General features: G+C 63.2%; 50 protein-coding genes and 1 riboswitch (1 of these 51 running past the window's edge). Of the genes, 31 read left to right on the top strand and 19 right to left on the bottom strand.

Features of this window, described 5'->3' with window-relative positions:
- Together QRN42_RS09080 and QRN42_RS09075 are read left to right on the top strand one after the other, a co-directional pair.
- On the top strand, positions 1 to 606 hold the 3' portion of the coding sequence (locus QRN42_RS09080) for a putative hexosyltransferase (RefSeq protein WP_284978919.1). Its footprint begins 627 nt before the window's first position; the window shows 606 of its 1,233 coding nt (coding positions 628–1,233); its start codon lies off the left edge, out of view; the stop codon is at positions 604 to 606.
- 225 nt (positions 607 to 831) lie between these two features.
- On the top strand, positions 832 to 999 hold the full coding sequence (locus QRN42_RS09075) for a DUF3117 domain-containing protein (protein ID WP_284975967.1): 168 nt from the start codon (positions 832 to 834) through the stop codon (positions 997 to 999).
- A 95-nt stretch (positions 1,000 to 1,094) separates the two neighbouring features.
- Here QRN42_RS09075 and QRN42_RS09070 read toward each other — a convergent pair whose 3' ends face one another.
- Positions 1,095 to 1,727 carry an O-methyltransferase gene (locus tag QRN42_RS09070; protein ID WP_284975968.1) on the bottom strand — a complete coding sequence of 211 codons (633 nt, stop codon included), beginning with the start codon at positions 1,725 to 1,727 and terminating at the stop codon, positions 1,095 to 1,097.
- Between the two features lie 204 nt (positions 1,728 to 1,931).
- Between QRN42_RS09070 and sigE the strand changes: the two genes are divergently transcribed.
- From sigE to QRN42_RS09055, 3 genes are read left to right on the top strand one after another with little or no spacing between them, the layout of a single operon-like run.
- Positions 1,932 to 2,555, top strand: coding sequence for an RNA polymerase sigma factor SigE (gene sigE, locus QRN42_RS09065; protein ID WP_284975969.1), 624 nt, complete (start codon positions 1,932 to 1,934; stop codon positions 2,553 to 2,555).
- 7 nt (positions 2,556 to 2,562) lie between these two features.
- Positions 2,563 to 3,477, top strand: a complete 915-nt coding sequence (locus QRN42_RS09060; RefSeq protein WP_284978918.1) for a hypothetical protein — start codon at positions 2,563 to 2,565, stop codon at positions 3,475 to 3,477.
- Between the two features lie 31 nt (positions 3,478 to 3,508).
- Entirely contained in the window at positions 3,509 to 3,898 is a 390-nt protein-coding gene (locus QRN42_RS09055) for a twin-arginine translocase TatA/TatE family subunit (protein ID WP_284978917.1), read from the top strand.
- Positions 3,899 to 3,930: 32 nt separating this feature from the next.
- Here the strand turns inward: QRN42_RS09055 and QRN42_RS09050 are convergent, their stop codons facing one another.
- Genes QRN42_RS09050 through QRN42_RS09040 form a run of 3 tightly spaced genes read right to left on the bottom strand, consistent with a single transcriptional unit; the run spans position 3,931 to position 7,089 of the window.
- The gene (locus QRN42_RS09050) at positions 3,931 to 5,058 is read right to left on the bottom strand and encodes an Mrp/NBP35 family ATP-binding protein (RefSeq protein WP_284978916.1); all 1,128 of its coding nucleotides are present in this window, start codon (positions 5,056 to 5,058) and stop codon (positions 3,931 to 3,933) included.
- A 2-nt stretch (positions 5,059 to 5,060) separates the two neighbouring features.
- Entirely contained in the window at positions 5,061 to 5,813 is a 753-nt protein-coding gene (locus tag QRN42_RS09045) for a DUF1003 domain-containing protein (protein WP_410549254.1), read from the bottom strand.
- Positions 5,806 to 7,089, bottom strand: coding sequence for a magnesium transporter MgtE N-terminal domain-containing protein (locus QRN42_RS09040; protein WP_284978915.1), 1,284 nt, complete (start codon positions 7,087 to 7,089; stop codon positions 5,806 to 5,808). The genes QRN42_RS09045 and QRN42_RS09040 overlap by 8 nt, the downstream gene beginning before the upstream one ends.
- 76 nt (positions 7,090 to 7,165) lie before the next feature.
- Here QRN42_RS09040 and QRN42_RS09035 point away from each other — a divergent pair, with 76 nt between their 5' ends.
- Positions 7,166 to 7,993 carry a general stress protein gene (locus QRN42_RS09035; protein WP_284978914.1) on the top strand — a complete coding sequence of 276 codons (828 nt, stop codon included), beginning with the start codon at positions 7,166 to 7,168 and terminating at the stop codon, positions 7,991 to 7,993.
- Positions 7,994 to 7,996: 3 nt separating this feature from the next.
- Here QRN42_RS09035 and QRN42_RS09030 read toward each other — a convergent pair whose 3' ends face one another.
- Positions 7,997 to 9,580, bottom strand: a complete 1,584-nt coding sequence (locus QRN42_RS09030) for an aminopeptidase P family protein (protein ID WP_284978913.1) — start codon at positions 9,578 to 9,580, stop codon at positions 7,997 to 7,999.
- An 80-nt stretch (positions 9,581 to 9,660) separates the two neighbouring features.
- Here QRN42_RS09030 and QRN42_RS09025 point away from each other — a divergent pair, with 80 nt between their 5' ends.
- Entirely contained in the window at positions 9,661 to 10,506 is an 846-nt protein-coding gene (locus QRN42_RS09025) for a PHP domain-containing protein (protein ID WP_284978912.1), read from the top strand.
- A gap of 67 nt (positions 10,507 to 10,573) precedes the next feature.
- Positions 10,574 to 11,182, top strand: a complete 609-nt coding sequence (locus QRN42_RS09020) for a MarC family protein (RefSeq protein ID WP_284975977.1) — start codon at positions 10,574 to 10,576, stop codon at positions 11,180 to 11,182.
- Here the strand turns inward: QRN42_RS09020 and QRN42_RS09015 are convergent.
- The 4 genes from QRN42_RS09015 to thiE all read right to left on the bottom strand — a co-directional run bounded on the left by QRN42_RS09015 (position 11,120) and on the right by thiE (position 16,265).
- A complete protein-coding gene (locus tag QRN42_RS09015) occupies positions 11,120 to 12,046 on the bottom strand; it encodes a DNA-methyltransferase (protein ID WP_284978911.1) in 927 nt (308 codons plus the stop codon). The genes QRN42_RS09020 and QRN42_RS09015 overlap by 63 nt on opposite strands.
- Before the next feature lie 8 nt (positions 12,047 to 12,054).
- On the bottom strand, positions 12,055 to 13,770 hold the full coding sequence (locus QRN42_RS09010; protein ID WP_284978909.1) for a DEAD/DEAH box helicase: 1,716 nt from the start codon (positions 13,768 to 13,770) through the stop codon (positions 12,055 to 12,057).
- 232 nt (positions 13,771 to 14,002) lie between these two features.
- Complete coding sequence (locus QRN42_RS09005; protein ID WP_284978908.1) at positions 14,003 to 15,514, bottom strand: RNB domain-containing ribonuclease; 1,512 nt, start codon at positions 15,512 to 15,514, stop codon at positions 14,003 to 14,005.
- A gap of 67 nt (positions 15,515 to 15,581) precedes the next feature.
- A complete protein-coding gene (thiE, locus tag QRN42_RS09000; RefSeq protein WP_284978907.1) occupies positions 15,582 to 16,265 on the bottom strand; it encodes a thiamine phosphate synthase in 684 nt (227 codons plus the stop codon).
- Positions 16,266 to 16,291: 26 nt separating this feature from the next.
- Positions 16,292 to 16,408, top strand: a riboswitch (TPP riboswitch).
- Here thiE and thiO point away from each other — a divergent pair.
- The 3 genes from thiO (at position 16,401) to QRN42_RS08985 (ending at position 18,745) form a co-directional block, all read left to right on the top strand.
- Complete coding sequence (gene thiO / locus QRN42_RS08995; RefSeq protein ID WP_284978906.1) at positions 16,401 to 17,681, top strand: glycine oxidase ThiO; 1,281 nt, start codon at positions 16,401 to 16,403, stop codon at positions 17,679 to 17,681. (Overlaps the previous riboswitch by 8 nt.)
- Positions 17,678 to 17,914, top strand: a complete 237-nt coding sequence (gene thiS, locus QRN42_RS08990) for a sulfur carrier protein ThiS (protein WP_284975983.1) — start codon at positions 17,678 to 17,680, stop codon at positions 17,912 to 17,914. Before thiO ends, thiS begins: the two co-directional genes overlap by 4 nt.
- Before the next feature lie 3 nt (positions 17,915 to 17,917).
- Complete coding sequence (locus QRN42_RS08985) at positions 17,918 to 18,745, top strand: thiazole synthase (RefSeq protein ID WP_284978905.1); 828 nt, start codon at positions 17,918 to 17,920, stop codon at positions 18,743 to 18,745.
- A 112-nt stretch (positions 18,746 to 18,857) separates the two neighbouring features.
- Here the strand turns inward: QRN42_RS08985 and QRN42_RS08980 are convergent, their stop codons facing one another.
- From QRN42_RS08980 to QRN42_RS08970, 3 genes are read right to left on the bottom strand one after another with little or no spacing between them, the layout of a single operon-like run.
- A complete protein-coding gene (locus QRN42_RS08980; RefSeq protein ID WP_284978904.1) occupies positions 18,858 to 19,160 on the bottom strand; it encodes a cytochrome c-type biogenesis protein in 303 nt (100 codons plus the stop codon).
- A 44-nt stretch (positions 19,161 to 19,204) separates the two neighbouring features.
- Complete coding sequence (locus QRN42_RS08975; RefSeq protein ID WP_144659727.1) at positions 19,205 to 19,429, bottom strand: DUF3107 domain-containing protein; 225 nt, start codon at positions 19,427 to 19,429, stop codon at positions 19,205 to 19,207.
- Positions 19,430 to 19,479: 50 nt separating this feature from the next.
- Positions 19,480 to 20,214, bottom strand: a complete 735-nt coding sequence (locus QRN42_RS08970) for a TetR/AcrR family transcriptional regulator (protein ID WP_284978903.1) — start codon at positions 20,212 to 20,214, stop codon at positions 19,480 to 19,482.
- Positions 20,215 to 20,220: 6 nt separating this feature from the next.
- Between QRN42_RS08970 and moeB the strand changes: the two genes are divergently transcribed.
- Both moeB and QRN42_RS08960 read left to right on the top strand, forming a co-directional pair.
- Positions 20,221 to 21,423 carry a molybdopterin-synthase adenylyltransferase MoeB gene (gene moeB / locus QRN42_RS08965; RefSeq protein ID WP_284978902.1) on the top strand — a complete coding sequence of 401 codons (1,203 nt, stop codon included), beginning with the start codon at positions 20,221 to 20,223 and terminating at the stop codon, positions 21,421 to 21,423.
- 47 nt (positions 21,424 to 21,470) lie between these two features.
- Entirely contained in the window at positions 21,471 to 22,460 is a 990-nt protein-coding gene (locus QRN42_RS08960; RefSeq protein ID WP_284978901.1) for an SDR family NAD(P)-dependent oxidoreductase, read from the top strand.
- A 16-nt stretch (positions 22,461 to 22,476) separates the two neighbouring features.
- Here QRN42_RS08960 and QRN42_RS08955 read toward each other — a convergent pair whose 3' ends face one another.
- Positions 22,477 to 23,799, bottom strand: a complete 1,323-nt coding sequence (locus QRN42_RS08955) for a glutamyl-tRNA reductase (protein WP_284978900.1) — start codon at positions 23,797 to 23,799, stop codon at positions 22,477 to 22,479.
- Positions 23,800 to 23,979: 180 nt separating this feature from the next.
- Here QRN42_RS08955 and hemE point away from each other — a divergent pair, with 180 nt between their 5' ends.
- The 10 genes from hemE to QRN42_RS08905 all read left to right on the top strand — a co-directional run bounded on the left by hemE (position 23,980) and on the right by QRN42_RS08905 (position 35,290).
- Complete coding sequence (gene hemE, locus QRN42_RS08950) at positions 23,980 to 25,095, top strand: uroporphyrinogen decarboxylase (protein WP_284978899.1); 1,116 nt, start codon at positions 23,980 to 23,982, stop codon at positions 25,093 to 25,095.
- Between the two features lie 5 nt (positions 25,096 to 25,100).
- The gene (gene hemG / locus QRN42_RS08945; protein WP_284979040.1) at positions 25,101 to 26,591 is read left to right on the top strand and encodes a protoporphyrinogen oxidase; all 1,491 of its coding nucleotides are present in this window, start codon (positions 25,101 to 25,103) and stop codon (positions 26,589 to 26,591) included.
- Between the two features lie 78 nt (positions 26,592 to 26,669).
- Positions 26,670 to 27,371, top strand: coding sequence for a hydrogen peroxide-dependent heme synthase (hemQ, locus tag QRN42_RS08940; protein ID WP_284978898.1), 702 nt, complete (start codon positions 26,670 to 26,672; stop codon positions 27,369 to 27,371).
- Positions 27,368 to 28,591: a ferrochelatase gene (locus QRN42_RS08935; protein ID WP_284978897.1), complete on the top strand. Its 1,224-nt coding sequence runs from the start codon at positions 27,368 to 27,370 to the stop codon at positions 28,589 to 28,591. The genes hemQ and QRN42_RS08935 overlap by 4 nt, the downstream gene beginning before the upstream one ends.
- Positions 28,588 to 29,586 (top strand): hydroxymethylbilane synthase, encoded by a 999-nt coding sequence (hemC, locus tag QRN42_RS08930; protein WP_284978896.1) that lies wholly within the window; start codon positions 28,588 to 28,590, stop codon positions 29,584 to 29,586. Before QRN42_RS08935 ends, hemC begins: the two co-directional genes overlap by 4 nt.
- A 19-nt stretch (positions 29,587 to 29,605) precedes the next feature.
- Positions 29,606 to 30,448, top strand: coding sequence for a uroporphyrinogen-III synthase (locus tag QRN42_RS08925; RefSeq protein ID WP_284978895.1), 843 nt, complete (start codon positions 29,606 to 29,608; stop codon positions 30,446 to 30,448).
- Positions 30,445 to 31,425, top strand: a complete 981-nt coding sequence (gene hemB, locus QRN42_RS08920; protein ID WP_284978894.1) for a porphobilinogen synthase — start codon at positions 30,445 to 30,447, stop codon at positions 31,423 to 31,425. The genes QRN42_RS08925 and hemB overlap by 4 nt, the downstream gene beginning before the upstream one ends.
- Positions 31,425 to 32,501 (top strand): LLM class flavin-dependent oxidoreductase, encoded by a 1,077-nt coding sequence (locus QRN42_RS08915; RefSeq protein WP_284978893.1) that lies wholly within the window; start codon positions 31,425 to 31,427, stop codon positions 32,499 to 32,501. The genes hemB and QRN42_RS08915 overlap by 1 nt, the downstream gene beginning before the upstream one ends.
- A 67-nt stretch (positions 32,502 to 32,568) precedes the next feature.
- Positions 32,569 to 33,888, top strand: a complete 1,320-nt coding sequence (gene hemL, locus QRN42_RS08910; protein WP_284978892.1) for a glutamate-1-semialdehyde 2,1-aminomutase — start codon at positions 32,569 to 32,571, stop codon at positions 33,886 to 33,888.
- Positions 33,889 to 34,012: 124 nt separating this feature from the next.
- Positions 34,013 to 35,290 (top strand): glycoside hydrolase family 3 N-terminal domain-containing protein, encoded by a 1,278-nt coding sequence (locus tag QRN42_RS08905; RefSeq protein WP_284978891.1) that lies wholly within the window; start codon positions 34,013 to 34,015, stop codon positions 35,288 to 35,290.
- A gap of 91 nt (positions 35,291 to 35,381) precedes the next feature.
- On the opposite strand, the gene QRN42_RS08900 is transcribed toward QRN42_RS08905, so the two are convergent.
- From QRN42_RS08900 to QRN42_RS08885, 4 genes are all read right to left on the bottom strand, one after another.
- Positions 35,382 to 36,119 (bottom strand): amino acid ABC transporter ATP-binding protein, encoded by a 738-nt coding sequence (locus QRN42_RS08900; protein ID WP_284976000.1) that lies wholly within the window; start codon positions 36,117 to 36,119, stop codon positions 35,382 to 35,384.
- Complete coding sequence (locus QRN42_RS08895; protein ID WP_284976001.1) at positions 36,116 to 36,880, bottom strand: amino acid ABC transporter permease; 765 nt, start codon at positions 36,878 to 36,880, stop codon at positions 36,116 to 36,118. The genes QRN42_RS08900 and QRN42_RS08895 overlap by 4 nt, the downstream gene beginning before the upstream one ends.
- Before the next feature lie 12 nt (positions 36,881 to 36,892).
- Positions 36,893 to 37,843, bottom strand: a complete 951-nt coding sequence (locus QRN42_RS08890) for an ABC transporter substrate-binding protein (RefSeq protein WP_284978890.1) — start codon at positions 37,841 to 37,843, stop codon at positions 36,893 to 36,895.
- A gap of 343 nt (positions 37,844 to 38,186) precedes the next feature.
- Positions 38,187 to 38,897, bottom strand: a complete 711-nt coding sequence (locus QRN42_RS08885; RefSeq protein ID WP_284978889.1) for a 3'-5' exonuclease — start codon at positions 38,895 to 38,897, stop codon at positions 38,187 to 38,189.
- 89 nt (positions 38,898 to 38,986) lie between these two features.
- On the opposite strand from QRN42_RS08885, the gene QRN42_RS08880 reads away from it, so the two are divergent.
- The 3 genes from QRN42_RS08880 to QRN42_RS08870 are packed head-to-tail and all read left to right on the top strand — an operon-like array spanning position 38,987 to position 46,286.
- Positions 38,987 to 39,403, top strand: a complete 417-nt coding sequence (locus tag QRN42_RS08880) for an MGMT family protein (RefSeq protein WP_284978888.1) — start codon at positions 38,987 to 38,989, stop codon at positions 39,401 to 39,403.
- On the top strand, positions 39,400 to 42,777 hold the full coding sequence (locus tag QRN42_RS08875; RefSeq protein WP_284978887.1) for an ATP-dependent helicase: 3,378 nt from the start codon (positions 39,400 to 39,402) through the stop codon (positions 42,775 to 42,777). The genes QRN42_RS08880 and QRN42_RS08875 overlap by 4 nt, the downstream gene beginning before the upstream one ends.
- The gene (locus tag QRN42_RS08870) at positions 42,774 to 46,286 is read left to right on the top strand and encodes an ATP-dependent helicase (RefSeq protein ID WP_284978886.1); all 3,513 of its coding nucleotides are present in this window, start codon (positions 42,774 to 42,776) and stop codon (positions 46,284 to 46,286) included. Before QRN42_RS08875 ends, QRN42_RS08870 begins: the two co-directional genes overlap by 4 nt.
- 5 nt (positions 46,287 to 46,291) lie before the next feature.
- Here the strand turns inward: QRN42_RS08870 and QRN42_RS08865 are convergent, their stop codons facing one another.
- Positions 46,292 to 47,527, bottom strand: coding sequence for a macrolide 2'-phosphotransferase (locus tag QRN42_RS08865; protein ID WP_284978885.1), 1,236 nt, complete (start codon positions 47,525 to 47,527; stop codon positions 46,292 to 46,294).
- Positions 47,528 to 47,704: 177 nt separating this feature from the next.
- On the opposite strand from QRN42_RS08865, the gene nudC reads away from it, so the two are divergent.
- Genes nudC through QRN42_RS08850 form a run of 3 tightly spaced genes read left to right on the top strand, consistent with a single transcriptional unit; the run spans position 47,705 to position 51,437 of the window.
- On the top strand, positions 47,705 to 48,685 hold the full coding sequence (nudC, locus tag QRN42_RS08860; protein ID WP_284978884.1) for an NAD(+) diphosphatase: 981 nt from the start codon (positions 47,705 to 47,707) through the stop codon (positions 48,683 to 48,685).
- Positions 48,682 to 50,814 carry an ATP-dependent DNA helicase UvrD2 gene (locus QRN42_RS08855; RefSeq protein WP_284978882.1) on the top strand — a complete coding sequence of 711 codons (2,133 nt, stop codon included), beginning with the start codon at positions 48,682 to 48,684 and terminating at the stop codon, positions 50,812 to 50,814. The genes nudC and QRN42_RS08855 overlap by 4 nt, the downstream gene beginning before the upstream one ends.
- On the top strand, positions 50,814 to 51,437 hold the full coding sequence (locus QRN42_RS08850; RefSeq protein ID WP_284978881.1) for a M48 metallopeptidase family protein: 624 nt from the start codon (positions 50,814 to 50,816) through the stop codon (positions 51,435 to 51,437). Before QRN42_RS08855 ends, QRN42_RS08850 begins: the two co-directional genes overlap by 1 nt.
- A gap of 39 nt (positions 51,438 to 51,476) precedes the next feature.
- Here the strand turns inward: QRN42_RS08850 and QRN42_RS08845 are convergent, their stop codons facing one another.
- Positions 51,477 to 52,958: a zinc-dependent metalloprotease gene (locus QRN42_RS08845; RefSeq protein ID WP_284978879.1), complete on the bottom strand. Its 1,482-nt coding sequence runs from the start codon at positions 52,956 to 52,958 to the stop codon at positions 51,477 to 51,479.
- Between the two features lie 198 nt (positions 52,959 to 53,156).
- Here QRN42_RS08845 and QRN42_RS08840 point away from each other — a divergent pair, with 198 nt between their 5' ends.
- A complete protein-coding gene (locus QRN42_RS08840) occupies positions 53,157 to 54,293 on the top strand; it encodes a YlbL family protein (RefSeq protein ID WP_284978878.1) in 1,137 nt (378 codons plus the stop codon).
- Between the two features lie 130 nt (positions 54,294 to 54,423).
- Positions 54,424 to 57,417: a UPF0182 family membrane protein gene (locus QRN42_RS08835; protein ID WP_284978877.1), complete on the top strand. Its 2,994-nt coding sequence runs from the start codon at positions 54,424 to 54,426 to the stop codon at positions 57,415 to 57,417.
- Positions 57,418 to 57,671: the final 254 nt, after the last annotated feature.

The following is a 57,671-nucleotide window of genomic DNA, read 5'->3' as shown; positions in this document are numbered from 1 at the left end:
CGTTTCGGACCCAACCAGGCTGTACGTCCAAGAAAACAAGGCGAACAAGCCGAACAACCCGGTCAAGCCGAACAAGCCGACCAGCCGACGTCGTTGGTCCGCTTGGTGCCGTTAACAGTCTTGGTGGGGGTCGCCGCGTTGGGAGCTCTGGCCTGGCCGGCCATCGCATGGGCTGCCACGGGGGACCCGACGGCTTACACCCGCACTGAAACTGCTTGGCGTGGTACGGACTTGGTGCCGTTCAAGCCATGGTTCGACGCCGGTCAAATGCTGCTTGGACCCGTCGCCGGAGTATTTGCGCCCTTCGTGTTCGTTGGGCTTTTCGCGCTTGTCATGGTCTCCAAGCCGGTCAGGGCTTTGGGAACTGAACTGCGGCTCTGGTGCGCCTGCTACATGGGCTACCTTCTGGTCTTCCTGCAACCGCAGACCAGCACTTTCCGGATGCTCCTGCCCATGTTCCCGCTGGCACTTGGCGTCGCCTTCCTTTCGAAGTCCAAGGCCTACCGGGGCACCGTGGTGGTGATGTTCATCCTGCTCCAGATAGTGTGGATCGTCTGGCTCTGGGCTTGGGCCCAGTTGCCCGGCGGCGGTGATTACCCGCCCTGACGTGGCGTTATAGGGCCCGGACGCAGTAAGTACAGAGTCCGGACGAATATGCCGTTGATTCGCTACCGGGCGTTAAGTACGGGATAATGGGGTAATAGCAAGAAGAAGCACCCTAACAGGTGCCCGGCCAAGGCGGCCGCCCCGTGTGCCGCCGGCTGGCATTGCGATGCGCATCCAGCCCGGCCGGGTTGGCGTGACATAGGACAAATGGAGGGGATTTTCCTAATGGCGGCTATGAAACCACGAACTGGCGACGGCCCTATGGAAGTTACCAAAGAGGGACGCAGCCTGATCATGCGCGTGCCGCTCGAAGGTGGAGGCCGGCTTGTGGTCGAGCTCAACGCCGCCGAAGCGGAAAACCTCAGGGAATGCCTCGTAGGCGTTACTGGCTAGGACCTTTACCAGCCAGCTTCATAGGGCAGGGCCCGGCGTGAGCCGGCGCCCTGTTTTGCGTTGGGAAGCACTCGGTTTTGCGTGGGAAGCCCCCGCTACTTCTTGACTGCCACCAAGAGTCCGTCTCCTGTCGGAAGCATGGCTGAGGCGAGGCGGTCGTCGTCGCGAATCGATCTGCCGATCTGGCGGAGGACCACTGTGGTGGCGTCCCGCGCCGCCGGGTTGGAAACCCGGTCTTTGTCCAAAGCATCATTGATTACCAGCGTTCCGCCGGACTTGAGCAAACGGACGGCCTGCTCAACGTAGACGGGGAAGTTCGGCTTGTCTGCGTCGATGAAGACGAGATCGTACGCGGCATCGGTAAGCCTGGGGAGGACGTCCGCCGCGCGGCCGGAAATGGTGCGCGTCCTGTTTGCCGGACTGCCGGACTCGAGGAAGGCCTCCCGCGCGGCCTTGAGGTGTTCGACGTCGAGGTCGATGGTGGTCAGGACTGCTTGCGATCCGAGTCCACGCAAGAGGCACACACCGGAGACTCCGGCGCCGGAACCGACTTCAACCACGGTCTGCGCCTTGGAAGCGGCCGCCAGCACTGTGAGCACCGCACCTACACCCGGGCTCACCGGGGTGACACCGAGCTCGTAGGAACGTTCCCGGGCCCGCAACAACACGTCATCTTCGGCCGGCAGATCTTCTGCGTAGGACCAGCTGCTTGACTTGTCGGCACTCATGAAGGGATTCGCTCTCCGCGTGTAGGGGTGTTGTACCAGACTACTGTGTCCCGCGTGCCGGCCGGGTTCGCGCCGTTTCGCCGAGCGTGGAAAATGTTGGTTGATCAGGCAATTCCCAGACAAATCTGGGATGATACTTGTCCGGTCATCCATGAGGTGGACGGCACCGGGCTACGGTGTACCACAGTTTGAGGGGAGTGGACGATGCCGGCATCGCATGCTGAGCCAGTCCAAACATCGGAAAGCCTTGAGGCAGTTGCCGAGTGGGTGATGCCCAGCTGGGAGGACGTGGTGGCCAACCACTCCGCCAAGGTCTATCGCCTTGCCTACCGCCTGACGGGCAACAAGTTCGACGCCGAGGACCTCACCCAAGAGGTGTTCGTCCGGGTGTTCCGGTCACTTGAGAATTTTAAGCCTGGCACGTTGGATGGCTGGTTGCACCGCATCACCACCAACTTGTTCCTCGATCAAGCCCGGCGCAAAAGCCGGATCCGTTTCGACGCCCTCGGAGAAGATGCCGAGTCCCGCCTTCCCGGCCGAGAGCCTGGCCCGGAGCAAAGCTACGAACACAACAATCTTGATCTTGACGTCCAGCGGGCTTTGGAAGAATTGCCGCCGGATTTCCGCGCAGCTGTGGTGCTGTGTGATTTGGAAGGCCTCTCTTACGACGAGGTTGCTGAGGCCTTGGGCGTGAAGCTGGGCACCGTCAGGTCCCGAATCCACCGCGGCCGGACGATGCTGCGCGAGAAGCTGGCCCATCGTGATCCGCGCCCCGTCACCACGCGCAAGCCGCGCCTGAAGATGCCGCGCATCGCTGGGCTTCACTAGGACTCCAATGCCTCGTCGCCATCTCCGGCTTGGCGCGCTCCGCCGGTCGTCGTGGCGCGCCCTACGCCACAACCGCAATCCCACGCACGTCGCTGCGTGTGCCCGGTGCCAGGCCGCCCACCTCCGCGAACAGCAATACTTGGAACGGCTGAGGGGTTCCACTGTGCCCGAAGCCAGCCAAGACCTCGCCGCACGCTTGATCCAACAGACAGAATCGCTGGCCAACCAGAGGGATACTCCCTGCAGCGCGCGATCGAGGCAGCCACACGTCCGCCGGTCCCTGCGGATCACGGTGGTCGCTGCTGGAACGCTGGCGCTCAGCGCAGGAGCGCTTGCCGCCACCGCCTACGCCGTGGGGGGCGACGCGGAACCGCCCGCCCGCACCGCTGCCAGTGACGCCGCGCCACTGGCCGGCGGTATGGAGACGGGCCCGGCCGAGCTCATTTTCGACTCCGCTCCCACCACCAATACTGCAAGCTTGAGCCCTGAGCAGATCGGTCTTTTACGGGCCAACGGCTGGGCCTGCCCGGAGATGGCCCAATTGGGTTTCCACGTTATCGCCGCCCGCGCCACTGAGGTGGATGGGAACCCGGTCGTCGAGCTGGATCTCGAAAACAACGGCCACTCGGCCACGGTGCTGGAGGAGCACATGCAGGGCCAGGATCGAGGTGATTCCGAGCAACATGCCACTGCGCGGCTTTCCATTACGCAGGGATCACCCTGGCAGGCCGTCTACACAACATCGTCCGCCATTATCAAGTACACCGCCGACCTGCCGGCAAACCAAGCCGCGGACGCAGTTCCGGAACTGGTCAGGGCAGGGGACTCCATGAGCCTGGAATCAGCAGCCCGTCCATCCGAGGCCGGGTACCAGAGGCTGCTGCGAGGGCTCGAGGCCCTCCTGCGTCCAGCTGGTTTATGAGCGGCACCACAGACAAGGTAATCTTCGAAGCGTGTTTGGAATCAATGGCCCGGAGTTCATCGTCCTTTTGATCATCGGCGTGCTCGTCATCGGTCCCAGCCGCCTGCCCGAATACACCCAGAAGCTCGCAAACTTGGTCAAGGAAGTGCGCCGGATGGCCTCCGGTGCACGGGAACAGATCAAAGAAGAAGTCGGCATCGACATCGATGACGTCGACTGGAAGAAGTACGATCCCCGGCAGTACGATCCGCGCCGGATCATCAAGGACGCCCTGCTCGAAGACGATCCTAAGCCTGTCAGTGCCGGAGCACCAGCCGCTGCCCCCGCGGTCGCTGAACCAAGCAGGCCGAAGGCTCCCGAACGGATCATCCAGCGGCTTGCGGACGGCGAAGCAGCACCGTTCGACACGGAAGCCACCTAAGGGAACAGGCCCAGGAAGAACCGGCCCAGGAATCAGCGGGGTTCGATCCCCAGCTTCATCCCGGACAGCCCCCGCGGACGAGTTGCCAGCTTAGCTGCGATATCGATCAGTGCCGCACCGGCCGCGCTTTCCCCGGCTCCGAGGACCACCGGTTTTCCGGCATCCCCGCCTTCGCGCAGGCGGATGTCCAAAGGGATCTGCCCCAGCAGCGGGACATCCGTGCCAACCGCGCTACTCAACCGTTCAGCCAGTACCGCCCCACCGCCGCTTCCGAACAGCTCCATGCGGCCGCCGTCGGGCATGTCCAGAAAGGACATGTTCTCGATGACTCCGGCCACCTTCTGCCCGGTTTGGGTGGCAATGGTTCCGGCACGTTCGGCGACGTCGGCGGCGGCTGCCTGGGGCGTCGTCACCACGATGATCTCCGCTGTTGGAAGCAATTGCGCCACTGAGATGGCGATGTCGCCCGTGCCCGGCGGGAGGTCGAGGAAGAGCGCATCGAGGTCCCCGAAGTAGACGTCCGTGAGGAACTGCTCCAAGGCCCTGTGCAGCATGGGCCCGCGCCAGGCCACCGGTTGGTTGCCCACCACGAACATGCCGACGGACACGACTTTGACGCCGAAAGCAACGGGAGGCAGGATCATGTCGTCCACCTGCGTGGGCTTCTGCGTGATGCCCATAAGTCCCGGTACCGAGAATCCGTGAACGTCGGCGTCGACAATGCCGACACGCAGGCCTTGGGCCGCGAGGGCGCACGCCAAGTTCACAGTGACCGTTGACTTGCCCACCCCGCCCTTGCCGCTGGCCACCGCGTACACCTTGGTGAGGGACCCGGGCTGCGCGAAAGGTATGACCCGCTGGGCGCCTGGACCCCGGAGCTTGTCCCTGAGCGCTTGGCGTTGGGCGGGCGTCATCACCTTCAGTTCAACGTCCACGGCCGAAACGCCAGCGACGCCGGAGAGCGCTTCAGTGGCATCCCGGGTGATGGTGTCCCGCAGCGGACAGCCGGCAATGGTGAGCAGGACTGCCAGGCGCACTGTACCGTCTTCGGCAGCCGATACCGACTCGACCATGCCGAGCTCCGTGATGGGGCGGCGGAGCTCCGGGTCGATGACGGTGGCCAGCGCAGCGTCCAGGGCCTGGGAGGATATTTGCCCCACGCCTATGCCAAGCTTTCCGGAGCGTCGGGCGCCTCGGGAGTTTCGGGTCTCCTCAAGGGCTTGCCCGTGGAATGCTGCGGGCCTGAGCCCTTGGGACGGACCTTGGGGATCTGTTGGGTTCGCGGACTGCGGGATTTATCCCGCTTTTCCTTGATCCGCTCCTTTACTTTCTCGCGCGGGGATTCCGTTTCGTCCGGAGCGGTTTCATTTTCCCGCAGTTCTTCCTGGGCATCGATGATGTCTTCCAACAAGCCGCGCAGCTCTGCACGGACGTAGTCGCGCGTGGCCACTTCCCGCAGCGCGATCCGCAGCGACGCCAGTTCACGGGTCAAGTACTCGGTGTCGGAAAGGTTCCGTTCGGCCCGCTGGCGATCTTGCTGCAGGGACACACGGTCCCGGTCATCTTGCCGGTTCTGTGCAAGGAGCAAGAGGGGAGCGGCGTAGGAGGCTTGCAGGGACAGCATCAACGTCAACAGGGTGAAACCAAGCTCCACGCGGTCGAACTGCCACTCGGTGGGGGCAAAGGTATTCCACACAAGCCAAAAGACGCAGAACACCGTCATGTAGACGAGGAACTGCGGTGTACCCATGAACCGCGCGAAACCCTCCGTTGCCTTGCCGAAAGCGTCCGGATTGGGGGACAACTTGGGAAGGAACCGCTGGCGACCCGTCAGCGGAGTGTCAAGGCTCCCGTAGCTGTTGCCTGCTTGGCGTGCGATGGCCTTGGGGGAACGGGTGGAGTTGTTCTCAGCCAATGCGGCCTCCCAGTTTCCTTATTGGGGCGTCATCATCATGGGCGCGCCAGTCATCCGGCAACAAGTGATCCAACACGTCGTCAACAGTCACCGCCCCCACAAGGCGCCCATCGTCGTCGACGACGGGAAGCGAATTGAGGTTGTAGGTGGCCAAGGTGCGGGCGACTTCGCTGATGTGTGCCTGGTCGGACAAGGGCTCAAGGTTCTTGTCGACGAGGTTTCCCAGCGGCTCCGGCGGGGGAAAGCGCAAAAGTTGTTGGATGTGCACCACGCCCAAGAACCGGCCAGTGGGCGTTTCGAGCGGGGGACGGGTAATAAAGATGGAGGAAGCCAAAGCGGGTGAAAGTTCCTCCCGCCGGACGTGTGCCAGCGCCTCCGCCACGGTGGCTTCCGGGGGGAGGATAACCGGGACCGGCGTCATCAAGCCACCGGCTGTGTCTTCGTCGTATTCAAGGAGACGGCGGACGTCCTCAGCCTCCTGCGGCTCCATCAGTTGCAGGAGTTCCTCGGCCTGGGCCGAGGGAAGCTCTGCCAGGAGGTCGGCGGCGTCGTCGGGATCCATCTCCTCGAGGATATCCGCGGCGCGTTCAACGTCCAGGGCAGAGAGAATCTCCACCTGGTCATCCTCCGGGAGTTCCTGCAGGACATCGGCGAGCCGCTCGTCCTGCAGTTCGCTGGCTACTTCGAACCGGCGCTTGTCGCTCATCTCCTGGAGGGCTTCGGCGAAGTCGGCCGGTTTCAGGTCCTCGTGGGTGGCCACGAACTGCGTTGCCGCCTGGGGCTCGTTCGGCGCTTCGGTGCGCGCGTCGGCCCAGTCGATAATGAGCGTTTCATTGCGCCGGAGCCTGCTGAGCGGTGACATGGAATGCCCACGGCGGACGAACAATTTGCTGACGAACCAGTCTTTTGAACGGTGCTGGTCCATGGCGATGTCCTCGATGGTGGCGTCCCCGCTGCCATCGGCCAACGTGACGCGGCGATCGAACATCTCCGCCACGACCAACATTTCCGCCCCGCGCTGCTCGAAGCGCCGGAGGTTGACCAAGCCCGTGCAAATGATCTGGGTTTGGTCGATGGAGGTGATCCGGGTCATCGGCACGAATACCCGTTTTTTGCCCGGAACTTCCACAACGATGCCAACTACATGTGGAGCCCCGCGCGTACCGCGTGAGAGCACCACGACATCACGCAGCCGGCCAAGACGGTCGCCCAAGGGGTCGAAGACGTCCAGTCCGAGCAAGCGCGCGACAAAGACGCGTGAAGGATGTGTGCTCATGTTCATAGGCTACCGAGTCTGCACTCTTTTAGCTGAATTCCAGCCGCTTCCCATGTCGATGCGACACAATGGGGCTATGTCTAACATTTTTGGTGCTCCCAAAGCCCTTGAGGAATCCCGCAGTGTGCCGCAAGGAGACACTGTTGGCTCGTATACCTCGTATTTGGATGCCCAGAAGGCGGTGGACTACCTCGCGGACCAGCAGTTCCCGGTTCAGCACGTCTCAATCGTGGGTAACGACCTGAAAATGGTGGAGCGGGTCACCGGCCGGCTGAGTTACCCGCGGGTGGCCTTGTCTGGTGCCCTGAGCGGCATGTGGTTCGGCCTCTTCGTCGGCGTCATGCTCTCCTTCTTCACTCCCGCTGGCGGACCGTTTTCGATTATCACCTCTGTGTTGATGGGCGCGGCCTTCTTCATGCTGTTCGGCATCGTTACCTACGCCACCCAGCGTGGAAAGCGCGACTTCACATCGACCAGCCAAGTGGTGGCCACCAATTACGACGTCATCGTCGCCTTTGAAGCTGCCCACGAGGCACGCAGGTTGCTCCAGCAGCTGCCAATGAACTCGTCCCAAGCCGGCGGCCGCCCAGGGCCCTACAGCACACCGAGCGCGCCGTTCCAGCAGCCGGGCCAGGCCCCGGAACGTCCCTCGACATGGCACGACCCCTATGGCCAGCGCACCCCGGGTAACGATGGCTCCGGCACTCCTGCAGGCCAGAATGTGCCTACGTCAGGGGCAACTCCAGCGGACCAGGCTCCGCAAAAGCCCGTTTCCGGCGCCGTTCGATACCCGGACCTCCCCGACGGTCGCCCCCAATACGGGGTCCGTGTGAACGAAGGTAATTCAGCACCGCAGGGCGACGCCCAGCCGCCTGCTGCCGGGGAGAACCCCCGGCAGCAGTAGTGGTCAGCCCGCGGCCTCTTGGTAAATCCCGGCCATCCATGATTCGACGTCGTCGACCGTACGGGGAAGGGCGGCACTGAGGTTCAGCGGTCGGTCCGCGGTCATCAGGATGTCGTCCTCGATCCGGACGCCGATGCCGCGGTACTCCTCGGGAATAGCCAAGTCCTCGTTCTTGAAGTACAGTCCGGGCTCGATAGTGAAGACCATTCCCTCGGTGAGGACTCCGTCCAAGTAGAGTTCGCGCTTGGCTTGTGCGCAGTCATGGACGTCCAGGCCCAGGTGGTGGCTGGTTCCGTGTGGCATCCAGCGCCGGTGCTGCTGGCCCTCGGGGCTGATCGCTTCTTCGACAGAGACCGGCAACAGGCCCCACTCCGCCAGGCGTTCGGCGAGCACCGTGGTGGCAGCAGTGTGGATGTCGCGGAACCTGACGCCCGGACGCGCAGCAGCGAATCCGGCGTCGGCGGCGTCGAGGACAGCTTCGTAGACTTTGCGCTGAACGTCGGTGAACGTGCCGGTGGCCGGCAGGGTGCGGGTGACGTCCGCGGTGTAAAGGGAGTCGGCCTCCACGCCGGCGTCCAGGAGGAGGAGCTCCCCAGCCTTGACGGGGCCTGAGTTTCGGGTCCAGTGGAGCACCGTGGCGTTGTTGCCGGATGCCGCTATGGTGTCATAGCCCAACTCGTTGCCTTCTTCGCGTGCCCGGGCAAAGAAGGCACCTTCAACAACCCGTTCGCCGCGCCGGTGGGTCAGTGCGCGCGGAAGGGCGCGGACGACGTCGGCAAAGCCTTCGACGGTGGCGGCCACGGCGATCTTCATCTGCTCGATCTCCCACTCGTCCTTGATGAGGCGCAATTCAGAGAGTGCTTCGCTCAGCTTTTCATCGAGTGCGTCGAGTTCACCAAGGTCAAGGTTTTCCGGGTCCTTGGCGGTGTTGAAGCGGGCAGTGTCCACCAGGGCATCGATGTTCTCGTCTACTCCGCGGACCAGGCGGATGGAGATCCCGCCGATCTCCGGAGCCCCGACGTTCTTGGTGATACCGACCTCCAGTTCGGAGATGTCGGCGGTGGGGAGGCCCAGCCGGGCCTCGAATTCAGCGAGCGTTGGACGTGCACCGATCCAGAACTCACCGGAGCGCGAGTCGGCGTAGAACTGTTCTGTATCGCGCCCGGCGAGCGGCCGGAAGTAAAGCGTCGCCGCGTGGTGGCCGGCGTCGTCGCCCTTTCCTTCAGCGACAGGCTCGAGGATCAACACGGCGTCGGGCTCGTGGTCCAGGCCCAGCCCGGTGAGGTGCGCGAAACCGGAGTGCGGGCGGAACCGGTAATCGCAATCGTTGGAGCGTACCTTCAGTGGCCCCGCCGGGATGACCAGCCGTTCGCCCTTGAACAGTTCGGAGATGGCACGACGGCGGCGGGCAGCGTGGTCAGCGACGGCGTCGCGCGCAGGGGTTACCTGCGGGGCGGGCGCCCAGTTGCTGGCCATGAAGGCCTTGAAGGCCTCGGATGTGGGCCGCTGGGAACGGTTGTTCACGCGTTCTTGCAGGGGCTGGGAATTTGCGGAGTCCATGTTTTGGGTGTTTTCGGCATCGTTCACCGTTACATCGTCCCACCAGTGAGTTGATGTGGCCAACGGCGCACCGGCGTATGCGGCCGCGCATCCAATAGGCTGGGAAAGTGAGGATCGACCTGCATACGCACTCCAATGTTTCCGATGGAACCCAGTCCCCGGCGGAGGTGATTGTTTCCGCCGTTGCGGCGGGGCTCGACGCCGTGGCATTGACGGACCACGATTCCACGGACGGCTGGGAGTCTGCGGCTGCAGCGGCGCAGGACAATGGGATTGCCTTTGTTCCCGGGATGGAAATTTCCTGCAGGACAAAGGAAGGGATCAGCGTCCATCTGCTGAGCTATTTGCACGATCCCGCGCACCCCGGCTTGCTGGAAGAGATCACCAAGTCCAAGGACGCCCGCCTGACCCGTGCCGAGCACATGGTCAGCCTGCTGTCCGAGGATTATCCGCTCACGTGGGATGACGTGATTCACCATGTTGCGCCCGGGGCCACCGTGGGCCGCCCGCATATCGCCGACGCGCTGGTCGCTGCCGGAGTTGTGGCGGATAGGACGGAAGCGTTCACGTCGATCCTCACGTCCCATTCACGGTACTTCGTCCAGCACTACGCGCCGCACCCGGCCCTCGCCGTCGAGCTCGTCCGGGCAGCGGGCGGCGTGCCCGTCTTTGCGCACCCGGTGGCGTCATCGCGCGGACGGATCGTGGGGGAGGGCGTTTACCAGGAGATGATCGACGCCGGACTGCTGGGCGTGGAGGTGGACCACCGGGACAATCCCGAAGAAGGACGCACGTTCCTTCGCGAACTGGCCGCGACCCATGGACTGCTGGTCACGGGTTCCTCGGATTACCACGGGGCCGGCAAGCCGAACCTGATCGGCGAGAACACCACGCGACCCGAAGTCCTTGCGCGGATAGAGGAATTGGCAACCGGCAGCAGGGTAATCCGGTGAGGCAGGGTAGTCCGCTGAAACAAGGTAGTCAGGTGGAACACGATACCTGCGCCACAAGGGTGGCCTGATGGACGTCCAACTACTCGCATCCGTGATCGTCACGCTTTTCGTCATTATGGACCCGCCCGGAACGGTGCCCATTTTCATGTCCCTAACGGCTCAAATGTCGGCGAAGGACCGGAACCGTTCTGCCTTCCAGGCTCTCCTGGTAGCCACGGGCGTCATTGTGCTCTTCGCCATTTTCGGGCAGTCGATCCTGAACTACATGCACATCTCGTTGGCCGCCCTTCAAGGAGCGGGCGGATTGCTGCTGGTTTTGATTGCCTTGCAGTTGCTTACGGGGTCCACCAGCGGCGAGGAAAACGCCGCCAAATACAAAAACGTGGCGTTCGTGCCCTTGGGGACCCCGCTGATGGCCGGGCCCGGAGCGATCGTGGCGGTCATGGTTTTCGTTCAGCAGTCCCACGAGGTCTCGCAATACCTTGCCGTGGGATTGGGAATCGTGGTGGTGCTCGCCTCGCTGTACCTCGCCATGCGGTTCGCTGGTCTGGTTCAGCGGGCCTTGGGCGAGAACGGCGTGGAACTGGTCACCAGGATCGCGGGTCTGTTGCTCTCAGCCATCGCCGTGCAGATGATTGCCAACGCCGTGCAGGCGTTCGTCAAAAGTGCTGCTTGAAACGGCTGGATGGAAGGCTGCTTTGGCGCCCAGCCGTTTGCGCATGACGTCAATCGCCTGTTCATTTTGGTCGACGCAGACGAACTTCCGTCCCAGTTTGGCCGCGACCGCGCCCAGGGTTCCTGAGCCTGCAAAGAAGTCCAGGCACCAGTCTCCTTCACGGCTGGAGGCCGAGACGATCCTGCGGACCAAACCTTCGGGCTTCTGGGTGGGGTAGCCGGTTTTCTCGCGGCCCGTCGGCGACACAATGGTGTGCCACCAAACGTCCGTCGGCAGCTTCCCCAGCTCGCGTTTGGCTGGCGTGACGAGCCCCGGGGCCATGTACGGCTCCCGGTCGACCTCTGCGTTGTCGAAGTGGTACCTGGCCGGGTTCTTGACGTAGACGAGGATGTTGTCATGCTTGGTCGGCCAGCGGTTCTTCGCGCGGGCGCCGTAGTCGTACGCCCAAATGATCTCGTTCAGGAAGCATTCCCGGCCGAAGATGGAATCGAGCATCACCTTGGCGTAGTGCACCTCGCGGTAATCGAGGTGAAGGTACAGCGTGCCGTCATCGGCCAAAAGCCGCCAAGCTTCCAAGAGCTTGGGCTCCAGGAAGGACCAGTAGTCGCTGAACGCGTCGTCGTAGCTGTGCAGGGCGCCCTTGATGGTGTCGTAAGAGCGACCCTTGAACCCGACCCGGTCGCCGTCGCCGTCCGCGTTGCGGACCATCCGCGTTTCCTGTCGGCGTTGGACCCGCCCGGTGTTGAAGGGCGGGTCAACATAGATGAGAGTGAAGGCGCCGTCCGGCAGGGTTGGCAGGAAGTCCGCGTTGTCCGCGTGTACCACCAGATTGCTGCCGTCCGGCGCCCAAACAGTGTCAGTCATTGAGGACTTTAGGCCTCGGAGTTGCCGGACTGGGTGCCTGCGGACTCACCGGAAACCACTTCACCGTTGCGGCGGCGCGTGCGGGTACGGCGTGCGCGTACCGGCTTTTCTGCGGCGTCCCCGGAAACCGGTGCCTCGGAGGCAGCTGCTGCTGGAGCCGCTTCGCCTTCGGAGGTACGACGACGGCGGGTGCGGTTGCGTCCGGCGTCCGCCTTTGCTTCGCTTGAGTCGCCGTCCCCGGACTTGCCGGAGCGGCTACGGCCAGCATCGCGGCCCCGGCCGCTGTCACGCCCACCGTCGCGCCCGCCGTCGCGGCCCGATCCGCCCGAGCGTGAGTTCTTCTTGCCCGTTTCCCCGAGGTCCTCGAGAACTTCGGCGTCCACACCGGCAAGGACCCGCTTGTTCCGCGGGAGGCGGCCCTTGGTGCCCTCGGGAATGTCCAGGTCCGCGTAGAGGTGCGGCGAGGAGGAGTAGGTCTCGACCGGCTCGGGAACGCTGAGTCCCAAGGCCTTGTTGATCAGGCCCCAGCGGGGCATGTCGTCCCAGTCCACGAACGTGACGGCAGTGCCCTTGTTGCCTGCGCGGCCGGTGCGGCCAACCCGGTGCAGGTAGATCTTTTCGTCTTCCACGCACTGGTAGTTGATGACGTGCGTGACGTCGTCGACGTCGATGCCGCGGGCGGCGACGTCGGTGGCGACGAGGACGTCCACCTTGTTGTTGCGGAAGGCCCGCAAGGCTTGTTCGCGCGCGCCTTGGCCGAGGTCACCGTGAATGGCTGCCGCAGCGAAGCCGCGGTCCACCAACTCCTCGGCGACCTTCGCGGCGGTGCGCTTGGTCTTGGTGAAAATGATGGTTCGTCCGCGGCCACGGGCCTGCAGGATACGTGCCACGACTTCGGTCTTGTCCATGCTGTGCGCACGGTAGATGAGCTGGCGGATGTCGCGCTTGGTGAGGCCCTCGTCGTCGGGGTCGGCTGCGCGGATGTGGGTCGGCTTGGTCATGTAACGGCGGGCCATCGCGATGACGGGGCCGGGCATGGTGGCCGAGAAGAGCAGGGTCTGACGAACCGCGGGAGTGCCGGCGATGAGTGTCTCGACGTCCGGAAGGAAGCCCAGGTCCAGCATTTCGTCTGCCTCGTCAAGGATCACCATCTTGACGTTCTTCAAGCTCAGGTGCTTCTGCTTATAGAGGTCGATCAACCGGCCGGGTGTACCGACAACAATCTCGACGCCCTTTTGCAGCGCGTCCACCTGGGGCTCGTAGGCCCTTCCGCCGTAGATCGTCGCGATACGTGCATTGCGTTGGCGTGAGGCAGTCTGGAGGTCGTTGGCAACCTGGACCGCGAGTTCACGGGTGGGGACGATCACCAATGCCTGCGGCGCGCCGGGAACTGCGAGCTTGGAGTATCCCGGGTCATCGCGTCCTTCAACCCGTTGCAGGGCAGGGATGCCGAATCCCAACGTCTTACCGGTACCCGTTTTGGCTTGGCCGATGATGTCGTGGCCGCTCAGCGCCACGGGCAAGGTCATGGCCTGGATGGGGAAGGGATGCGTGATTCCGGCGTCGGCCAGAGACGCGACGATGTCGGCGCGGACGTTGAAGTCGGCGAATGTCTTCTCTTCGATCTCGTGGGGCGTCTCGGTGGAGACGATGGTTTCCTCGGGTTCGAGAATTTCGGTGCCGGTGGAGTCGGTGAGGACTTCATGGGTATGCAATTCACTCACAGGGAGTTTCCTTATTCATTTAGGCATTGGCGCTGCATGCTCAACGGGGGCAGCGAAGCCGTTACCGGAGCACGAACGGGCGCACATGCAATTCCAGTGGAAGCCGATCGCGGGCTATCTAGTTACTGGCACTGGTGACCAGCCGGTATATCTCAAGATCGCGTAGGGGCGGGCTTGTTGAGTTCAAAATCATCTGAATCAACGACCGGGCATCCATTACTACTGGCTCAGTCTATCCTCTGGCAGCCTCAAAGCCCGGATCGTCCGTTCCATGGCTTGGCGGGAGCAACTCGAACCTGATCTCGCGATTGGCAATGTCGGCCTGCGTCAGGCGCACCCGGACTTTGGTCCCTGACTCCATTTCACCGTCGCATCGGGCCGTCACGGCCGGATCCGCGATCTGGACGAGGCCGGAAGGGCCGCTCCCGTTGCCGTTTCCGTTTCCGTTGCCTGCTTTGGACCCGGAGATGACCACAGCATCGAATTCCTGGCCGATGAGGTTGGCCACGAGCGCCGCCTCTACCGTGTCAACAGCCAACCGTTCGAGCCGGCCTGCGAGCTGGTCCGAGGTCGCCATGATCTCAGGCAGTGAGGGGAGGGCTTCACGGGCCCAGGCCGGGATTTCCCGCTTGTTGCTGAGGGCCTCGCAGATGACCAGGACGAATCTGTCCACGAGCCTTCGGAGGGGCGCCGTGGCGTGGGCATACGGTGCGCCGATGGCCGCCTGGAGGACCTCTGCGGGAACATCGCCGTCGAAGGGAGTGTAAGCGGCCCCACGGAACAGGGAGCCTGCCGAATGGAGGATGGCCAACTGCTTGGGGTCGGTTGCATCAAGGGTCCGCAGATACTCGCCATAGCTCACCTGGCCGTCCCAAGGCTTGCCGAGGGCCTGTGTTTGCCTCTTGAAATGCAGCAGCGAGCGTTCGTCAGGGGCCGGCATGGTCCGGAGGATCCCCACCTTGCCCGCCAGCATCAGTTGCGCAGCAGCCATCCCTGTCATGAGGGAAATCTGCGCGTTCCAGTCTTCCACGGGCAAAGAGGGGGCGGCTACGATCTTGTACCCGCCGCCGTCGTTCGCTTGGACGATTTCCTGTTCGGGCATGTTCAGGCTGGCCCCGCCACGCAACCGTTCCAGTTCCACCCGCTTGAGGCCGACCTCCTTGAGCAGTTGCAGCGTAGCCGGTGCGGTCCCGGCGTCGATCTGTTGCTGGACGCCGTGATAGTTGAGTTTGGCCCGGCTCCGGACCGTGGCGCGAACCACGGTGACACTGACGACGTCGGCCGCCTGGTCCAGCGCGAAGTTCCACACGAAGGCTCCGCAGTCCTGTCCCTCCAGCAGGCTCCCGGCCTGTTCGCTGATGATTTCCGGGTGCAGCGGAATACGTCCGTCCGGCGCATAGAAGGTCTGGCCCCGGTGGCGGGTCTCCGCGTCAAGGGCACCACCTGGCACGACGAAAGAGGGCACATCGGAGATGGCGTACAGGACCTTGTAGCCGTCTCCGGCACGGTCGATGAACAGCGCTTGATCGAGGTCGGTGGAGGTCGCAGGATCGATGGTGACGAACGGAACATCCCGCATGTCCGCTGCAGGCAACTGGTGGTTTTCCACCGCTTTCCGGGCCTCGGCCACAGCCGCATCCGGATAGGGGCCCGGCAGTTCCAATTCGGTCCTCAGCGCGGCCAGCGCCGCAGCGAGCTGGTCTGTCGGGTCGATGACGTTGGGTGCTATCCGATGATGTGACACGAAAGTCAGGTTAGCCCGAAACGGGCCCGGAGTCTCGAAACCCGGGCAGCATCAATTTGCTGTGCGGCTAAGCGGCGTCCAGCGCTTCGATCAGTGACTTGGCCGCCGTCGTCGGATCAGTGGCTTCGGTGATGGCGCGGACGACGACGACGCGGCTGGCCCCCGCGGCCACCACCTGTTCCACGTTGTCAAGATCGATGCCGCCGATCGCGAACCAGGGCAGCGGTTCGTTCCTCCCAGCCTTCTCCTCCACACGCTTCACGGCTTCTGCGGCATATGTGACCAGCTCCAGTCCGACGGCGGCACGGCCAGGTTTGGTCGGCGTTGCCCAGACCGGGCCAACACAGAAATAGTCCAAGGCTGCCGTGCCCGCAGAAGCGTTGATGGCCGCATCGATCTGCCGGGGATCGTGGCTGGAAAGGCCGATTGCCGTGTTGCCGCCGAGAAGCCCGCGGGCAGCACCCAAGGGGAGGTCTTTTTGCCCGATATGGAACACGGGAGCCCCGGAAACACTGGCGACGTCCGCCCGGTCGTTCACGGCCCATAACCGGCCGTGACGCTCGGCAACCGAACGGAGGATGGCAAGTTTTTCCAGCTCCTCCGCCGCTTCCAAGGTCTTATCCCGCAATTGGATGATGTCCACGCCGCCCTGGAAGGCCGCGTCCACGAAGTCTTCAAAGTCGCCCTGCCTCGCCCGCGCATCAGTGCACAAGTAGAGGCGGGCAGAGGCAATGGCTTGGTGCTGGGTCATGGAACCACAGTAGTTCCTCTAAACTGGGCACGTACTGCGGGAGCCGGAAAACGTCATATGACCGTCCGGCTGAGAGGGCTTCAGCGCCGACCGCTTGACCTGATCCGGCTAGTACCGGCGTAGGGAAGGAAACAGATGGCAGAATCCAGCCACATCCAGGGCGGCGAAGGGCCCCTGCATGCCGACGTCGCCGTGATCGGTGGGGGAGTCATCGGCCTGGGCATCGCCCACGAAGCCCGTCGACTCGGCCGCTCGGTGGCACTCATCGACCCCCGCCCCGCTACCGGAGCGACCTTTGCTGCCGCCGGCATGCTGGCGCCGGTCAGCGAATTGCACTACCAGGAGGAAGCCCTCCTGGAACTCATGCTCGAATCGTCCCGCTTGTGGCCGTCGTTCGCCGCCGGCCTCCCTACAGCTGGCGGGAGCACCGGTTACCGCACGACGTCGACCCTTGCAGTGGGCGCGGACGCGGCGGATCGTCGTGCACTGATGGACCTCCGTTCCGCGCAGCTCGCCGCCGGGCTGGCGGTGGAACCCATGGCCTTGCGGCAGGCGAGGGAGCGTGAGCCGCTGCTGAGTCCACATATTTCCTGCGTCTTTGATATCCCATCCGACCATCAGGTGGATCCACGGAAGCTGGCAGCCTGCCTGTTGGCCCGACTGGCCATGCATTCACCAGCAGACACCACCTGGGTGGCCGGGGCAAGGGACGGATTTGGGGTGGCGTCCGCAGCAACCGGCCTGATGCGGGACGGCGAACGCGTCACCGGCGTCGAACTCGACTCCGGCTCGGTTGTTGTGGCGGAAGAGACGGTGCTGGCCAACGGGCTGGGCGCCCGGCAGTTCCCCGGACTCCCGGACGGGCTGACACTGCCGCTGCGTCCTGTGTATGGCGATATCCTCAGGCTTCGGGTGCCGGAGCACCTCCGGCCTTTGGTCACCTCAACCGTCCGGGGAGTGGTCCGTGGCGTGCCCATTTACATCGTTCCCCGGGATGACGGAACGGTGGTCATTGGGGCAACACAAAGAGAAGACGGATTATCGTCGGGCACCGATGCCGTCTCTGCCGGCGGTGTGTACCAACTCCTGCGGGACGCCCAAGCACTGGTTCCGGCGGTGGCCGAACTCGAACTCCTGGAAGTCACAGCCCGCGCCAGGCCGGGCACCCCGGATAACGCACCGCTCCTTGGGCGCGTCGCCGCTTCCACGGGTCACACTGAAGGGCTGGTCATCGCCACCGGATTCTTCCGCCATGGTGTCCTCCTGACACCAGTCGCCGCCAAGATAGTGGGCGGATTGCTTGATGGCTTCTCGGACCCGCGCTGGTCAATCTTCCGGCCCGACCGGTTCGATCCGCGGCGATCTGGCCTCACGCATTCTGAAAACCCTCAAACGCTCAACCTAGGATCAGCATGAACATCAAACTCAACGGTGCAGACCACGCGGTCGCGGAGGACGCCTCCGTTAGCACGCTCGTCACCGCCATCACAGGGCGGGTCTTGGACCACCGCGGACAGGCTGCCGACGGCGGCAAGCTCGGTGTCGCCGTCGCCCGTAACTCCGAGGTTGTGCCCCGCAGCCAATGGGCTGCAACGGCGCTCGCCGATGGGGACGACGTAGAACTTGTTACCGCAGTCCAAGGAGGCTAAAGCATGACAACGGCATCAACCGCAGCGCAGGAAACAACAACAACGCCGTCTTCCGGCGATCACGATCCCTTGGTAATCGACGGCGTCACGTTCGGCTCTCGACTGATCATGGGCACAGGGGGTGCGCCGAGCCTGGACGGGCTGGGCGCCGCCCTTTTGGCCTCCGGCACGGAACTGACCACTGTCGCCATGCGGCGGTATTCCCCAGCGGAAACCGGCTCGCTGTTCCAACTCCTGGTGGACAACAACATCAAGGTACTGCCCAACACCGCAGGGTGCTTCACGGCAAAAGATGCCATCATGACGGCGGAGCTGGCCCGTGAGGCATTGGAGACCGACTGGGTGAAACTGGAGGTCATTGCCGACGAGCACACGCTGCTTCCGGACGGCGTGGAGCTCGTGGACGCCACCGAACAGCTGGTGAACCGCGGCTTCAAAGTCTTTGCCTACACCAATGACGATCCCGTCCTGGCCCTGCGGTTGGAGACGTTGGGAGCCACAGCAGTTATGCCACTGGGTGCACCCATCGGGACGGGCCTGGGCATCCTGAACCCGCACAATATTGAACTCATTGTTTCCCGCGCGTCCGTTCCCGTGGTCCTCGACGCCGGCATCGGGACAGCCTCGGATGCTGCACTTGCCATGGAACTAGGCTGCGATGCTGTCCTCCTGGCCACAGCCGTCACCCGGGCCCAGAACCCGGTGCAGATGGGCGCGGCGTTCAAACACGCAGTCATGGCGGGAAGGTTGGCGCAACGCGCCGGCCGCATCCCCAAACGTGAACATGCCCTCGCGTCATCGGCCATGGAAGGCCGGGCCGAGTTCCTGTAGAGGCGCGTTCAGCGGACCTGTTAGATGTGCCCGAAGGTGTTGTTGAAGGTGCTTAATAGCCGAGGGCCATCACCCATAAGGTGATGGCCCTCCGCTATTAAGTGAACCGCGGCTAGAGCCGCAATGCCCGGGTGAGCGCAGCAGTGTCGATCTTGGTCCGCGTACGTCCCAGGAAAAGCGCCACGGCCACCGCGGCGATGGTTCCCAACACGATAGGCGCGACCCAAGGAATCCACGTCAGGCCCGGCTGGTATCCCCAGCCGACGCTGATGAAGATGATCCAGGCCAGGGCACCGACGGTGGTCGCGACGCCGGCCGGCAGCACAGTCCCGTATCTACTGTGACGCTTGTCAGCTCCCCACACGATGAAACCAGCGGCAATGGTAGCCAAGACCACGATGACGAGGGAAAGCATGGGCGCTCCTTGTGGGACTGCTGCTGGGTAGGACTGCTGAGCTTCTAGAGTGCGCCGAAGCCGACGCGGCGGACCTCTTCAGCCCCAATTTCGACGTACCCCAAGACGTTGCCGGGGACGATGATCTGGCGGCCCTTCTCATCCGTGAGACGGAGCTCTGAGCCCTTGGACACTGCCTCGGCCACAATCTTGGCCACAGCGTCAGCATCGAGGGCCGATTCGAGCACGATTTCGCGGCCGACGTTCTGAATGCCGATCTTTACTTCCACAGCAAGGCCTCCAAGCCAATCAAGTGTTAGGTCTGTCCTCTATTTGTAGCCTAGGACTCTTTAGGGAAACGACTGATTCCGCGCCAAGCTAAACGATAGATCAGGTCGCTGGCCACATCGAGGTCCAGGTTACCGTCGGTTTCCAGCCAGTACCGGGCGCTGACCTGCGCCATGCCGGCGAGCCCACGCCCCAGGAGCTGGGCCTCCAGCGGAGGCAGCTTGGTGTCTTCGGCGATCACGTGTGCGACGGCGTCGGCGAAGGTCTTGTTGAACGTCTCCAAGCGCGAACTGACATCGGGATCGTTGATGAGGTCCGATTCGAACACCAAACGGTGGGCTTGGTCGTCGTCGGCAATGAACCTGTAGTACGCACGCATGACGGCCTTGACGCGCTCTTTGTTATCCGTAGTGGAGTTCAGGGCGCTGAGCATGAGCTCGGTCAGGGTGGCCAGATGGCTGTCCAGGAGAGCCATATACAGTTCGCGCTTGGACGGGAAGTGCTGGTACAGAACGGGCTTGCTGACGCGAGCTGTCTCTGCGATCTCATCCATGGCGGCCCCGTGGAAACCGTTGGACACAAAAACCTCCAGGGCGGCGTTGAGCAACTGTGCCCGACGTTCGTCCCTTGGCAACCTGGGTGACCGGGGCGATCCTGCCCGGTCCGGCTTCGCTGCTGCCCCATCGTTTGCCCGTGTGCCGTCAGCCACAGTCAGCCGCCTTTCCCTTGCAGTTATGACCACTCTACCGGTGGGTAATATGACCTGGCGGCATCGGCGGGCATACATTGGGGTATGGCCTCAATTGTTGCTGCCCACTCCGCTGCGCCCGCTGTCCTGCCACCCCTTGTTGAACCGGCCGCCGGGCTTACGCCGGCCGAGGTTGAGCGATATTCGCGCCATCTCATCATTCCGGAAATTGGCGCTGTAGGCCAACGCAGGCTTAAGAACGCCAGGGTCCTCGTCATCGGCGCGGGAGGGCTGGGCTCGCCCGCTTTGTTGTACCTGGCCGCCGCAGGCGTGGGAACCTTGGGAATCGTGGACGACGACGACGTTGACCTCAGCAACCTGCAACGGCAGGTCATCCATGGCGTCAAGGACGTGGGGACGCCCAAGATCGAGTCCGCACGCAAGGCAATCGCCGAGCTCAACCCCCTGGTCAACGTGGTCACCCACAATGTTCGCCTCGATTCCTCCAACGCGCTGGAGCTGTTCGCCCAGTACGATCTCATCCTCGATGGCGCAGACAACTTCGCCACCCGGTACCTCGTGAACGACGCCGCGGCCATTCTCGGCAAGCCCTACGTGTGGGGATCCATCTTCCGCTTTGACGGCCAAGTGAGTGTCTTTTGGGCCGAGCACGGGCCCAGCTACCGGGATCTTTATCCCGAGGCGCCTCCCGCCGGCTCGGTGCCGTCCTGTGGTGAAGGTGGCGTTTTTGGCATGCTGTGCGCCGCCGTCGGTTCCCTGATGGTGACCGAAGCCGTGAAGCTGATCACCGGCGTCGGGCGTTCGCTGCTGGGCAGGGTGGCGCTCTTTGACGCCTTGGGCGGCAGCTGGCGGGAAATTAAGGTGTCCAAGGACCCGGAAGCTGAACCGGTCACGGAGTTGACCGACTATGAGGCCTTCTGCGGTATCACGCCTCCTGCACCGACAGACCAGGATCACACTGTCTCCGCCAAGGATCTCGCGGCCATGCTCGCCGAACGTGATGCAGGTGACCGGGACTTTGACCTGGTGGATGTACGCGAGTCCGGGGAACACAGCATTGTCAGCATCGACGGCTCGGTCCTCATTCCTCAGGGCCGAATACTTTCCGGTGAAGCGTGGGTGGAGCTGCCCCAGGATAGGGACATCGTGTTCCACTGCAAGGCAGGGACGCGCTCGGCTGCCGTGTTGGAGGCTGCGCGCAAGGCCGGCTATACCCGGGTCAGCCATCTCGACGGCGGCATCCTCGCCTGGGTTCGGGACATCGAGCCGGAGAAACCTGTCTACTGATCGTTTATTGGTTGCCCACCCTCTGCGCCATCTGGGAAGCTCAACGCATGATCAACGAATCGAACATCACCCCGCAGTTGCCCATCCATTCCGGCTTCGGCCATGGCTCGACTGCTTCGGACGTTATCGCCGGCATTGATTTGTCGGGGAAGACAGCCATCGTTACAGGTGGCTACTCGGGCCTCGGCTTGGAAACCGTGAAGGCTTTGGCCTCCGCTGGAGCGGAGGTCACGGTTCCCGCCCGGCGCCCCGATCATGCCCGCACCGTGCTGGCCGCGGCAGGGGTGGGCGATACTGTGGTGGTTGAAGCCCTTGACCTGGCAGACCAGTCAAGCGTCAAGGATTTTGCGGCCCGGTTCCTGGCATCGCACAGCACCTTGGACATCCTGATCAACAATGCAGCCATCATGGCCAGCCCTGAGCAGCGTTTGGGTCCGGGCTGGGAAGCGCAGTTTGCCACCAACCATTTAGGGCACTACACCTTGGTCAACTTGCTGTGGCCGGCCCTGGTTGCCTCCGGAAATGCCAGGGTTGTGTCGCTGTCCTCAACCGGCCACAAGCTGTCCTCGATCCGTTTTGACGACATCAACTTTGCCGGTGGCTACGACAAGTGGAAAGCCTATGGCCAAGCAAAAACAGCCAACGCCTTGTTCGCCGTGGAGTTGGACAGGTTGGGCCGGGACTCGGGCGTGCGCGCTTTCGCGGTGCATCCAGGGGGCATCATGACCGAACTCCAACGGCACCTGCCCAAGGAGGAGATGGTGGCCGCCGGGTGGATGGATGCCGAAGGGAACGTCCGCGAGGGCTTCAAGACACCGGAGCAAGGAGCGGCCACCTCCGTGTGGGCGGCAACGTCACCGGCTCTGGACGGCCATGGCGGGGTCTACTGCGAAGATTGCGACATCGCCAATCCCACGGACCCTGAATCGCCCCTCGCCAGGTACCAAGGAGTAGATGCCCACGCGATCGATAAAGCCGATGCACGGAAGCTGTGGGAACTCTCTGCAGAGATGACCGGCGTGAACGCGTTCGCCTAACCGGTAATTTAGCCGGTTATGCGGTCTCGGAGCGGAGTTCCTGGTGGTCCACCGGGCACTCCGCGGCCGGGGCGGGGGACTGCGGCTGCTCTACCTGAATTCCATAAAGAGCCTCAAGCGCCGCGACGTACTCCTCCTGCTGGCCGTTCGCTGCAAGCTCGCGTGCGCGAACAGTGGGAATATGCAGGAGTTGCTTGACCATGCGGCGGAGCGCAAACTCCACCTCCTCGGCTGCAGCGGTGCAGCCATGCCGGGCGCGGACCTTTTCCATCTCTGCGTCCAGGACATTCATGGTGTGCCGGCGCAGTGCCACAATGGCCGTGTCCACTGAACGGGCTTCACGCTCGGACTCGAATGACTGGGCGGCCTTGGTCACTATGGAACTGGCCTGCGTCAGGGATTCGGCTTGCTCCTGGGGTGCGGCAAGGCGCACGGACTCAAGGGTGAGGAGCTCGACGTCGTCAAGCTCGCCAACCGCAGGATCGAAATCGTGGGTGAGGGCAAGGTCGATGGCGATCAGCGGCTTGCCGGAGTTGGCACGGACACGGGCGAGGTCTTGAGCCTCGACTTGGTTGTCCGAGCCGCTGCAGCCAATCATGACGTCGGCCTCCGCAACGGCAGCCGGAAGGGAGTCGGCGTCGAGCGCCGTTCCGCCGCGCGTGGCGACGAATCCCTCGGCGCGTCCGGAGGACGAGTAAACGGAGATGTCCGTGCAACCCCGTTCGCGCAGCAGGGACATCGTGGCGCCGGCATAGGCGCCGGTCCCGAAGACCACGACTTTCTTGGTTGACCAATCGTCGTTCTCAGCCAGGTCCGTGGCGAGGTCCAAGGCAACGGAAACGATGGAAAGTCCGCGCGAACCAAGGGCGGTTTGGGCACCCACGTCCTTGGCGGTCTTGGAAGCAGCCTGGAAGAGCCGCACGAGGCCCGAGCTCGCAGTACCTTTTTGCTGGGCGCTGATGAGTGCCCGGCGGACTTGCCCGGCGATTTCACGTTCCCCCACCACGGCAGAGTCCAATCCGGCGCTGACGGCAAAGAGGTGCCGGGTGACGTCGGGGCCCACATGGGTGGAGAAGGAGCGGGAGACCATCTGCTCGTTGAGGCCGCTGAGTTCGCTGATCTGCGAAACGAGGGCTGAACGGGCCGCTTCAAGGTCGGCGGCGCTGGACGTTTCGCCGTATACCTCGTAGCGATTGCAGGTGGCCAAGACCACTGCTCCGGAAACCTCAGGGGAATCCGTCAGGGTTGCAGAGGCAAGCTCGGAGGAACCGTTGCTCAGTTGAGCGACGGTTTCGAGATCGATGTCGGCGTGTGTAGCCACCAATGAGAAAAGAACCACAGCAAACCCATCATAGCTTTTTCGTAGGCTGGTAGAACAATACGGGACCGTGGCAATCCACACGGGAGGCAGTGACGCCCGCCACGCCGGGGATCGCATCCGAAGCCCGGTCCGGGCTTCAACCTGGACGTGACAGGCTGTCGTTATCTTTTGCCGGCGATTTTGGGGACAATCGTAGGCATGACTTCTAGCCCGGCAGCACCCCAGAGTACGGCCACCAGCGTTCCAGCCGGAGTTCTCGGCGCAACCCATCCGCTGATGGATGGCCGCACCTCGGACTCTCCGCTGATCACGGCTTACCGTGGCGGCAAGCCCTCCCGCCGTCCCGTATGGTTCATGCGCCAGGCCGGACGTTCCTTGCCGGAATACCTCAAGGTCCGTGAGGGAGTCGCCATGCTGGACTCTTGCCTACGCCCTGAACTGGCGTCCGAGATCACGCTTCAGCCGGTGCGCCGCCACGATGTGGACGCCGCAATCTTCTTTTCGGACATCGTTATCCCCTTGAAGCTCGCCGGCGTCGGCGTGGACATCGTTCCCGGCGTCGGGCCTGTCTTGGACAAGCCGGTCCGCACCGCAGCGGATGTTGCGGCCTTGCCCACGCTGACGTGGGAGGCCCTTGAGCCTATTCGTGAGGCCGTACGCCTGACGGTCGCGGAATTGGGCTCCACGCCGCTCATCGGCTTCGCCGGTGCGCCTTTTACGCTTGCCGCCTACATGGTGGAAGGTAAGCCGTCCCGGGACCACTTGGGGCCACGGACCATGATGCACGCCGATCCGGAAACCTGGACGGCTCTGGCCAACTGGGCGGCCGACGCCTCCGGACTCTTCCTCCAGGCGCAACTCGAAGCCGGTGCCTCAGCAGGCCAGCTCTTTGACTCATGGGCCGGATCCCTGGGACTGGCAGATTACGTCAAGTACGTTGCACCAGCCTCGGCCCGCGCGCTGGACCATGTCCGCGGCCTCGGCGCACCCCTGGTTCACTTCGGTACCGGCACGTCCGAATTGTTGGTGGCCATGCGCGACGTCGGCGTTGACGTTGTCGGCGTCGATTACCGCCTTCCGCTGGATGAGGCGAACCGTCGCCTGGGCGGTACCGTCCCCCTGCAAGGCAACATCGACCCGGCCCTCCTGTCCGCTCCGTGGCACGTCCTGGAGGCCCACGTTCGCGAGGTCATTGCCGCTGGTGCCCACGCCCCGGGCCACGTCCTCAACCTTGGCCACGGAGTTCCGCCGGAAACGGATCCTGCTGTTCTGACCCGCGTGGTGCAGCTGATCCACTCGATCCCCGCGGAGTAGCCATGATGCGCGGGGAGCATGTCACCGCCAAAAAAGGCACACACGGACCCACCGCAGTGGTGGTGGGTGGCGGAATATCCGGCCTGATAGCGGCGCGCGAACTTGCCAGGGCCGGACATTCGGTCACCGTCCTTGAAGCAACCGACGCCTGGGGTGGTTGCGTCGGCAGCCACGTCGTTGCCGGGCTGCAGTTGGACAGCGGAGCGGAGTCCTTCGCCACCAGATCCACCGCGGTGGCGGACCTCGCCCGCGAGCTCGGCCTGGGGGATGCCATCGTGGCCCCGCACCCCGGCGGTGCGTGGGTGCAACTTCCGGATGGGCCACAAGAGCTCCCCAAAACGGGCGTTCTCGGTATCCCGGCGAACCCTTGGGATCCTGAAGTCCGGCGTTCGCTGGGGCTCATTGGTGCACTCAGGGCCTCACTTGATCGATGGCTTCCGGCCTCCCTGGGAACTTCCGCTGATGTTACGAGCGTCGCGGCGCTGGTGCGGGCCAGGATGGGCCGCAGGGTACTGGAGCGTTTGGTCGCACCAGTGGTCGGTGGCGTTCATTCGGCAGACCCGGCCCTGCTGGATGTTGACATGGTTGCCCCTGGCTTGCGGGCAGGCCTCCGGGCACAGGGTTCCTTGGCTGCCGCTGTTGCTGCGCAACGTCAAGCTGCCGGCAAGAAAGCCGCGCCTGGGCCTGGGCCGGGGCCTGGTTCCGTGCCGGCAAAGGCGGGCTCCGCCGTCGCCGGTTTGAAGGGCGGCATGAACACTTTGGTGACAGCGTTGGTCGCCGACCTCCGCCGGCGCGGGGTCGAACTGCTGCTTTCCACGCGTGCTACCGGAGTGCTGAAGACGCAGGACGGCTGGAGGGTCACCGCGGGTACCGAAACGTTCGACGCCGGCAGGCTGGTAGTTGCGCTCGACGGCCCGGCCGCCGTCGGCCTGTTGCAGGAGTCCCTGCCCGCCTTGTCCGTTCTCCGCCCGGCGCCGGGGCCGCTGGTAAGCCTCGTGACGCTGGTAGTCGACCTGCCGGAGTTGGATAGCCGTCCGCGTGGCACGGGAGTGCTCGTGGCGCCGGAAACGCCGGGCATCATGGCTAAAGCGCTGACCCACGCTACGGCAAAGTGGGATTGGCTTGCCGATGAGGCTGGTCCCGGCACGCACGTCCTCCGCCTGTCCTACGGGCGCCGCGAGGAGGCGGGAGGATCGGCCGATATCGTCCTGGATGACGAATCGCTGCTCCAGGCCGCCTTGGCGGATGCTTCCGCGCTGTTGACCGTTCCCGTGTCCCGGACGGACATTGTGGGTTGGGATGTGGTCCGTTGGGCGGGGGCGTTGCCCTTTGCGGCAGTCGGTCACAAACAGCGTGTTGCTGAGGTGCGCAAAGTGTGCGCGGAGGTGGGAGGCCTGACGCTTGTTGGCGGGTGGCTGGCTGGAAATGGCTTGGCCGCAGTGGTGGCAGATACACGCGCCCAGCTTGCCGTCGACCGCCTGACGCCTTCCCGCTGAGTATGATTTACATCACTTCTACGTCTTGTAGAACTAGTTCGTTTCGACTTAGCGGCCAGCGCGGGGCAAACTTGAACCATGAGCCACACTTCTGCCGAATCTGTCACTAAAACTGCCGGGCCCGAAGAGCAGTTCTTCACGCTTTGGACGGTCTTCAAGCGCTCGTCCGACGTCCTGCGCAGCGGCGAGGCTGCCCAGGAATTCGAGGCCCTCACAGGATCGCTCGCAGAGGGCGGAGTGGTGCTGCGAGGCAGCTATGACGTGTCGGCAATGCGCTCGGATGCGGACATCATGGTGTGGCTCCACGGCGCGAAGCCGGAAGACCTGCAGGCCGCCGTCCGTTCCATCCGCCGCAGCAAGCTGTTCGCGGGCACCGAGATCGTCTGGTCCGCCATGGGCGTGCACCGTGAAGCCGAATTCGCCAAGAACCACGTGCCGGCATACGCGCGCGGCGTTGAGCCCAGCACTTGGCTCTGCGTCTACCCCTTCGTCCGCTCTTACGAGTGGTACATCCTTCCGGCAGAAGAACGCGGCAAGATGCTCCGTGACCACGGCATGCTCGGCCGTGACTTCCCCCAAGTCATCTCCAACACGGTCTCCTCCTTCGCTTTGGGGGACTGGGAGTGGATCCTCGGCCTCGAGGCACCGGAACTGGTCGACCTCGTTGACCTGATGCGCCACCTTCGCGCCACTGATGCCCGCAACCACGTCCGGGAAGAAATTCCGTTCTACACCGGCCGCCGCGTGACGGCCGCCGAGATTGCCGAGGTCCTGGCATGAGTGAGCTCACCATTTCCACTGAGCCGAACCAGGTAACCGAGCGCGGCCGACAAGAACCCAAGCAGTACGACGCCGTGTTGCTCGCCTCTTTCGGTGGCCCCGAAGGCCAGGAAGACGTGATCCCGTTCCTGCGCAACGTCACCCGTGGCCGCGGCATCCCCGATGAGCGCTTGGAAGAGGTCTCCCACCATTACCGCGCTTTTGGTGGAATCAGCCCCATCAACCAGCAGAATCGTGAGCTGAAGGCTGCGATCGAGGCAGAACTGTCCAAGCGCCGCATCGAGCTGCCGGTACTGTGGGGCAACCGGAACTGGGAGCCCTACATCGCCCCGGTCCTGCAGGACGCCTACGACGCCGGCCACCGCCGCATCCTGATGCTCACCACCAGCATCTACTCCTGCTACTCCAGCTGCCGCCAGTATCGGGAAGACATCGGGCTGGCACTGACGGAAACCGGCCTGGACGGGAAGCTCCAGGTGGACAAGATCCGGCAGTACTTTGACCACCCGGGCGTGGTTCAGCCGTTTATCGAAGGCACCACGGCAGGTCTGGCAGAGGTCCGCGGCAAGCTTGCTGCTGCCGGCGAAGCCGACCCCGACTCGAAGATCCGCGTTCTGTTCGCCACGCACTCCATCCCCACCCGGGACGCTGAAGCTGCGGGAAAGTCCGACGACGAGCCCCGCGAGTTCGCCGAAGGGTCCGCCTACGCCGCCCAGCACCTGGCCAACGCCAAGGCCATCATGGACGTTGTTGCCCCGAACGTCGCTTGGGACCTCGTGTACCAGTCGCGTTCCGGTGCGCCGCACATTCCCTGGCTGGAGCCCGACATCAATGACCACCTTGAGGAGATCGCTCCCCAGGGTGTGCGCGGCGTCGTCATCGTGCCCCTCGGGTTCGTCAGCGACCACATGGAAGTGGCCTGGGACCTCGACACCGAGGCACTGGAAACGTGCAAGAACCTCAACATCGAAGCAACCCGCGTTCCAACCCCCGGTACCCATGCCGCCTTCGTCTCCGGCTTGGTGGACCTCATCTGCGAACGCACGGCGGAGAACAATATTGCCGAACGCCCCCACGTCACCGATCTCGGGCCGTGGTACGACGTGTGCCGTCCCAACTGTTGCGAGAACTTCCGTGGTGCCAAGCCGGTCATCGCCGAGGTTGGTACCAGGATCGGACTCGACCACGACGAGTACCCCGCAGCCGAGGCAGCCAAGTGACCGTTCGCATCGGCACCAGGGCCAGCAAACTGGCTTTGACGCAGACGCAGCAGACCGCCGATAAGTTGGCAGCTGTTGGTGGCTTCCCGGTAGACCTGGTGCACATCAGGACCGAGGGCGACGTCAAAACCGGCTCCCTCTCCCAGATGGGAGGCACCGGCGTGTTTGTAGCGGCTTTGCGTGACGCGTTGTTGGCTGAGACCTGCGATGTTGCCGTGCACTCCCTCAAGGATCTCCCAACCGGGGCCGCACCCGGGTTGAGTATTGCTGCAACGCCCAAGCGTGTGGATGTCAGGGACGTGCTGTGCGCACGCGATGGCATGACGCTCGCTGAACTCCCGGGCGGAGCGAAGGTGGGCACAGGTTCTCCACGCCGGGCAGCCCAGCTGAGAGCCGCGCGCCCGGACATTGAAGTCCTCGATATCCGCGGCAACGTGGATACGCGTCTGGGACGCGTCCCGGGGCTGCCCGGAAACACCACGGCTGAGGTTGTTCCCGGCAAGTCCTGCGACCTCGACGCCGTGGTCCTCGCCGCTGCGGGACTGGAGCGAATGGACCGCTTGGACACCGTGAGCGAGTTCTTCGGTACTGATCTCATGCTGCCCGCGCCCGGTCAAGGCGCGCTCGCCATCGAGTGCCGCACCGTAGACGCACCGCCCCAAGCAGGATCCACCGAGGGCTCCAATGGTGTGTTGGCCCAGGCCCTGGCCGCACTGAACGACGACGACACCCGGCTGGCCGTCACGGCCGAACGCGCAGTGCTTGCCAGGCTTGAAGCGGGGTGCGCGGCCCCCGTGGGCGCCTATGCGTTCCGTAAGGGCAGCATGCTGCACTTGGAAGCGGCCGTGTGCGCCGTGGACGGCACCAAGATCGTGCGTGAAAAGAAGGCGACAGACGGCCTGACAGTTGTGGGCGCGACGTTGCTGGGCATCGAAGTGGCGGAATTGCTGCTGGCGGCAGGTGCCGCGGAGATCGCGGATCTTGCCGCTTCCTAAGCCTTCGGCTACCTCAGCTGTGACCGGTCGGCGCATCCTGATCACCAGGACCGCCGACCGGGCCAAGCCCCTGGCTTCGCTCCTCGGAAACCTGGGCGCGGAGCCCCTGCTGCTGCCACTGATCGACTTCGAGCGGGCCCAAGACCAAGCATCCCTGGACGCCGCCATGGACGCGCTTGCCGCCGGCGGCTTTGACTGGCTGGTGGTCAGCAGCAGCACCACGGTGCGTGCGCTGATGGAGAACGCGGCGGGACGCGGCGCCGCCCTGGTCGACCTTATTCCCGCTGGAACCCAGGTGGCCACCGTTGGTGCCTCGACCCAACGCGTCCTCGAATCAGTCGGCCTCCGGGTTGCTTTGGCGCCCTCGGAGACCCAATCCGCCGAGGGCCTGCTTGCCCTGTGGGATCCTGCACCGGCACGGGTCTTCCTGCCGCAGGCCGACCTCGCCGCACCGGGCCTTCGGCAGGGATTGGCAGCACGGGGCGCGGACGTCACCGCCGTCACCGCGTACCACACCGTCGATTTCCCGGCGAGCGAGGAACGGCGCCTGACCGCTGAGCTGCCGGCCGGCGTCGTGCCTTCCGAAACAAGTACCCTTGTCCTCACGCCGCTGGAGGTTGGTCACGAGCTCGAGGCCGGAAGGATAGATGCTGTTGTAGCTGCGTCGCCCAGCGCCGTGCGTCGCATCGCCGGCCTTTTTCCCCAGCTGGCTGGCTGCTGCTTCATCGCGATAGGACCTCCGACGGCGGCAGCGGCCTCCGCGCTGGGCATCACTGTTGCGGCCATCGCCCCACAACCAACTCCGGACGGCATCGTGTCCGCCCTCGAATCTGTTTTCGCCAACGAAGGGAACCTGCCATGAGCTTTCCGAACCACCGCCCCCGCCGCCTGCGCACAACACCGGCCATGCGGCGGCTCATTGCCGAAAACCGCCTCGCGCCGGCAGACCTGATCCTCCCTGCCTTCATCCGCGAGGGCCTCACCGAGCCCAGTCCCATCAGTTCCATGCCCGGCGTTGTCCAACACACCACGGAGTCGTTGAAGCGGGCGGCTGCTGAGGCCGTGGAGCTGGGTGTCGGTGGCATCATGCTGTTCGGTGTACCTGCAGTACGCGACGCGCGGGGAACCGCTTCGCTTGACCCGGACGGCGTCCTGAACAAGGCCATCCGCGATGTCAGGGCCGAAGTGGGCGACGACCTGGTGGTGATGAGTGATGTTTGTCTTGACGAATTTACCGATCACGGCCACTGCGGAGTCTTGGATGATGACGGATATGTGGATAACGATGCCACGCTCGCCATCTACGGACAGATGGCTGTGGCCCAGGCTGATGCCGGTGCGCATGTCCTGGGGCCTTCGGGCATGATGGACGGACAGATCGCCGTGATCCGCCAGGCCCTGGAAGAGTCCGGGCACAAGAACACGGCAGTCGTGGCCTACGCGGCAAAGTACGCGTCCGCTTTTTACGGGCCGTTCCGCGAAGCCGTTGACTCCCAATTGAAGGGGGACCGGCGGACGTACCAGATGGATGCGGCCAACCGTCGCGAGGCCATCCTGGAAGTTGAGCTGGACCTTGAGGAAGGTGCGGACATGGTCATGGTCAAGCCGGCCATGAGCTACCTGGATATCCTGGCCGACGTTGCCGCCATGAGCCCTGTGCCTGTCGCGGCCTACCAGATCTCAGGTGAGTACGCCATGATCGAAGCGGCAGCCGCCAACGGCTGGATCGACCGGCGCGGCGCGATCACTGAGTCCGTGCTCGGGATCAAACGGGCCGGAGCGGATAACATCCTTACCTACTGGGCCACCGAATTGGCAGGTTGGCTGAAGGAGTCCTGATGAGCGCCGTACCCACCGATCCTTCGGCCCCCGTTGGTGCCAACCGGATCCTGCTTGGAGTGAACACTTTCGGTGACGCAGGGCTCGACGCCGACGGGAACCTGAAGGAGCACGCGCAAGTACTGCGTGAGTTGCTGGAAGAAGCCAAGTTGGCCGACGCCGTCGGAATCCACGCTTTTGGCGTGGGGGAGCACCACCGCCGCGATTTCGCGGTGTCCGCGCCTGAGGTCTTCCTTGCCGCCGCCGCTGCGGTGACGTCCCGGATCCGGCTGGGCTCCGCCGTGACGGTGCTGAGCTCGGATGACCCCATCCGCGTCTTCCAACGGTTTGCCACGGTGGATGCGTTGTCCAACGGCCGGGCCGAAGTGATGCTTGGCAGGGGCTCGTTCGTGGAGTCGTTTCCGCTTTTTGGCCTGGACCTGGCCGATTATGAGGTCTTGTTCGAGGAAAAGCTGGAACTCTTCGACAAAGTGCGGGCCCAAAAGCCCATCCACTGGGAAGGGCGGACCCGTCCCAACGTGAGCGGGCTCCAGGTGTATCCGCGGCTGCAGCACCATCTACTGCCAGCGTGGATCGGCGTGGGAGGGACGCCCGAATCCGTGCTGCGCTGCGCCGAATATGGCTATCCGATCATCTTCGCGATCATCGGAGGGGAGCCGCGCCGGTTCGCCCCGCTGGTAAACCTTTACCGGGACGCGATGGCAAAGTACGGCCACCCGATGAGGCAAATTGCCACCCACTCCCCAGGATTCATTTCGGACACCGATGAGGCCGCCCGCGAGGAACTATTCCCGCACTGGCTCGCCCAACGCAACAGGATCGGCGCGGAGCGCGGCTGGGGCCCGGGCAACCGCGGCGAGTTCGATGCAATGTGTGGCCCCGAGGGTGCCCTCTACGTGGGATCTCCCGAAACGGTCGCCCAAAAGATTGCCTTGCTCAAGCGCAACCTCGGAGTGGACCGCTTCGACCTCAAATACAGCAACGGCACACTGCCACATCAATCCATGATGCGGTGCATAGAGCTATACGGCACCGAAGTGGCGCCTCGGGTTGCCGAGTTACTGGCCGCAGCCTAGTCACGGCGCTGCCCGGTGGTTCTGCCACTGGCCGTATTGCTCCTGAATCACTGAAAGAATAGGAACCATGACTTCAAACACCCCTGTCTCCGATCAGCTGTTCGACCGCGCCCGGTCCCTGATGCCCGGCGGCGTGAACTCCCCGGTCCGTGCGTTCGGATCAGTGGGCGGTACTCCGAAGTTCATGGTTTCGGCCAAGGGCGCCTACCTCACCGACGCGGACGGCAAGGACTACGTGGACCTCGTGTGTTCGTGGGGGCCCGCGTTGCTTGGCCACGCACACCCTGCCGTGCTCGACGCCGTGCACGCAGCCGTGGACCGGGGCCTTTCCTTCGGAGCTTCCACCCCGGACGAGGCCAACCTCGCCGCCATCGTCAAGGAGCGCGTCGCCGCCGTCGAGCGCCTTCGCATGGTCTCCACCGGCACCGAGGCAACCATGACGGCGGTACGTTTGGCCCGCGGGTTCACGGGCCGCAACCTCATCATCAAGTTCGCGGGCTGCTACCACGGCCACCTTGACGGACTCCTCGCAGCGGCAGGCTCAGGCGTGGCCACCCTGGCGCTGCCCGGTTCGGCCGGCGTTACGGAAGCCACCGCAGCTGAAACCCTTGTACTGCCGTACAACGATCTCGCTGCCGTCGAGGCCGCCTTCGCCACGCACGGGAGCAACATCGCTGCCGTGATCACTGAGGCCGCTCCGGCCAACATGGGTGTGGTGACACCGGGGGACGGGTTCAACGCCTGCCTCTCCCGGATTACCACCGAACACGGCGCCCTCCTCATCCTGGACGAGGTCCTCACCGGATTCCGTACCGGCTATGCGGGCTACTGGGGCCTGACCGGCCGCCAGGAAGGGTGGACTCCTGACCTGCTCACCTTCGGCAAGGTCATCGGCGGCGGAATGCCGACGGCGGCACTTGGCGGCCGTGCCGACGTCATGGACTACCTCGCGCCCGTGGGCCCTGTGTACCAAGCAGGTACGTTGTCAGGGAACCCGGTGGCCATGGCCGCGGGAGTGGCGACCCTCACGCATGCCACGCCGGAGGTCTACGATTTCGTCGATGCCCGCTCCGTGGAACTCGCCGACGCCCTGACCGGCGCACTCGACGCGGCAGGAGTGGACCACTCCATCCAGCGGGCCGGGAACCTCTTCTCAGTGGCCTTCGGCACGTCCACCCACGGTGTGCACAACTACGATGATGCGCAGGCCCAGGAGACGTTCCGGTACGCGCCGTTCTTCCACTCCATGCTGGACTCGGGTGTTTACCTCCCTCCGTCGGTTTTCGAAGCCTGGTTCCTCTCAGCCGCCCATGACGACGCTGCGATGAACCGCATCGTCGAAGCTTTGCCGGCGGCGGCACAGGCTGCTGCGGCCGCCACTGCGTAGCCTTCTCCTCGCCCCGGGCACCGGCTGATCCGGCCCTGCCCGGGGCAGCTTCGGTTCCCGGGGGGTAGGCTCGTAGGTGGAAACCCGACCCCAACGAAATTCACGGTTTACCATGCTCAAGACCATGTCCATTGCTTCCCTTGGCGTGAGAGTCGCTGCAGCTGGTGTCCTTTTGGCGATGGCTACGGGATGTTCAAGCAGCCCCGATAAACCCGGCCAGTCGCCGTCGGAGGTCCGCTCCTCAACGGGCTCAAGCAGCACCCCGCCGGCGTCGCCAAGCGCTACGCCGACGGTTAGTTCAACGCCATCTGCCGCCCCGTCGACCCCTGCGCCGGTGGCCCCTGTGGCTCCGCCGCCAAGCACGCCCACTGTGGCGGAGCAACACCTCGCCGCCTTGAGCCTCGAGCAACGGGTGGGCCAACTTTTCATGGTGGCAGCCAAAGCCACGGGCCCCGACCCGGCAACCTTCGATGCCCTGAAGCGCTACCACGTGGGCAATGTGTATCTGAGCGGTCGCAGCACTGCCGGCGCGGCCGCCGCTGCTTCGGTTGTCTCCTCCTTGACCGGCACTGTCGGCACTGACACAACAGGAGGGCTGCCGCTCTTCGTCGCCACCGACCAGGAAGGCGGCTTGGTTCAGGTTCTTTCCGGTCCCGGCTTCTCCACCATGCCGCCAGCGTTGGGGCAAGCAGGGGCCGGCCCGGCGAAGCTCAGGTCAAACGCGGCCGTCTGGGGCAAGGAGCTTCGCGGCGTTGGGGTGAACGTGAACCTCGCTCCGGTCCTGGACACTGTTACCAGTCCGGACTTTGCCCCGTCGAACGCGCCTATTGGGCACTTCCAAAGGGAATACGGCTTCGATCCGTCACAGGTTTCCGGACTGGGAAACGCCTTTGCCCAGGGCATGAAGGACGCAGGAGTCATGCCGGTGGTCAAGCACTACCCAGGGCTGGGAAGGGTGGTACCCAACACCGATGTCAGCAGCAACGTCCATGATTCGGTAACCACGCGTACGGATCCCGATCTCGCTCCTTTCAACGCTGCGATCACCTCCGGGGCCCAGTGGGTCATGCTTTCCAACGCCTACTACGACCGCATTGACCCAGCCAACATCGCTCCTTTCTCCCCGGACATCATCCAAACTATGCTCCGCGGCGATGCCGGATTTACCGGGATCGTCCTATCCGATGATTTGTGCAGCGCGGGGCAGCTGAGGCCGTGGGGCGTGGCTGATCGCGCCCTGAAGTTCTTCGGTGCAGGTGGAACCATGCTGGTCTGCGCCGAGCCCTCCAGCATCCCGGTCATGCAGCAAGCGGTGGTGCAGAGGGCCCAGGCCGATCCCGCGTTCCGGGCAAAGGTGGACGCCGCGGCGTTGACGGTGCTGCGCGTGAAATCAGGTAAATAGGCTCTCCGGAAAAAGCAGCAGGCCCCGCCCTCCAAAGCTCACATACGTGAAGCGTTGGGGTGGCGGGGCCTGCTGCGTGGTTGGATTTACCCTAAAGCACGTCCGACAGGAATCCTTGAAGCCGTTCTGTCCGCGGGCTGTTGAACAGCTGTTCCGGCGGACCGGATTCCACTACGACGCCGGCATCCATGAACGTTACGACGTCGGACACGTTGCGTGAGAAGCCCATCTCATGCGTCACTACCACCATGGTCATTCCGCCTTTGGCAAGGTCGGTCATGAGGGCCAGGACGCCTTTGACGAGTTCCGGATCCAATGCCGAGGTCGCTTCGTCAAAGAACATGACCTCCGGCCGCATCGCCAAGGCACGCGCGATGGCTACACGTTGCTGTTGACCCCCGGACAACGTGGCCGGCCGCGCGTCGGCCTTGTGCTTCAGCCCGACGAGGTCCAGTTGCTCAAGGGCCTCATTCCGGGCCTGATCCTTGGACATGCCGCGGATCTTACGCAACGCCAGCGAGACGTTCTCCGCAACCGTCTTATGGGGAAAGAGGTTGAACTGCTGGAACACCATGCCGATGCGTCGGCGCAACTCGTCGGGGTTGTCCTTGAGCACGGATTGACCATCAAGCAGAATGTCGCCTTGGTCAGGCTCAATCAATCGGTTCATGACACGGAGCAGCGTGGACTTTCCCGACCCCGAAGGGCCGATCACGGACGCCGTCGTGCCTTTCTCCACATGGAGGTCGATGCCACGCAGAACGTGGTTGGTACCGAACGAGAGGTGGATGTTCTTGGCCGTCAACGAACCGGACGTGAATTCACTCAAGACTGGGCTCCTTTTCCAACAACGGCTGCTGCGTCATCGGGTTCCTTCTTCTCCGGCCGTCCCACACGCATGCGGGCGTCGATCCAGTTCACGAAATGCGTCAGCGGGACGGTCAGAACCAGGTAGAACAGGGCAGCAGCAACATATGGAGACAGGTTTCCGCTGTTCGCCGCCGAGTCCTTGCCAATCTGGAAGATCTCACGTTCGGACGCCAACAAGCCAAGCATGAACACCAGGGACGATTCCTTGATCAACGCGATGAACTGGTTGACAAGTGCCGGCAGCACGCGGCGAATGCCCTGAGGCACCACCACCAGCCGCATCGAAGGACCGTAACCGAATCCCAAGGCACGTGTGGCCTCGAGCTGGCCCTTGTCCACGCTCTGGATACCCGAGCGGAAGATCTCGCCGATGTAGGCGCCTGACATCAAGGACAAGGCCGCGATGGCCATGGGATAGGGGCTCGTGGAACCAGTGAGCTGCCTCATGATCGGGCTGAAACCGAATCCGATCACCAAGATGGTGAGAACCGGCGGGAGGCCACGGAGGATGTCCGTGTAAACGCGCGCAACCCACCGGGCAGGTGCGTTCCGGGAAATCCCCATCAGGGCGAGCACCATGCCAATGGCCGTGCCTATGATGCCTGAAATCACAGCCAGCACGAGCGTGTTGGGTAGGCCAACGGTGAACATCTTGGGGATGACCTGGCCCATCGCCTCCCAGTCGAAGAAGGTTTTGGCTAATTGGTTGAGGATATCCATGGAACGTCCGGGTTACTTGGCGGGGAGCTGGACGGCCTTGCTGCCCGGCTTCCAGCCTTGGGGAGTCTGCTCGGCGGCCGTGGGGCGGTCCTTGTACCACTGGGACGTCAGCTTCGCCCACGTGCCATCCGCGATGACAGCGTCCAAGCCCGAGTTCAGGGCATCGATCAAAGGCTGGTTGTCCTTGTTCACGGCATACGCGGTGAAGTTCTGGGTATTGACAACCTTCTCGGCGATCTTGGTGTTGTCGCCGGACTTGACCTGTCCTTCAGCCTGCTGGGACGGTGCGACCCAAGCGTCGATCTGGCCGTTCTTCACGTTGCCGTAAACGGTGTTGTAATCGGGGTAGCGGACCGGTTCGAGCTTGAGGGTGTTGGTGACGTAGTCGTCCTGGACCGTACCTTGAACGACGCCGATGCGCAGACCCTCTTTAAGGTCTTTGAAGCCGGTTACCTTTGAATCGTTCTTGGTCACTACGGCCATGTAGCCAAAGTCGTAACCGTTGGTGAACCCGACTGTCTTGCGGCGGGCGTCGGTGGTGGAGATCGAGGAGGAGCCGACGTCGAACTGCTTGTTCGCCACTTGCGACAGGAGAGCCGAGAAGTCGGTGGAAGCGAACTCGACCTTGAGTCCGAGCTTGGCGCCGATTGCCCGGAGGAGCTCGTTGTCGTAGCCGGTGAACTTTCCGGAAGGATCGATGAAGATGTTCGGCGGGGCGTCAGACAACGTCCCTACCCTCAGGGTTCCATCGGTGATCAGGCCAAGCTTGGACTTATCGATCTTGTCCAACGGTGTCACGCTGGCGGTGGTGAATTTGTCAAGGGTCTTCTGGTCGCTACCGGCGAGGGCGTCGGTGGGGGAACCGCTCGGCTGTGAGGCTCCGCCGCCGCATGCTGCGAGGGAGAGCACCAAGGCTGCGGCCACCGGGGCGGCAGAGAGCCACTTAAAGGCTTTGAATTTCATGAAGAAATCACTTTCATCGGGTCACGGAGACGTTCGGCAGGGGGCCAGGAAAGTGGCTGCCGCGAAGGTTGGGCTGCGTCGCTGGGCTTCAACCTGCCAAACTTAATTATGACATCAGGGCCCAGCGGGCCCCCGAATCGAACAAATGAGTGCCTTCACTCAGTAATGCCGAATGATCCGCTGCCTGCGCGGCGTTTTGCCTAGTAGTCATTCCGACTTGCGGTCTCACCGCGGAATCCCGCCCATAACAAACTGAGCTTGGCGTTCCCTGACCCTACTGTGACTTACGTCGCAACGGGTGAACGCGCTGCGGCCTGGAAACTGCGCCCTGGAACCCGTGGCCCTAGAAGCCGCCCCGGCCCGCATCTTCCGGCGGTAAAACAGGCCACTGGCCTTCGATCACTGCTGTGGGCTTGCTGCGCCGCAGGTACTGTTGGAAATCAGCGGCTTGGCTCGCTGCCCAGTCCACCTGCAGGTGGTGGAGTTTTGAGGCGGGCATCTGCAACGTAGGAAACTTGCCTGCCATTGCGTCCAACACCCGCAACGTGGCGAGGGCATCGGCAGCGGAAGTATGCGCGTTGTCCAAGTCCACCCCGTACTCTTCGCACAGGGCGGTGAGGGTGCGCTTGCCCTTGCGGTAGCGGTCCACTTGCTTGTTCATGACATAGGGATCCAGCACCGGGAACCGGCTCAGCTGCGGGACGCCGTGGCGCGCGGATTCAGCTGCAAGCACGGTGAAATCATAACTGGCGTTGAAGGCGATGACCGGGGTTCCGGCGTCGAACAATTCCTGCAGGACTGCTGCAACTTCCCGGGTGACCTCAGCAGCCGGACGGCCATCAGCCCGGGCCATCTCGGTGGTTATCCCGTGAACTTCACTGGCCTCTGCCGGGATTTCGACGCCCGGATCAGCCAGCCACTCATGCTCGGAGATGAGTTCCCCCTGCTGATCCACAACAGTGATGGAGGCAGTGACGATCCGCGCTGAGCGGGAGTTCTTTCCCGTGGTCTCGAGGTCGAAGGCGGCGCGGGGGAGGGTATTCCAGGAACTCATATTTTTACGCTACCGGCCGGCTCCGACAGTATTGGGCACGACACTCCCTCAGGACACGACCTGGTCTGTTGAAGCGGTAGGTTGGACTGATGCGCATGGAGTACGTCACAGCGGCCCTCGCTGTCGTGGATCTCGTTCCGGCCGGTGCTGCGGTCGCTTATGGCGACGTCGCCGAACTTCTGGGCGCCGGCGGTCCTCGGCAAGTGGGTGCCGTGATGAGCCACTACGGGAGTTCGGGCCCGTGGTGGCGGGTCCTGCGCGCCAGCGGGGAGGCGCCGCCCGGTCACGAGGCGGAAGCGCTCAAGCATTACCTTGCTGAGTCCACGCCACTTCTTGGCTCCTATCAAGCGTTCCTCAGGACAGGCGAAGGCCGTTGGCGGGTCGACTTGACGGCCGCGCGGTGGGCTCCAAGTGAAGCCGACTTCGACTACCTCGATGTGATCTCCGACCAGTTGCAGCGTCAGCTCCATAAATTGTCAGTGCCGGATGATGAAATGACTGTGTGACCGCGACTCCTGCCAAACCCCGCTCCGCATCGGCATCATTGCGTCTGCTTCCGCCGCGCGAAACAAGCTTCGTGGCACCTGTCCTTTCCCCGGATCAGCGTGCCGTGGTTTCGCTCGGTCGGGGGAGCGGACCAATACTTGTCCCCGGTGGCCCCGGAACCGGCAAGTCGACCGTCTTGGTTGAAACCGCCGTGCGCCGGGTGCATCACGAGGGCGTGGACCCGGAGAGGATTCTCATCCTCGCTCCTGGCCGCCATGCTGCGGCGGCGCTTCGGGACACCTTTACCGGACGGTTGGATCGCAGCCTCAGTACCACGCCGGCACGTACCTGGGCGTCGTACGCGTTTGACGTCATCCGCCGCGCCAAGGCGGAGGGCGTCCTGCCGTTGCCTCGGCCACCCAAGCTACTCTCGGGCCCGGAACAGGACCTCATCATCAAGGAACTGCTCGAGGGGCACGTCAGGTCCGGGAATCAGTTGCCGTGGCCGGCGGACCTGGCCGCAGCCTTGCCCACACGTGGATTCCGGCATGAGATCCGCGAGCTTTTTGATCGAATTATCGAGTCGGGACGGACCGCGGAAGACCTTGTGGGGCTTGCCTATGAATGCGGACGTCCCGATTGGATGGCCGCGGCCGAGCTCTACAGCGAGTACAGGGACGTCTTGGATCTGCGCATGCCCGAAGCCTTCGACCCCGCCGGAATCATCACCACGGCCCGTCAGATTTTCCAGGATTCTCCCGCTTTTCTTGCCGCAGAAAGGGAGCGACTGCAGCTGATTCTGGTCGATGACGCCCAGGAGTCGAACCCGGCGGTATTCGAGCTCTTGGCCGACATCGCCGAGGGCAAAGACGCGGTGGTCACCTTCTCGCCGGACACTGTGGTGCAAGGCTTTCGCGGCGCCCGCCCGGATTTGGTAGCCGAACTGCCATCCCTTCTGGGAGGGAAGAAAGAATCAGTAACGCACTGTCCGCTATGGAACACCCACCGGCACTCGCCGGCGGTGGCAGAGGCGTGGGTGAGGGTGGCGGCCCGCACCTCCCAGCGCTTGGGCGGGCAACTCGCCAGGAGGCTGGAACAGCCAGCTGCCGGCGACGGGGACGCTGACCGCACTTATGGAGGAGCGGTGGAAGGACACGTCCTGCCATCGCCTGTCCATGAGTTGCGTTATGTCGCCCAGCGCATTCTCGAAGCGCAGTTGCGCGAAGGCCGGGAGTTCAGCGACATCGCCGTTATTGTGCGCAACGGCGGCCTGATTTCCCAACTCCAGCGCTACCTCGCGGGCCAAGGCATTCCGGTCCGGGTTCCTGTTGCCGACTCTGCGGTGCGGGATGAAGTCGCGGTCCGGCCCCTCCTCGAAGCCTTTGCCATCGCACTGGATCCGGACAAGTTGACCCCTGAGCTGGCGGTTTCACTTCTGACTTCCCGGATCGGAGGATCCACAGCAATCGAGTTGCGCAGGCTCCGGCAGTCGCTGAGGAGCGAGGAACTCCTCGGAGGTGGGGGTCGATCCAGCGATGTTTTGTTGGTCGAGGCCCTGCTCCAGCCTGGAGCCTTGGCCTCCCTGGGCATAGAAGGCACGTCCGCGCGCAGGTTGGCTCGAGTGATCGCCGCCGGAGTGGAGGCCGTAGGGAGGCCGGGCGCAAATGCGGAATCAGTCCTGTGGGCCCTGTGGCAGGCGACAGGTTTGTCTTCCCGATGGGCGGAGGCGGCCATCGACGGCGGTCCAGCCGGCGCCCGCGCAGACCGCGACCTCGACGCCATGATGGCCCTCTTCCATACAGCCGAGCGGTTTGTGGACCAGCTGCCCGGCTCAGGGCCGGAACAATTCCTGGACTACTTACTGAACCAGGAATTGCCCATGGATACCCTTGCGGCGAGAGCCCAGCTGGAATCGTGCGTTGAGATCATGACACCGGCCAGCGCCGCTGGCCGGGAATGGCCCGTGGTTATCGTCGCCGGTCTTCAGGAAGGCGTGTGGCCGAACACTCGGTTGCGGGGAGAACTCTTGGGCAGCACTTTGTACGCGGATGCCGTGGAACACGGGGTAGAACACGCCCTCCAGCGCGGCCCGTTGAGCAGGTTGCGTGATATCCGTTATGACGAGCTCAGGAGTTTTTCAACGGCGGTCTCCCGGGCGCGTCAGGTTCTCATCTGCACGGCAGTATCCTCCGAGGATGAACAGCCCTCGGCATTCCTTGACTACGTAGCCCCGTTGGGACCAGGGGAGTACCAGCGGGACTACACCCCCGTGGACAGGCCCATGACCCTGCGTGCCCTTGTCGCTGAGCTGCGGCAACACGTCCAGTCAGCGACCGGTGCTGCCGCCAGCGAACCCGGAACGGCGTGGGAGGCTGCGCGCGTGCTGGGCCGCCTTGCCACCGCCGAACCGCCGGTACCTGGAGCTGATCCGGACACGTGGTGGGGTTTATTGGACCTTAGCTCAAGGGAACCGGTGGTACCCGTGGGAGGAACAGTTTCCGTATCTCCGTCCAAGGTCGAGACGGTGCACAAGTCCCCCTTGGATTGGTTTGTCCAAGCCGCAGGTGGAGAGGCTGCCACCGATTTCGCGCGTAGCTTGGGCAACCTGGTCCACAGCATTGCCCAAGAACTTCCTGAGGCCTCGGGCTCCGAGTATGTTTCCGAGCTGGTAAAGAGGTGGCACACACTGGGGATGAAGGACAACTGGGAAGGAAAGCTTGATTTCCAGCGGGCCGAGCTCATGGTCCGCAAGCTTGCCTCATACGTGATCATGATGCGCAGTGAGGGCAGGAGCTTGCTTGCCGTTGAACAGGACTTCCAAGTCCAGCTTCCCGATGTCACCGTCCACGGCGACGCCAGTGCCCACGGCTGTGGCACCGCCCACTGCGATGCCACTGGAACGGATGAAAGCGCGGAAGTAGCCGCCCGCCATGCTGTCCTTCGGGGCCAAGTGGATCGTCTCGAAATCGACTCCGAAGGCCGGCTGGTCATCGTCGACCTCAAAACCGGCAAGCGCCAGCCCGGCAAGTCCGAGGTCGCCAGGCACCCGCAACTGGGCGCATACCAAGCTGCCGTTCTGATGGGCGCCTTCCGCGATGCCGTTGCGGGGGAATCCGGGCCCGAGGCAGTCACGCTTCCCACCGACGTCGCCCCTGGTGGTGCTGTGTTGGCGCAGTTGGGAACCAAAGCCAAGAGTCCCTCCGTCCAGCAGCAGGAACCGTTGGACCCCAGCGAGAACTGGGCCGAGGACCTTGTGACGGAGGCCGCGACTTTGATGGCTGGCGCCACCTTTGAGGCCCGTCACGACCCCGGCAAAGCAGGATACGGCGGTCATGGGTGTCGCTTGCCCGATATTTGCCCGCTGTGCGCACGAGGAAAGCAGATCACCGAATGAGTACCGAACTCCTGGCCGGCGTCGAAGGCGGACATGGCGATGCCGCCGGCCTTCCAGAGCCGCGGTTTTCGCCGTCGGACGTTGCGGACATGCTGGGCGAGAAGAACCGCCCGACGCCGGAACAGGCTCGGATTATCGCCTCACCCCTTTCTCCGCGCTTGGTCATCGCCGGTGCCGGTTCCGGTAAGACGGCCACCATGGCTGACCGTGTGGTGTGGCTCGTCGCCAACGGCTGGGTGCGTCCGGAGGAAGTCCTCGGTGTCACATTCACGCGCAAGGCTGCCGGTGAACTTGCCAGCAGGATCCGTTCCAAGCTCGCCACTCTTCAGCGGGTAGCGTCCGACGGCGGGGCTGCCATGGGGTTTCCGGGCGGGCTTCTGAGTGCTGACGACCTCGAACCCAAGGTTTCCACTTATCACTCCTACGCAAGCGCCATAGTTTCTGACCACGGCCTTCGACTCGGCATAGAACGCGACGTTGTTTTGCTCGGTGGCGCACAGTCATGGCAGTTGGCAAGCGAAGTCGTTGAATCCTACGACGGCGAGTACGAGCACTTCACGGTGGCGAAATCCACCTTGGTCAATGCCGTCCTGCAGTTGGCCGGCGAATGCGCGGAGCACCTTCAAGAGCCGGAAGGGGTGCGCAACTGGGTGCTGGAACGCGTTCAGGCTTTTGAACAGCTTCCCTATATGGCAGGGGCCCGGAAGAACCCAACGCAGGGTGCTGCGGACCTCGTGTCCATGTTGCGGACCCGTGCCAGCGTCGCGGACATGGTGGTTCGCTACCAAAGCGAAAAGAGGCGGCGTGGGGTGCTCGACTTTGGGGACTTGGTGGCTCTGGCTGCGCGGATCGCCAATGACGTTCCTTTGGCTGCCAGCACTGAAAGGGCCCGCTACAAGGTGGTGCTGCTGGACGAATTCCAAGACACGTCCCATGCTCAACTTGTCCTGTTTTCCCGGCTTTTCGGCCAGGGACATGCTGTTACGGCAGTCGGTGATCCAAACCAGTCAATCTACGGATTCCGGGGCGCCTCGGCAGGACAACTCTTTCACTTCGTTCAGGAATTCCCTGTGCGGCAGGTCGATGCCGAGGCCGGAACCGAGACGTACGCCGTGGCTCCGACCTCATACCTGACCACGGCATGGCGCAACGGCAGGAACATACTGGCCGCGGCCAACACCATCGCATCGCCGCTTAACCGCACCAGTACGCTGGCCGGACCGGCTGGTGAGCGGGGATCCGGGGATACCGTTTCTGTTCCTCCGTTGGTACCGAGCCCGGTGGCTGTGGAGGGGCGCGTGGTGATCGGCCGTTTCGGTACGGACGAAGACGAAGCAGCCGCAATTGCCCGCGATGTCCGCCGATACCGCCGGACCGTTTTCGAGGAAGAAAAAGATGGGTCAGCGGTCAGGCCCACCATGGCGGTGCTGTGCCGGCGTCGGGCGCAAATGGAGTGCATCCGCCGAGAATTCGAGCTTCAGGGCATCCCTTACGAGATCGTCGGTTTGGGCGGATTGCTGGACACACCGGAGATTGTGGACCTGGTGGCGACCCTGCGGGTTCTGGCGGATCCCGGCCGCTCAGATGCGCTGATGAGGCTTTTGGCCGGGGCCCGATGGCGAATCGGGACAGCGGATCTTATGGCTTTCGCGGATTGGTCCCGTCACTTGGCCCGCCGCCGCGCCGTCGCAGGAGGTTCCGTAGACGGTCCCGCTAACGAAGCGGGTGCTGGCGTGGAAGCCGTCACGCTGGAAAGTGACATCACCGATTCTGCAAGCCTCGTGGAGGCTCTTGACGTCCTCCCCAAAAAAGGCTGGTCGTCAGGACACGGCAGGTCTTTGAGCGACGCCGCCTTGGAGCGCCTCAGCAAGCTATCTTCCGAGCTGAGGTTCCTTCGAAGCTACATCGGAGACGATCTCAGTACCCTCCTGGGAGAGGTTGAGCGGGCAATGCTCTTGGACATCGAGGTCGCTTCCAAGCCCGGCATCAGTATTCATCAGGCTCGTCGGAACCTGGATGCGTTCCAAGATGCTGCAGCGGGTTTCCTGCAAACTTCGCAGCGCATTGACCTGCTGGCGTTCCTCTCGTGGTTGGAAGCAGCGGCCTCCGAAGAAGGCGGCCTGGATGTCGCCCCTGCAGAAACCAACCGCGAAGCTGTCCAGTTGCTGACAGTCCATGCCTCTAAGGGCTTGGAATGGGATGTCGTCTTTGTTCCCGGGATGAACTCGGGCTCCTTTCCCAGCAACAGGGACTCGCGCTGGAGCAGTGGCTCGGCTGCCTTGCCGTGGCCATTGAGAGGCGATCGAGCCGATCTCCCGCAATGGGATCTTGACCAGCCGGACCAGAAAGGGTGGTTGGACGCCGAAAAGGACTTCAAGTCGCGGGTCCAGGCTCATGGGGAAGCGGAAGAACGCAGACTTGCGTATGTCGCTTATACAAGGGCGAAACACGTTCTGTGGGTCTCGAGTGCGGCGTGGAACGGGTCGCGCTCCGGAATGGCCGAGCTATCTCCGTTCATTTCGGAACTAGCTCCGCTGACAGTTCAAGGCGATGGCCGCGACTCCGTGCTCCCGGCCTCCGACGGGAGCGCCGAGATTCACGCGGACTCGGTTGCTGAAGAAGCCCTGCCGGAATCCAGCCCGCTGACGACAATCCATGAAGTCGCCACCTTCCCATACGACCCCCTTGAGGGTCCGTCGGATCCCCGGACAGGGGCACGCCTGAGGCTCCTGCCTGGTCGTAGGGCCGCCATGGACAGCGGAGCAGCGATGGTCCGGGCTTTCATGGACGGGACGGTGCCGGACGCTCCCGTCGGTGGGCAATTTCCTGCAGTTACTGAGCGTTGGTCCCAAGAAGCAGAGCTGTTGTTGGATCGGCAGAGACAGGGCAGGGCAACCCAGGACGTTCACTTGCCCAGCCACGTCTCCGCTTCACTCTTCGTCGAACTTGGCGCAAACGCCGGAGACGTACTGTCCCGGCTTCGCAGGCCGGTTCCCCGCGAACCCGGGATCTCGGCGCGCAAGGGGACCGCATTCCACGCATGGGTCGAAGAGTTTTTCGGCACCACGGGCATGCTTGACCTCGATGAGGCACCGGGTTCGGACTCACACATTGATGAAGCCTACGGACTCGAGGAGATGGTCGCTTCCTTCAAGGAATCCGAGTGGGCCCAGCGCGCCCCCGTTTACGTCGAAGTACCCGTAGAGACCAAGATCGGGGACATCGTAGTTCGCGGCCGCATCGACGCCGTGTTCCAAGATGCCGACGGCCGCTGGCAGCTCATCGACTGGAAGACCGGACGACGACCCTCCGGGCAACAGCTCACGGAGCGAGCTGTGCAGTTGGCCGTGTACCGGCTGGCGTGGGCCCGGCTAAGGAAGGTTCCCCTTGAAGATGTCAGCGCCGCCTTCTACTACGTTGCAGAAGGATCGCTGGTGCGGCCGCACGACCTCGGCGGCGCCGATGAGCTCGAGCGGATCGTTTCCCAAGCACTGAGTAACAACGGTTAGGGAGGTCAGGAGTCTTTCGTGGCCTCGGTGCTCTTGACATCTTTTAGCTGCACAACGTTAATCGCGGCCGTGGAGGTCGAATCCTGGCTGCTGGTGCCGGCATCGGGCTCGCTGGCAGCCTCGTCAACGTCACCAGCCTCGTCAACGTCACCAGCCTCGTCAGCAACTACCGGCTCGTCCGGTATGGCTGCCACGGAAACTGCAGGGCCGACGTCGGAAATCGGGACAACCGTGACTGTCGGTTGCTGGGGAGGCGCCGCGGCGGCGTCCTCGGCAGCCTGCCGGTCCGCCTCCTCAGCTGCAGCACGCGCAGCCGCTTCGCGCTGTTCCTGCTTCTCGATATCTGCGGCCAATGATTGAAGCATCGATTCAGCTTCCGACGTCATCCCCTCGTGGCCCGCCGCCATGGCTTTGACCAGGTATTGTGCCAGCGCGAACTCGGCGAGCAGCGCGGCCCTTCGGAGCAAGTGTGAATCCGGTGTCTCGCGGCGGGCCTCGGTGTAGTGATTGAGCACGTCCTGGATGAAGGCTGATTCGTTGGACGCCACAAGCCAGGCAAAGTCATCCGCTGGGTCGCCGATCCGCAGATCGGTCCAGCCGGTAACCGCAGTCACTGTGTCGTCCTGCACCATCAGGTTGTCCTCATGGAGGTCCCCATGCACCACCGAGGTGTTGAAGCGCCACAGCGCCACATCTTCCATGGCGTGTTCCCACCGGCGTAGAAGGGTCGCCGGAATTTTGCCTGTTGTCGCCGCCTGGTCGAGCTCGTTGAGTTTCCGCTGGCGGAACTCGTTGGCTGAGTAACTGGGAAGGTCGGCATTGATCACCAAGGAGAGCGGCAGATCGTGAATTGCAGCCAGCGCCGAGCCGATTTCCTTGGCCAGGGCAGCGCTGCCCGCCGAAAGGTCCTCAATGGAGAACAACGAGCCCTGCAGGTGCGCATACACAAAGGTGGTGAGCTCGCCCTGGCGTACTGTCCCGGCGATGGTGGGGAGATGGAAAGGAAGCTCTGCCCGGATCGCGGGACTGAAAGCCCGCAGAACCATGAACTCCGTTTCCAACCGCGTGCTCGCTTCGGGATGGCGCGGGGAGCGGACGCGCCAGCGTTTCCCGTCGGCGTCGAGCAGGAGCGCCGAGTCGAAGTCGGCGTCGTCGTCGGGGGAGTAGGCTGTGCCAGTGGGCGCCAAGCCGGGCACTGCCGCGGTTGCGACGGCAGCTAGTTCAAGCGGAGTTCTTCTCACGCCTTCCACGGTAGGGTGGCTGGCGCCTGTGGCCATGATGCAGTGCGGCGAGTCTCCAGATCCGCAGGAAATCTACCGTGCCCACCCACAGAAGAACGCACGGAATGCCTTGGATATGTCCACAAGCCTTAGGCTGCCCAAATGTTTTTTGACGGTGGTAATCAGTACGGTAGGTATATGAGCTATACGGAACCATCGGCATTGGCAAACCACCTGACGGACACCGTTCTTCCCGTGCCCCCGGCCGTGGTGGATCGGGGGTCGGCTGTCAGGATGAAGCCGGGCATGGTGTCGGAGCTCATTTCGTCGGGAACGGCCAAAGCTGTGCTGATCTCCCAGCGTAAAGCGGTGGTTACTGCGGGCGGCCTGTGGTTTGGCGAGGCAGCAGAGCTGTGGGAGTCGCTGGCAGCCGCAGGGCGCGAGGCCATCTATCTGGGCAGAACTTTGCTGCCTTCGTCATTGGCGGTCGGTACGCCGGTGCTGTTGTTCACGGTCGCCGAGCCGGTTGCCCCGGGTACCGCAACACTACCTGCCCATGCCGAGTGGGCGGGTTTCCGCGAGGTCGCCGGACGTCTGGACGCCACTGACACGGCCTTGTTCATCGAGGCCAGCGCCATTTCCAACTGGCATGCCACGCACCGGCATTGCCCTCTGTGCGGTAGCCCTACGGAGGTCGAATCCGGCGGTTGGGTGCGACGATGCCCCCAAGACAACTCAGAACATTATCCGCGAACGGATCCGGCGATCATCGTTACCGTGGTGGGCCCTGACGGCCGCCTTCTCCTTGGCGGCGGAGGTCCGGTCGATGCCAAAAACTATTCGACGCTGGCCGGGTTCGTTGAACCAGGTGAGTCCCTGGAACAAGCGGTGGTCCGTGAAATAGGCGAAGAAGTCGGAGTCCGTGTCACCGCATGCCAGTACTTGGGCTCACAGTCCTGGCCTTTTCCGGCGTCCCTCATGTTGGGATTCACAGCAACAACGGAGGACACCGTCGCCAAACCCGACGGTGTTGAAGTTACGCGGGCCCGCTGGTTCAGCCGTGAGGAGCTGCAAGCTGCCGTCTTGAGCGGGGAAATCACCATCTCGACGCGGTTGTCCATTGCGCGTTCACTGATCGAGCACTGGTATGGCGGCGTCATTGAAGACCTTCAGCCGTGACGGAAGAAACGTTCGACGCCGGGAGCTCGCTTGAGGAGCGCATCCTGGGAAGCCTTGATGAAGAACAACGTGAGGTAGCCAGCACCCTGACGGGTCCGCTATGCGTACTTGCGGGGGCGGGCACCGGGAAGACGCGTGCCATCACCCACCGGATTGCGTACGGCGTCCACTCCGGCGTCTATAGTCCGCAACGGTTGCTGGCAGTGACCTTTACTGCGCGGGCGGCGGCCGAGATGCGGAGTCGGCTGAGGGACCTCGGTGTGGCGGCGGTTCAGGCCCGCACGTTCCACGCGGCCGCTTTGCGGCAGTTGCAGTTTTTCTGGCCACAGGCCATCGGCGGAACGTTGCCAAGCCTTTTGGACCACAAAGCCACCATGATTGCAGAAGCCTCCCGCCGGCTTCGGCTCAGCACTGATCGGGCATCGATCAGGGACCTCGCTGCCGAGATCGAATGGGCCAAGGTGTCCATGCTCACCCCGGCCAACTACTTGGAGAATGCGGTGGGCAGGGGAACTCCCGGTGGGTTCGACCTCACTGCCGTGGCGAGGGTGTTCCAAGCCTATGAAGACCTCAAGACCGATCGGAACGTCATCGACTTTGAGGACGTTCTCCTCATCACCGTGGGAATCCTTCAGGAGGACCCAAAAGTCGCAGCGACGGTGCGGGAGCAGTACCGGCACTTCGTCGTGGACGAATACCAGGATGTGTCGCCGCTGCAGCAACGGCTTCTGGACCTGTGGTTGGGCGGGAGGGACGAGCTTTGCGTAGTGGGCGACGCCTCCCAGACGATCTATTCCTTCACGGGAGCGTCACCAAAACACTTGCTCGGTTTCAAAAATCAGTTTCCTAACGCTACCGTGGTCAAACTTGTCCGCGACTACCGTTCCACCCCGCAAGTGGTGAAGCTGGCCAACGAGCTCCTCGGCTCGCGTCGTAGCGGCGGACCTGTGGCGGATGCTGCATGGGCGGCTCCCCTGAAGCTCGTGGCTCAGCGGCCGTCGGGCCCGGCACCCAGATTCATGGAGTGCCCGGACGATGAGGCGGAGGCTGCCGTCGTCGCCGGACGAATTCAGGAACTTCTCACCGCGGGTGTCAAGGCGAGCGAGATTGCGATCCTGTTCCGCACCAACGGACAGTCCGGAGCTTACGAGCAAGCTTTGGCCTCTGCGGGCATCGGTTATCAACTTCGGGGTGGTGAAAGGTTCTTCGCCCGGAAAGAAGTGCGTGATGCCATCTTGCAGTTGCGCGCGGCAACCAGGGCAGTAGCTGAGGGGCCCTCAGTGCCCCTGGGGCAGATCGTCCGTGACATTGTGGCCTCATTGGGTTACACCGATGCTGCGCCGCATAGCGGGGGAGCGCTACGGGAGCGGTGGGAATCGCTGGCCGCACTGGTTGCCTTGGCAGACGAGCTTGCCGTTCACCGGGGAGAATCCTTCACGCTCGCCGAATTCGTCAATGAGCTCCAGGAACGTTCCTTGGCACAGCACGCGCCAACTGTCCAGGGAATCACCCTCGCTTCGCTGCACTCCGCGAAAGGCCTCGAATGGGATGCCGTGTTCTTGGTTGGCCTCAGCGAGGGACTTATGCCGATCTCCTTCGCTGATACGCCCGAGGACGTTGACGAGGAACGGCGGCTGCTTTACGTGGGCATCACCCGCGCACGCGAGCACTTGAACCTCTCATGGTCCACCGCCCGCACGCCGGGCGGCCGTGCAAACCGGAAGCCCTCCCGGTTCCTGGACGGACTGCGGCCGGACTCCGTCGCATCTGCCAGCGCTCGCAGTAAAACAGGGCCAGTGCGTCCAAAAGCTGCCACCCCGGCCTCATGCAGGGTCTGCGGGAGCATGCTCGCAACGGGTGCGGAGCGCAAGATTGGGCGTTGCAACCAATGCCCACCCAGCTATGAGGAGCAGACATTTGATGCCTTGCGGCAGTGGCGCAAGGACGTAGCGCAAGCTGCCGAGGTTCCCGCCTACGTTGTGTTTACGGATGCGACCCTGACTGCAATTGCTGAGGCGCGGCCCTCGTCGCTGGAGGAACTTGCGGGCCTGGCCGGTGTTGGCCCTTCCAAGCTTGAACGCTACGGCGAGGCCGTCTTGGAAGTTCTCAGCGAAAGCGCTGTCCTCTGATGGCCCGATCAACCAGCTCAGACTCACCCGTTCACCAGCTGACAGAGGATGGTGCACCCGTCGTCGTGCGTCGCTCTGCGCGACGACGCCGGACCGTAGCGGCCTTCTGGGAGGACGGCAAAGCGGTGGTCGCTATTCCGGCCAGTTTCACTCGGACCCAGGAACGGGAATGGGTGGGACGCATGCTGGCCAAGTTGAAGAAGCAGGGTCAAGGGGCCGGTGGGCGCGGCAAACGTCGTCCGGCCACCGATGAAGCCCTCGCTGAGCAGGCAACACTGCTGTCGCGGACTTACCTCGGCGGCCGCGCAATGCCGACGTCGGTACGTTGGGTTGGCAACCAGAACTCACGCTGGGGTTCGGCTACACCGGCTGATGGCAGCATCAGGTTATCGAGCAAGCTCCAGCCAATGCCGCAGTGGGTGATCGACTACGTCCTCGTCCACGAGCTGGCGCACCTCCTGGTGGCCGGTCATAACGCCGACTTTTGGAAGTTGGTTGAGGCTTACCCTGAAACCCAGCGCGCCAAAGCTTTCCTGGACGGAGTAGCTTACGCAACATCCCGGGGCCTCGGACCGGACCCCGGCACCGAGGCACCTACTCCCGAGCCTCCAGCACCACACTGAAGGCCGGGCCCCGAGTACCTCGTGCCAGGGCGAAAATGCCTAGTTGGCCGGCGGTTCGGGGTCAGTCCCGGATTCGGGCTCGCCCTTTTTTCCGTCGTCGCCTGAGCCGTCGTCGCCTGATCCCTCGTCGCCTGAGCCGTCGTCGCCTGATCCCTCGTCGCCCGGTTCGGACGTTGTTTCAAAACCGCCGCTCAGCAGCTTTTGCAGGGCATCGTCAACTTCACCGTCGCTGGCTTCGGCGAGACGGCGTCGTTCCGAGAACCCCTTGGGATCGTCGAGGTCGGCACCTGTCGGCAGCAGATCCGGGTGGTGCCAGATAGCGTCCCGGCCTTCGATTCCACGCTCTTCCTTCAGGGTTGCCCACAACGTGGCGGCTTCCCTGAGTCGCCGCGGACGCAATTCCAAGCCCACCAAGGACGAGAATGCATGTTCGGCCGGTCCACCGGTTGCCCGACGACGGCGAACGGTCTCCCGCAACGCTGTGGCCGACGGCAGCACCCGTGCCGTGGCTTCGGCTGTCAACTCATCCACCCAGCCTTCAACGAGGGCAAGGGCAGTTTCGAGCTTCTCCAGGGCAGCTGTCTGCACAGGGGTGCGTTCGGGCATGAACACGCCGTGGGACAGTGCCTCCTGAATGCCCTCCGGGTTGCTGGGATCCAGGTCCCGGGCAAGGTCTTCGATCCTGGACATGTCGATGTGGATTCCCCGGGCATAGGCTTCGATCGCGCCCAGCAGATGGCCTCGAAGCCAGGGGACCTGCACAAACAACCGGGCGTGCGCGGCTTCGCGCACGGCAAGGAAAAGCCGGACATCGTTCTCCGGCAGGCTCAGGCCTTCTCCGAACTTCGCGACGTTGGTGGGCAGCAAAGCCATTTCAAGGTCGGCCAGCGGAACGCCGATGTCTGTGCTGCTCACAACTTCCGCGGAAAGCGCGCCGATAGCTTGCCCCAGCTGCATCCCGAAGATGGCCCCGCCCATGTTCTGCAGCATGGACGACGCGCCGCCCATCATGGACTTCATTTCCTCAGGCATCTGCTGGGACAGGGCTTCGGACAGCGCGTTGGCAATACTGTTTGCCACGGGCTCGGTCAAACGCTTCCACGTGCCCAGGGTGGCTTCAACCCACTCAGCACGCGACCACGCCCGGCCGATGAGTCCGGTGGCGGAGAGATCCGTGACAGGATCCAGCCACAGCTCAGCAAGCCTCAGCGCCTCGTCGATCTCCTTGGACTGGTGGGCGCTGACGGACGGATCGCTGCCCGACGCTGCCACACGGCGGGCGTTATCGTGTGCGAGCTGCCAATTTACAGGTCCTTCGGAGGTGGAACTCATCATTGCTTGGACCTGCGAGAACATTTGCTGAAGCAGTTGGGGGTCGTTTGGCAGGCCGGCGGCCTTAGCCAGTTCGGCGGGATCGATGTTGCCCATCCCTTGTCCGCCCATGAGATTCTGCAGCATTTCAGCCAGCGGATCCTTGGGCGTGTCATCATCTTCTGACGGGTTGTTCGGGTTGGAAGTCATGGTGTCGCCGATCGTCGAACTGGCTGGTGATCCCTTTCACCGTACCCCGATGGGGGAGGGCTGTCTGCCCGGTTGCCGCAACGTTCGCTGTAGGCAAAGCAGCCTCCGAACTGGGGGACCGCGTAGTGTGGATGTCTGGTGCATCCTCGTCGTAGCGCCCCGGTACCAACGTCGCTGTGACGGCATAGAAAGGCCCCCATGCTTACATCGCCCCATTCAGAAGGCTCCGTGGATCCGCGCCAAGCGAACGACGCCGGTCCCGCCACAGATGCCACGGCACCTTCCCGTGACGTCAGGTACTCGATCATGGTCATCTCGGGGCTCTTGGCCTTGGGCCTCGGCGTTGGCGCTGCTGCCTTGCCGGTGCCTTACGTCGTGGAGTCAGCGGGGCCTGTTTTCAATACCTTGGGCAAAGATGGAGACAAGCCAGTCATTTCCGTTACCGGGCATGAGTCCTTCGCCGCCAAGGGAGACCTTGACTTGACCACGGTGGTCACCACAGGCGGTCCGCAAAGTCCCGCGACGATCCTGGATGTCTTTCGGGGTTGGCTGGATCCTTCCAAGGCCGTGTACCCCGAGGAATTGATCTATCCCAAGGGAAGCACTGCCCAGGACACCGCGAAGCAGGGGCAGGTTGACATGGCGACCTCCCAGGAAAACGCGGTCGCCGCAGCGTTGCGCCAACTGAAGATCCCGTTTGAGCAACGGCTTACCGTGGCTGGACTCTCCGATTCGTCACCCTCTGCGGGAAAGATCCAAGAAGGCGACCGCCTTGTTTCCATCAATGGAAAACCGGTGACGTCCTTGGCCTCAATACAAACTGAACTTGCCGCCGGGGCAGGCGCTCCGGCAGTCGTCGTCGCGGACCGCGGCGGTAAGTCAGTGACTGCGACCATAACGCCGACCAAGAACCCTTCGGGCACGTACATACTGGGCGTGCTCCTGGCCAGCGGGTTCACTTTTCCCTTCAACGTCAATATCTCCCTAAACAATGTCGGCGGTCCCAGTGCAGGGATGATGTTTGCCCTGGGCATCATCGATACCCTCACGCCGGGTGACCTTACCGGCGGAAAGCACATTGCCGGCACAGGGACCATAACTCCCGACGGCGCAGTGGGAGCCATCGGTGGCATCGCCCAGAAGATGATCGGGGCCAAGCAGCAGGGAGCCACTCTTTTCCTCGCTCCGGCGGCTAACTGCGGGGACGTCGTGGGCCACATTCCAAACGGATTGCAGGTAGTTAAGGTTGAATCTCTGGCGGAGGCGACGGCCGCGGTAAAACAGTTTGCATCGGGAGGGGACGTTAAAGGACTTCCGACCTGCACAAACAACTAGACTGACCGTGGAACTTAGCTCGACTGCCACTCGTGGCACATATGACGGACTCTGCCAGGTTTCAACGGGCCGGGGATGTTAAGCACGCGCATACCGATTGTTCACTGACGACCACAATGAGGTACAGAGTTTGTCTCGTCCCGCCAGCTCCAACCCGCCCGGAAGATCGCCGCTGAGACGGGGTGTCCTGACTCCCACGCTGATCGTCGTGGCCGTCGTCGTCGTCGGGTTCATCTTCTTCGCCAACGTGTGGACTGATGTCCTGTGGTACCAGCAGCTTGGCTTTTTCGAAGTGTACCTACGCGAAAACCTGGCCAAGATCATCACGTTCCTGATCGGGTTTGCGTTGATGTTCGCCGGTGTCTACTTCGCCATCCGCATCGCCTACAAAGCCCGGCCGGTCTATGCCCCAGACTCTGAAGCGCGCGAGAACCTCAACAGGTACCAAGCGCAGCTCGAACCGGTGCGGCGCGTGGTGATGATCGGACTCCCAATCCTCTTTGGCCTGTTCGCCGGAAGCGCGGCAGCAAGCCAGTGGCAGAAGGCCTTGCTGTTCTTCAACCAGGTGCCGTTCGGCCAGACGGATCCCCAGTTCAACCTCGACATCAGTTTCTATTTGATGTCACTTCCGTTCTTGGGATTCGTGACGGGCTTCCTCATCAGCATTGCCATCGTTGCTGGCATCGCCGGTATCTTGACGCACTACCTCTACGGCAGCATCCGCCTTTTGGAACGGGGCATCTTCACCAGCCGCGCCGCCCAGATCCATGTCGCGGTGATTGGGGCGGTTTTCCTTGTCCTGTTGGGCATCAACTTCTGGCTGGACAGGTACACAACGGTTCAGAGCTCTTCCGGTCACTGGGCCGGCGCGCTCTACACGGATGTCAATGCGGTTGTTCCCACCAAGGCAATCCTCGCTGTAGCTGCAGGTTTAGTGGCCATACTTTTCATTATCGCGGCCGTCGTTGGCCGCTGGCGCCTTCCTGTCATCGGAACGGCGATGTTGGTCATTACCGCAATTTTGGCCGGCGGTGTCTATCCGTGGGTCATCCAGCAGTTCCAGGTCCGGCCTTCGGAGAACACGCTGGAAAAGGAATACATCGGCCGCAACATCAACATGACGCGCTCCGCCTACGGCTTGGACAAGATCGACGTGTCCGCCTACAACGCGACGACGAACGCCACGAGTGGTGCGCTGGCGAAGGACGCGCAAACTGCGGCCAACATCCGGCTCTTGGACCCGAACCTCATTTCGTCCGCCTTTTCGCAGCTTGAACAGTATCGCCCCTATTACCAGTTTCCGCAGACCTTGAATGTGGACCGCTACACCGTGGGCGGGAAGGTCCAGGACACCGTCATTGCGGTCCGTGAACTGAACCCGGATGGCCTCAGCGCCAACCAGCAAACGTGGGTAAACCGCCACATCGTCTACACACATGGCTACGGCGTAGTTGCGGCTAAAGGCAACAAGTTCACCGTCGACGGCAAACCGGACTTCCTCGAGTCCGGCATCCCCTCCACGGGAGTTCTCGGTACGGACACCTCCTACGAGCCGCGCATCTACTTCGGCGAGAACTCGCCTGATTACTCCATCGTCGGAGGGCCGGAGGGTGCTCAACAGCGTGAGCAGGACCGGCCGGCCGGCAGCGGAGACACGCAGTACACCTTTAAAGGAAATGGTGGGCCGAGCGTAGGGAACTGGCTGAACCGGGTGCTGTATTCCATCAAGTTCCAGTCCTCGGACCTCTTGTTGTCGGACGGCGTTAACGACAAGTCCCAGATCTTGTACGACCGGAATCCGCGCGAACGCGTAGAGAAGCTTGCTCCCTTCCTCACCATCGACGGCAATGCCTATCCGGCTGTTGTGGACGGACGGGTGAAGTGGATCGTTGATGGCTACACCACCAGTCAGTACTTCCCGTACTCTCAGCCTCAGCAGTTGCAAAACGCGACGGCGGACTCCCTCACCAGTTCGGGGCGAACAGTCGCGTTGCCCAACAGTTCGGTGAACTACATCAGGAACTCGGTCAAGGCAACCGTCGACGCCTATGACGGCTCGGTGACCCTTTACGCTTGGGACGACCAGGATCCACTCCTCAAGGCGTGGCAGAAGATTTTCCCGAACGTCATCAAACCCTATTCTGAGATGTCCGGCGATCTCATGAGCCACGTGCGGTACCCGGAGGACCTGTTCAAAGTCCAGCGCGAACTGCTGGGCCGTTATCACGTCACCAATCCGGACAGCTTCTACCAGAACAACGATGCCTGGAGCGTACCGAACGATCCCACAGTGTCCGAGGCAGTCAAGCAGCCGCCCTTCTACATGTCACTGCAGATGCCGGACCAGACCAAGCCTGCCTTCCAATTGACCTCTTCCTTCATTCCCCAAACGGTCAATGGCAACGCCCGGAACATCTTGTACGGCTTCCTCGCCGCAGACTCCGACGCCGGCAACGTCAAGGGCGTAAAGGCTGATACCTACGGCAAGCTCAGGCTCCTGCAACTTCCTACGGACACTCAGGTTCCGGGGCCGGGGCAGGCGCAAAACAAGTTCAACTCCGATCCCACCGTCTCTCAGGCACTTAACCTTTTGCGTCAAGGTGCATCGGACGTGCTCAATGGAAACCTCCTGACGTTGCCTGTAGGTGGAGGCCTCCTCTATGTCCAACCTGTCTATTTGAAGTCGACGGGGGAAACCTCGTACCCCACCCTTCAAAGGGTGCTGGTGGCTTTCGGTGACAAGATCGGCTTCGCGCCAACGCTCGACGCGGCTTTGGACCAGCTGTTTGGGGGAGATTCCGGTGCTAAGGCGGGGGACTCGGCAAACAATGGGCAAACAACCACGTCGCCGCCTGCCACGACCACCACGACTCCGCCGGCAAACACCACCGATGCCAAGGCCGAACTCAAGGCCGCGTTGGATGATGCCAACAAGGCTATCCAGGATGGCCAGGCTGCCTTGGCCAAGGGCGACTTTGCTGGTTACGGGACTCAGCAGGCTAACCTGTCCGCAGCGCTCAAGAAGGCCATTGATGCCGAGACGCGTTTGGGTGTAACGCCCGGTACCCCGGCGACCCAAGGCGCCACCCCGAGCGCTACGCCTTCGCCCTCACCGAGCGGCTAAGCCACGGGCGGGTGAGCTGGGCCGGTGCGCGTTCGTTTCTTCGGACGGCACCGGCCCTTTTCGCTGCCCGGCAGCCGGTTGATCGCCGTCGTCGGTCCCTTAAGCGACTGCAGATCGCGTTCTCGTGAACCCTATGGGCGGGGGGAGACGCAGGTCACGTCACCAGGATTTGGTTCGCCGTTCACCGGACGGTAGTGTTGTTCTTGCGACGCGGGGTGGAGCAGTTCGGTAGCTCGCTGGGCTCATAACCCAGA

This window comes from Arthrobacter sp. fls2-241-R2A-200 (assembly GCF_030209745.1).
GTDB lineage: Bacteria > Actinomycetota > Actinomycetes > Actinomycetales > Micrococcaceae > Arthrobacter.
The sequence above is the reverse complement of the archived record's forward strand: the minus strand, read 5'-3'. Positions and strand labels throughout refer to the sequence as shown.

Coding starts and splice junctions, on each gene's coding strand:
- nudC (WP_284978884.1), top strand. CDS start 47,705: ATGAGCTATACGGAACCATCGGCATTGGCAAACCACCTGACGGACACC.
- thiO (WP_284978906.1), top strand. CDS start 16,401: ATGGCAGAATCCAGCCACATCCAGGGCGGCGAAGGGCCCCTGCATGCC.
- QRN42_RS08885 (WP_284978889.1), bottom strand. CDS start 38,897: ATGAGTTCCTGGAATACCCTCCCCCGCGCCGCCTTCGACCTCGAGACC.
- sigE (WP_284975969.1), top strand. CDS start 1,932: ATGCCGGCATCGCATGCTGAGCCAGTCCAAACATCGGAAAGCCTTGAG.
- QRN42_RS09075 (WP_284975967.1), top strand. CDS start 832: ATGGCGGCTATGAAACCACGAACTGGCGACGGCCCTATGGAAGTTACC.
- QRN42_RS08970 (WP_284978903.1), bottom strand. CDS start 20,214: ATGTATGCCCGCCGATGCCGCCAGGTCATATTACCCACCGGTAGAGTG.
- hemQ (WP_284978898.1), top strand. CDS start 26,670: ATGAGCCACACTTCTGCCGAATCTGTCACTAAAACTGCCGGGCCCGAA.
- hemB (WP_284978894.1), top strand. CDS start 30,445: ATGAGCTTTCCGAACCACCGCCCCCGCCGCCTGCGCACAACACCGGCC.
- QRN42_RS08915 (WP_284978893.1), top strand. CDS start 31,425: ATGAGCGCCGTACCCACCGATCCTTCGGCCCCCGTTGGTGCCAACCGG.
- QRN42_RS08845 (WP_284978879.1), bottom strand. CDS start 52,958: ATGACTTCCAACCCGAACAACCCGTCAGAAGATGATGACACGCCCAAG.
- QRN42_RS08895 (WP_284976001.1), bottom strand. CDS start 36,880: ATGGATATCCTCAACCAATTAGCCAAAACCTTCTTCGACTGGGAGGCG.
- QRN42_RS08985 (WP_284978905.1), top strand. CDS start 17,918: ATGACAACGGCATCAACCGCAGCGCAGGAAACAACAACAACGCCGTCT.
- QRN42_RS09040 (WP_284978915.1), bottom strand. CDS start 7,089: ATGAGCACACATCCTTCACGCGTCTTTGTCGCGCGCTTGCTCGGACTG.
- QRN42_RS09070 (WP_284975968.1), bottom strand. CDS start 1,727: ATGAGTGCCGACAAGTCAAGCAGCTGGTCCTACGCAGAAGATCTGCCG.
- QRN42_RS09060 (WP_284978918.1), top strand. CDS start 2,563: ATGCCTCGTCGCCATCTCCGGCTTGGCGCGCTCCGCCGGTCGTCGTGG.
- QRN42_RS08890 (WP_284978890.1), bottom strand. CDS start 37,843: ATGAAATTCAAAGCCTTTAAGTGGCTCTCTGCCGCCCCGGTGGCCGCA.
- thiS (WP_284975983.1), top strand. CDS start 17,678: ATGAACATCAAACTCAACGGTGCAGACCACGCGGTCGCGGAGGACGCC.
- QRN42_RS09015 (WP_284978911.1), bottom strand. CDS start 12,046: ATGACTGACACTGTTTGGGCGCCGGACGGCAGCAATCTGGTGGTACAC.
- QRN42_RS08960 (WP_284978901.1), top strand. CDS start 21,471: ATGATCAACGAATCGAACATCACCCCGCAGTTGCCCATCCATTCCGGC.
- QRN42_RS08840 (WP_284978878.1), top strand. CDS start 53,157: ATGCTTACATCGCCCCATTCAGAAGGCTCCGTGGATCCGCGCCAAGCG.
- thiE (WP_284978907.1), bottom strand. CDS start 16,265: ATGACCCAGCACCAAGCCATTGCCTCTGCCCGCCTCTACTTGTGCACT.
- QRN42_RS08880 (WP_284978888.1), top strand. CDS start 38,987: ATGCGCATGGAGTACGTCACAGCGGCCCTCGCTGTCGTGGATCTCGTT.
- hemG (WP_284979040.1), top strand. CDS start 25,101: ATGCGCGGGGAGCATGTCACCGCCAAAAAAGGCACACACGGACCCACC.
- QRN42_RS08870 (WP_284978886.1), top strand. CDS start 42,774: ATGAGTACCGAACTCCTGGCCGGCGTCGAAGGCGGACATGGCGATGCC.
- QRN42_RS08980 (WP_284978904.1), bottom strand. CDS start 19,160: ATGCTTTCCCTCGTCATCGTGGTCTTGGCTACCATTGCCGCTGGTTTC.
- hemE (WP_284978899.1), top strand. CDS start 23,980: ATGACTTCTAGCCCGGCAGCACCCCAGAGTACGGCCACCAGCGTTCCA.
- QRN42_RS08850 (WP_284978881.1), top strand. CDS start 50,814: ATGGCCCGATCAACCAGCTCAGACTCACCCGTTCACCAGCTGACAGAG.
- QRN42_RS09035 (WP_284978914.1), top strand. CDS start 7,166: ATGTCTAACATTTTTGGTGCTCCCAAAGCCCTTGAGGAATCCCGCAGT.
- hemL (WP_284978892.1), top strand. CDS start 32,569: ATGACTTCAAACACCCCTGTCTCCGATCAGCTGTTCGACCGCGCCCGG.
- QRN42_RS08905 (WP_284978891.1), top strand. CDS start 34,013: ATGTCCATTGCTTCCCTTGGCGTGAGAGTCGCTGCAGCTGGTGTCCTT.
- QRN42_RS09020 (WP_284975977.1), top strand. CDS start 10,574: ATGGACGTCCAACTACTCGCATCCGTGATCGTCACGCTTTTCGTCATT.
- QRN42_RS08935 (WP_284978897.1), top strand. CDS start 27,368: ATGAGTGAGCTCACCATTTCCACTGAGCCGAACCAGGTAACCGAGCGC.
- moeB (WP_284978902.1), top strand. CDS start 20,221: ATGGCCTCAATTGTTGCTGCCCACTCCGCTGCGCCCGCTGTCCTGCCA.